Source organism: Myroides sp. DW712 (assembly GCF_046557355.1).
Classification (GTDB): Bacteria; Bacteroidota; Bacteroidia; order Flavobacteriales; family Flavobacteriaceae; genus Flavobacterium.
In genome coordinates this window covers 1-57,671 of the sequence record NZ_JBKFDO010000022.1, presented here as the reverse complement: position 1 = coordinate 57,671, position 57,671 = coordinate 1, and the positions used below count along the sequence as shown (strand labels likewise).

General features: G+C 36.2%; 49 protein-coding genes and 1 pseudogene (1 of these 50 running past the window's edge). 21 read left to right on the top strand and 29 right to left on the bottom strand.

The features are described from left to right. On the top strand, positions 1–5 hold the final stretch of the coding sequence (locus tag ACLJX0_RS14510; protein WP_410881438.1) for a lipocalin family protein. It extends 526 nt beyond the left edge of the window; 5 of the gene's 531 nt are visible here — the last part of the coding sequence; the start codon falls outside the window, past its left edge; its stop codon occupies positions 3–5. Positions 6–220: 215 nt separating this feature from the next. On the opposite strand, the gene ACLJX0_RS14505 is transcribed toward ACLJX0_RS14510, so the two are convergent. Together ACLJX0_RS14505 and ACLJX0_RS14500 are read right to left on the bottom strand one after the other, a co-directional pair. Next, positions 221–913, bottom strand: a complete 693-nt coding sequence (locus ACLJX0_RS14505) for a TetR/AcrR family transcriptional regulator (protein WP_410881436.1) — start codon at positions 911–913, stop codon at positions 221–223. A gap of 406 nt (positions 914–1,319) precedes the next feature. Beyond that, positions 1,320–1,808, bottom strand: a complete 489-nt coding sequence (locus ACLJX0_RS14500; protein WP_410881434.1) for a hypothetical protein — start codon at positions 1,806–1,808, stop codon at positions 1,320–1,322. A 694-nt stretch (positions 1,809–2,502) separates the two neighbouring features. Between ACLJX0_RS14500 and ACLJX0_RS14495 the strand changes: the two genes are divergently transcribed. Next, positions 2,503–4,038, top strand: coding sequence for a helix-turn-helix domain-containing protein (locus ACLJX0_RS14495; protein WP_410881432.1), 1,536 nt, complete (start codon positions 2,503–2,505; stop codon positions 4,036–4,038). 112 nt (positions 4,039–4,150) lie between these two features. Continuing rightward, the gene (locus ACLJX0_RS14490; RefSeq protein WP_410881430.1) at positions 4,151–4,678 is read left to right on the top strand and encodes an SMI1/KNR4 family protein; all 528 of its coding nucleotides are present in this window, start codon (positions 4,151–4,153) and stop codon (positions 4,676–4,678) included. A gap of 146 nt (positions 4,679–4,824) precedes the next feature. Here ACLJX0_RS14490 and ACLJX0_RS14485 read toward each other — a convergent pair whose 3' ends face one another. Then, complete coding sequence (locus ACLJX0_RS14485; RefSeq protein ID WP_410881429.1) at positions 4,825–7,017, bottom strand: DPP IV N-terminal domain-containing protein; 2,193 nt, start codon at positions 7,015–7,017, stop codon at positions 4,825–4,827. A 397-nt stretch (positions 7,018–7,414) separates the two neighbouring features. On the opposite strand from ACLJX0_RS14485, the gene ACLJX0_RS14480 reads away from it, so the two are divergent. Then, on the top strand, positions 7,415–8,077 hold the full coding sequence (locus tag ACLJX0_RS14480) for a MarR family winged helix-turn-helix transcriptional regulator (RefSeq protein WP_410881427.1): 663 nt from the start codon (positions 7,415–7,417) through the stop codon (positions 8,075–8,077). A gap of 77 nt (positions 8,078–8,154) precedes the next feature. On the opposite strand, the gene ACLJX0_RS14475 is transcribed toward ACLJX0_RS14480, so the two are convergent. The 7 genes from ACLJX0_RS14475 to ACLJX0_RS14445 form a co-directional block, all read right to left on the bottom strand. After that, positions 8,155–9,621, bottom strand: coding sequence for an amino acid permease (locus ACLJX0_RS14475; protein ID WP_410881426.1), 1,467 nt, complete (start codon positions 9,619–9,621; stop codon positions 8,155–8,157). A gap of 522 nt (positions 9,622–10,143) precedes the next feature. Then, positions 10,144–10,797, bottom strand: coding sequence for an alpha/beta hydrolase (locus tag ACLJX0_RS14470; protein WP_410881424.1), 654 nt, complete (start codon positions 10,795–10,797; stop codon positions 10,144–10,146). Positions 10,798–10,799: 2 nt separating this feature from the next. Further along, the gene (locus ACLJX0_RS14465; protein WP_410881422.1) at positions 10,800–11,144 is read right to left on the bottom strand and encodes a hypothetical protein; all 345 of its coding nucleotides are present in this window, start codon (positions 11,142–11,144) and stop codon (positions 10,800–10,802) included. Positions 11,145–11,178: 34 nt separating this feature from the next. Continuing rightward, entirely contained in the window at positions 11,179–12,432 is a 1,254-nt protein-coding gene (locus ACLJX0_RS14460) for a dihydroorotase (RefSeq protein WP_410881420.1), read from the bottom strand. A gap of 112 nt (positions 12,433–12,544) precedes the next feature. Continuing rightward, the gene (locus ACLJX0_RS14455; RefSeq protein ID WP_410881418.1) at positions 12,545–13,300 is read right to left on the bottom strand and encodes a carboxypeptidase-like regulatory domain-containing protein; all 756 of its coding nucleotides are present in this window, start codon (positions 13,298–13,300) and stop codon (positions 12,545–12,547) included. Positions 13,301–13,367: 67 nt separating this feature from the next. After that, the gene (locus tag ACLJX0_RS14450) at positions 13,368–15,230 is read right to left on the bottom strand and encodes a DEAD/DEAH box helicase (protein WP_410881416.1); all 1,863 of its coding nucleotides are present in this window, start codon (positions 15,228–15,230) and stop codon (positions 13,368–13,370) included. A gap of 809 nt (positions 15,231–16,039) precedes the next feature. Beyond that, positions 16,040–17,446 (bottom strand): hypothetical protein, encoded by a 1,407-nt coding sequence (locus ACLJX0_RS14445; protein ID WP_410881414.1) that lies wholly within the window; start codon positions 17,444–17,446, stop codon positions 16,040–16,042. A 176-nt stretch (positions 17,447–17,622) separates the two neighbouring features. On the opposite strand from ACLJX0_RS14445, the gene ACLJX0_RS14440 reads away from it, so the two are divergent. Continuing rightward, positions 17,623–19,239 carry an ABC-F family ATP-binding cassette domain-containing protein gene (locus ACLJX0_RS14440; protein WP_410881412.1) on the top strand — a complete coding sequence of 539 codons (1,617 nt, stop codon included), beginning with the start codon at positions 17,623–17,625 and terminating at the stop codon, positions 19,237–19,239. Positions 19,240–20,543: 1,304 nt separating this feature from the next. After that, positions 20,544–20,765 (top strand): helix-turn-helix domain-containing protein, encoded by a 222-nt coding sequence (locus ACLJX0_RS14435; protein WP_410881410.1) that lies wholly within the window; start codon positions 20,544–20,546, stop codon positions 20,763–20,765. A 55-nt stretch (positions 20,766–20,820) separates the two neighbouring features. Here the strand turns inward: ACLJX0_RS14435 and ACLJX0_RS14430 are convergent, their stop codons facing one another. From ACLJX0_RS14430 to ACLJX0_RS14400, 7 genes are all read right to left on the bottom strand, one after another. Then, positions 20,821–21,267, bottom strand: coding sequence for a hypothetical protein (locus ACLJX0_RS14430; RefSeq protein ID WP_410881408.1), 447 nt, complete (start codon positions 21,265–21,267; stop codon positions 20,821–20,823). Positions 21,268–21,301: 34 nt separating this feature from the next. Beyond that, a complete protein-coding gene (locus ACLJX0_RS14425; protein WP_410881406.1) occupies positions 21,302–22,114 on the bottom strand; it encodes a 5'-nucleotidase, lipoprotein e(P4) family in 813 nt (270 codons plus the stop codon). A gap of 145 nt (positions 22,115–22,259) precedes the next feature. Beyond that, positions 22,260–23,198: a cysteine synthase A gene (cysK, locus tag ACLJX0_RS14420; protein ID WP_410881405.1), complete on the bottom strand. Its 939-nt coding sequence runs from the start codon at positions 23,196–23,198 to the stop codon at positions 22,260–22,262. Positions 23,199–23,222: 24 nt separating this feature from the next. Beyond that, on the bottom strand, positions 23,223–24,044 hold the full coding sequence (locus ACLJX0_RS14415; protein ID WP_410881403.1) for a serine O-acetyltransferase: 822 nt from the start codon (positions 24,042–24,044) through the stop codon (positions 23,223–23,225). Continuing rightward, the gene (locus ACLJX0_RS14410) at positions 24,044–24,418 is read right to left on the bottom strand and encodes a winged helix-turn-helix transcriptional regulator (protein WP_410881401.1); all 375 of its coding nucleotides are present in this window, start codon (positions 24,416–24,418) and stop codon (positions 24,044–24,046) included. The genes ACLJX0_RS14415 and ACLJX0_RS14410 overlap by 1 nt, the downstream gene beginning before the upstream one ends. Before the next feature lie 724 nt (positions 24,419–25,142). Further along, positions 25,143–26,957: a chloride channel protein gene (locus tag ACLJX0_RS14405; protein WP_410881400.1), complete on the bottom strand. Its 1,815-nt coding sequence runs from the start codon at positions 26,955–26,957 to the stop codon at positions 25,143–25,145. 71 nt (positions 26,958–27,028) lie between these two features. After that, complete coding sequence (locus ACLJX0_RS14400; RefSeq protein WP_410881399.1) at positions 27,029–27,628, bottom strand: ACP phosphodiesterase; 600 nt, start codon at positions 27,626–27,628, stop codon at positions 27,029–27,031. Positions 27,629–27,727: 99 nt separating this feature from the next. Between ACLJX0_RS14400 and glmM the strand changes: the two genes are divergently transcribed. Continuing rightward, positions 27,728–29,116, top strand: a complete 1,389-nt coding sequence (gene glmM / locus ACLJX0_RS14395) for a phosphoglucosamine mutase (RefSeq protein ID WP_410881398.1) — start codon at positions 27,728–27,730, stop codon at positions 29,114–29,116. A 328-nt stretch (positions 29,117–29,444) separates the two neighbouring features. Here the strand turns inward: glmM and ACLJX0_RS14390 are convergent, their stop codons facing one another. Then, positions 29,445–30,566 (bottom strand): peptide-N-glycosidase F-related protein, encoded by a 1,122-nt coding sequence (locus ACLJX0_RS14390; protein ID WP_410881397.1) that lies wholly within the window; start codon positions 30,564–30,566, stop codon positions 29,445–29,447. Positions 30,567–30,723: 157 nt separating this feature from the next. Here ACLJX0_RS14390 and ACLJX0_RS14385 point away from each other — a divergent pair, with 157 nt between their 5' ends. Further along, entirely contained in the window at positions 30,724–31,773 is a 1,050-nt protein-coding gene (locus ACLJX0_RS14385) for an AI-2E family transporter (RefSeq protein WP_410881395.1), read from the top strand. Positions 31,774–31,862: 89 nt separating this feature from the next. Continuing rightward, positions 31,863–32,945: a chorismate synthase gene (gene aroC / locus ACLJX0_RS14380; RefSeq protein ID WP_410881393.1), complete on the top strand. Its 1,083-nt coding sequence runs from the start codon at positions 31,863–31,865 to the stop codon at positions 32,943–32,945. A 117-nt stretch (positions 32,946–33,062) separates the two neighbouring features. On the opposite strand, the gene ACLJX0_RS14375 is transcribed toward aroC, so the two are convergent. Genes ACLJX0_RS14375 through hutI form a run of 3 tightly spaced genes read right to left on the bottom strand, consistent with a single transcriptional unit; the run spans position 33,063 to position 36,064 of the window. After that, on the bottom strand, positions 33,063–33,737 hold the full coding sequence (locus tag ACLJX0_RS14375; RefSeq protein ID WP_410881391.1) for a response regulator transcription factor: 675 nt from the start codon (positions 33,735–33,737) through the stop codon (positions 33,063–33,065). Continuing rightward, positions 33,737–34,783: a formimidoylglutamase gene (locus tag ACLJX0_RS14370; RefSeq protein WP_410881389.1), complete on the bottom strand. Its 1,047-nt coding sequence runs from the start codon at positions 34,781–34,783 to the stop codon at positions 33,737–33,739. Before ACLJX0_RS14370 ends, ACLJX0_RS14375 begins: the two co-directional genes overlap by 1 nt. A gap of 27 nt (positions 34,784–34,810) precedes the next feature. Further along, a complete protein-coding gene (hutI, locus tag ACLJX0_RS14365) occupies positions 34,811–36,064 on the bottom strand; it encodes an imidazolonepropionase (RefSeq protein WP_410881387.1) in 1,254 nt (417 codons plus the stop codon). Between the two features lie 75 nt (positions 36,065–36,139). On the opposite strand from hutI, the gene corA reads away from it, so the two are divergent. The 3 genes from corA (at position 36,140) to ACLJX0_RS14350 (ending at position 39,408) form a co-directional block, all read left to right on the top strand. Continuing rightward, positions 36,140–37,225, top strand: a complete 1,086-nt coding sequence (gene corA / locus ACLJX0_RS14360; protein WP_410881385.1) for a magnesium/cobalt transporter CorA — start codon at positions 36,140–36,142, stop codon at positions 37,223–37,225. A 663-nt stretch (positions 37,226–37,888) separates the two neighbouring features. Beyond that, positions 37,889–38,596 (top strand): OmpA family protein, encoded by a 708-nt coding sequence (locus ACLJX0_RS14355; protein ID WP_410881383.1) that lies wholly within the window; start codon positions 37,889–37,891, stop codon positions 38,594–38,596. 122 nt (positions 38,597–38,718) lie between these two features. After that, positions 38,719–39,408: a phosphoribosylaminoimidazolesuccinocarboxamide synthase gene (locus ACLJX0_RS14350; protein ID WP_410881381.1), complete on the top strand. Its 690-nt coding sequence runs from the start codon at positions 38,719–38,721 to the stop codon at positions 39,406–39,408. A gap of 34 nt (positions 39,409–39,442) precedes the next feature. On the opposite strand, the gene ACLJX0_RS14345 is transcribed toward ACLJX0_RS14350, so the two are convergent. From ACLJX0_RS14345 to ACLJX0_RS14320, 6 genes are all read right to left on the bottom strand, one after another. After that, positions 39,443–40,516: an alanine racemase gene (locus ACLJX0_RS14345; RefSeq protein WP_410881379.1), complete on the bottom strand. Its 1,074-nt coding sequence runs from the start codon at positions 40,514–40,516 to the stop codon at positions 39,443–39,445. Further along, on the bottom strand, positions 40,516–40,959 hold the full coding sequence (locus tag ACLJX0_RS14340; protein ID WP_410881377.1) for a GNAT family N-acetyltransferase: 444 nt from the start codon (positions 40,957–40,959) through the stop codon (positions 40,516–40,518). Before ACLJX0_RS14340 ends, ACLJX0_RS14345 begins: the two co-directional genes overlap by 1 nt. Before the next feature lie 343 nt (positions 40,960–41,302). Further along, entirely contained in the window at positions 41,303–42,418 is a 1,116-nt protein-coding gene (locus ACLJX0_RS14335; protein WP_410881375.1) for a GNAT family N-acetyltransferase, read from the bottom strand. A gap of 183 nt (positions 42,419–42,601) precedes the next feature. Continuing rightward, entirely contained in the window at positions 42,602–43,270 is a 669-nt protein-coding gene (locus tag ACLJX0_RS14330) for a spermidine synthase (RefSeq protein WP_410881373.1), read from the bottom strand. A 137-nt stretch (positions 43,271–43,407) separates the two neighbouring features. Continuing rightward, positions 43,408–44,274 carry a hypothetical protein gene (locus ACLJX0_RS14325; RefSeq protein WP_410881371.1) on the bottom strand — a complete coding sequence of 289 codons (867 nt, stop codon included), beginning with the start codon at positions 44,272–44,274 and terminating at the stop codon, positions 43,408–43,410. 280 nt (positions 44,275–44,554) lie between these two features. Next, entirely contained in the window at positions 44,555–45,439 is an 885-nt protein-coding gene (locus tag ACLJX0_RS14320) for a hypothetical protein (protein WP_410881369.1), read from the bottom strand. A gap of 393 nt (positions 45,440–45,832) precedes the next feature. Between ACLJX0_RS14320 and ACLJX0_RS14315 the strand changes: the two genes are divergently transcribed. From ACLJX0_RS14315 to ACLJX0_RS14300, 4 genes are read left to right on the top strand one after another with little or no spacing between them, the layout of a single operon-like run. Then, positions 45,833–46,783, top strand: a complete 951-nt coding sequence (locus ACLJX0_RS14315) for an ABC transporter permease (RefSeq protein ID WP_410881367.1) — start codon at positions 45,833–45,835, stop codon at positions 46,781–46,783. Continuing rightward, entirely contained in the window at positions 46,776–47,723 is a 948-nt protein-coding gene (locus ACLJX0_RS14310; RefSeq protein WP_410881365.1) for an iron chelate uptake ABC transporter family permease subunit, read from the top strand. Before ACLJX0_RS14315 ends, ACLJX0_RS14310 begins: the two co-directional genes overlap by 8 nt. Beyond that, positions 47,720–48,478, top strand: coding sequence for an ABC transporter ATP-binding protein (locus ACLJX0_RS14305; RefSeq protein ID WP_410881363.1), 759 nt, complete (start codon positions 47,720–47,722; stop codon positions 48,476–48,478). Before ACLJX0_RS14310 ends, ACLJX0_RS14305 begins: the two co-directional genes overlap by 4 nt. Positions 48,479–48,495: 17 nt before the next feature. Then, complete coding sequence (locus ACLJX0_RS14300; RefSeq protein ID WP_410881362.1) at positions 48,496–49,437, top strand: siderophore ABC transporter substrate-binding protein; 942 nt, start codon at positions 48,496–48,498, stop codon at positions 49,435–49,437. Between the two features lie 198 nt (positions 49,438–49,635). Here ACLJX0_RS14300 and kdsA read toward each other — a convergent pair whose 3' ends face one another. Then, the gene (gene kdsA, locus ACLJX0_RS14295) at positions 49,636–50,454 is read right to left on the bottom strand and encodes a 3-deoxy-8-phosphooctulonate synthase (RefSeq protein WP_410881360.1); all 819 of its coding nucleotides are present in this window, start codon (positions 50,452–50,454) and stop codon (positions 49,636–49,638) included. A gap of 18 nt (positions 50,455–50,472) precedes the next feature. Beyond that, positions 50,473–51,030 (bottom strand): DUF4199 domain-containing protein, encoded by a 558-nt coding sequence (locus tag ACLJX0_RS14290; RefSeq protein ID WP_410881358.1) that lies wholly within the window; start codon positions 51,028–51,030, stop codon positions 50,473–50,475. A gap of 163 nt (positions 51,031–51,193) precedes the next feature. Here ACLJX0_RS14290 and ACLJX0_RS14285 point away from each other — a divergent pair, with 163 nt between their 5' ends. The 5 genes and pseudogenes from ACLJX0_RS14285 to ACLJX0_RS14265 all read left to right on the top strand — a co-directional run. Continuing rightward, positions 51,194–51,682: a SixA phosphatase family protein gene (locus ACLJX0_RS14285; RefSeq protein ID WP_410881356.1), complete on the top strand. Its 489-nt coding sequence runs from the start codon at positions 51,194–51,196 to the stop codon at positions 51,680–51,682. A gap of 3 nt (positions 51,683–51,685) precedes the next feature. Then, the gene (gene ppk1 / locus ACLJX0_RS14280; protein ID WP_410881354.1) at positions 51,686–53,794 is read left to right on the top strand and encodes a polyphosphate kinase 1; all 2,109 of its coding nucleotides are present in this window, start codon (positions 51,686–51,688) and stop codon (positions 53,792–53,794) included. A 3-nt stretch (positions 53,795–53,797) separates the two neighbouring features. After that, on the top strand, positions 53,798–54,730 hold the full coding sequence (locus tag ACLJX0_RS14275) for a Ppx/GppA phosphatase family protein (protein WP_410881352.1): 933 nt from the start codon (positions 53,798–53,800) through the stop codon (positions 54,728–54,730). A gap of 984 nt (positions 54,731–55,714) precedes the next feature. Then, positions 55,715–56,347 (top strand): helix-turn-helix domain-containing protein, encoded by a 633-nt coding sequence (locus ACLJX0_RS14270; RefSeq protein WP_410881350.1) that lies wholly within the window; start codon positions 55,715–55,717, stop codon positions 56,345–56,347. 395 nt (positions 56,348–56,742) lie between these two features. Then, positions 56,743–57,671 (top strand): annotated as a pseudogene (locus ACLJX0_RS14265) (hypothetical protein); the annotation flags it as partial.

Sequence of the window (57,671 nt, the reverse complement as noted above, 5' to 3'; positions counted from 1 at the left end):
AGTAGTGTAGGCATCACTAAAACTCACCATTAATCCAAGGTAGATTAATTGCTCCTTAGTCAGTCTTTTAGGATAATCTTGTTTCTTCTCTTAAGAAAGAAGGAAGGCATTTTAGTCGATGTTTAATCAAAAAAGAATAAAAGATAAAAACTAGACATGCCCCAAAAAGTTAGACCCTTATTTGGGATATGTCTAGTTTTTATATTTTAGCTTCTCTTTTTTATTTTACTTTATCGTACGCATCAAATACTAACTCCTGGATAGCATCTGAAATGCGTTGCTTTCCATCTGCTGTATTAATATCAATGCCACAGAATTTACTTCCATTGTTTTTCGCGTGTAGGGTTAAATAATAAATACCGCTGATTACTAAGGCTAAACGCGCGCGAATATCAACATTTGAATGCTCGAAATAGGGACTTGTTTTGGAAAACAATTCCTCACCAATCTCTTCGCGTTTATCCGCTATTTTGCGCAATATCTCATTGCTTTCTCCAACTTCCCAGTGAATGATGCGTTGTAGTGCTCGGTTGGTCAATAACGTCTCAAATTGATTTTGAAGCAGTTGATTGATATGATTCTGGGTCAATTTATCTGGATCTTGTAATAGATAGTCTATATCGGGTTTAGCTGTGCTCTTGTAAAAATCTTTTTGATTGATGTATTCCTCAACCAAATTGTCAATGCCACCAAAGTACGTCCACACCAGTTTTTTATCCACACCTGCAGCCTTAGCAATATTAGGAGCTGTGAGACCTGTATAGCCTTTCTTCTGTAATACCTTACCCACGGCAGCAATCATTTTACTCTTGGTACGTGCCTTGTCGCGTATAGGTCCAGAGGAGACTTTTCTTACTTTCGCTGGTTCGAGGGTTTGATCGGTGTTGGGAATCGTTTCTTTTTTATTTTTCATATTCATTATTTAAGGGGAGGGAAAAGCAACAACTTGTTGATTCCGTAATGCAATACAATACTAGTATGGAAAGTTTACGTTTCACTTAGTTCGCCAAATGTAAAAAAAATAATTCAATTGTATTTTTTCGTTTCTTTTTTCTACTAAATTACAAGGTAAAAACAGGTAGATGGTTAACTACAATTGTCCTTTTTTATTTTAGTATTACTGCATTTTCTTAGTTTTTTGATTTTTAAATTAAAATGTTAAATTACACATAAAAAATGAATTTACATCTACAATTAGATGCTAAATGAAAGAATCAAAAATAAAAGGAAACCAAATACATCCCATAGAAATAAATAATTCGATGCCTATCATGTCAAGGTCAATAATTAAAGACTTTGGGATGATTTGACACAAGAAGCTAAGCGATAAAGGTGTGATTGTTCATCGAGATAGCTTTTACTTTAGGGGTCAAGTCTAAGACATTTCGGGCGCTAATTCTAGGCGCAGCTTTAACTAATTGTTGTCGTCTGCCTTCAATCAACTGTTTTTGGGTTATTTTTTTGAGGAGTTGAACTTTTTGTTCGTCTTTCTTTAATTCAATGAGTAAGTACTTCACAGTGGGTAATTCACGATTGGAAAGCGGTTGGTCGGCTGTTAAAAAACCTTGACCCTGGAAAAATAGTTCCGAAATGGAACCATTAGAAGCATCTAAATGGTGCTTGTTCTTCTTTACTAATTTTGAAAGCTCCTCACTATATAGATAGCTGAGGTGATTGGTCTCATCTCGGGTAAGAAATAATGGGACAAGTTCAGTATTGTCGTCAAGGATAGCATACACTTGTAGCACAAGTGGCTCGTTATAATCCAAAAAGCATTGAATTTGAGCGGTTAATTCAGTTGTTTTCATAGCGTATTAATTTTTTTTACTCTTAAATATACGCTTTTTTTTTATGTATTCCTTAGAATTTGAAACCCATATAAGGGACAAATTTTGCTATAAAACGACAAAAAAGGACGCTCATCCCTTACAATCTCTTTGTTGCATCTTGGCTCTGCCTGAAATAAAAAAAGCAAGAAATGACGTTTTTTGAGATTTCGTTGACTTTTTTATCGCTTTTTATGGACAAAAAAAGTAAATTTAGATGAACAACTATTTTTTTTAAATCTTTTTATTTATAGTAATATTTTGATTTTCAATACATTGTTATTAATGTTGTTTGTTGTATTACGCAATTCGTAAAGTCATTTTCTTTAATTTGTTGAATGTTAGTTAAATATTTGTAAAAGAAATGTAAAAAAATATTTTATTTATATAAAATATTAAATTTAATCCCAACGTATGAACATTGAATTTATGAAGACAACAATACTGTATAATAAAATCAGGTCCCCATTTTAATTGTTGTGTTACTATATTTGTGTTCAATAGTAAGCCTATGTTTCGACATAGGCTTTTTTGAGTTGATTTAATTTAATGTATAGGTATGAAGGAAGGTAAATCAACCGTATAGCAAGTAATAAAAAGCCCCTACCATGAACCAATAGTTATAATAAATAGAAGCAATATCCTACGCTGTATTTGCTTAAAAATTGCAATTTTAATGAATTTTAGAATCCTATTTTGTATTCTGGTTACTACGACTAGCCATGCTCAAAATAACACCTTTGATAGCCTCTATCAGCGGGTATCTAAAGATGCCTCAATCTCAACTCCTCAAATCGCTTTATTACATCTAACGCAACTGGAGCAAGCTTCCAAGACAAATAAAGAGCAAATAGAAGTTTTTATGTTACGCGCCTCGTTGTTAAGACAATATGGAAATAGAGAACGCGCTATTGTAACACTAAAACAAGCCGATAGCCTGGCTAATAAATACAAATACCCAACTATACAAGCGCGAATTCATGGGGCTTTGTCTACCTTATATCGCGAAAATGGTATCGAAACGTTGGGGAAATTGTCGTTGATTAAGGCAAGATATTGGAGTAAATACGTTACTAATCCTTTGGAAATCTGTGTCTTGAAAGGTAATTTAATGCAAGAACAAGCGTATTACCACATGAATGCCTCCTTGTATGAGGAAGCTATTAAATGCCTAAAGGAGGGAAGAATAGAATTTGCCAAAATAGAGGATGCTAAATTGCGCTTTTTTCATTTAGCGAGTACCGATCAACTTATTGCAGAAAACTATATTCACTTAGCCGATGAAAAAAAAGCAATTGATTTTTTATTAAGAGCACAAGGAGAACTGCGTGATTCAGCTTATCCTGAAAGTCCATTAAAGGGATTTATTTACAAGAGCTTAGGGATGGCTCATTTAATTAGCCAAGATTTTGAAACATCATTTTCTTATTTGAACCAAGCACAAGCCGTCGGAGAACAATCCAATTTTGTAGAGTTGCAAAAACAAGCCTTAGCTTCCTTAATAACCTATGCGAAGCAAAAAGGAGATGCCCAAGCCTATGTGCTTTATAATGAAAAATACATGCAGTTGATCGAAGAACAGTTGAATGTGCAAACAAAAATTGCAGATTTTCTCGTCGGATCATATTATGAAAAAGAAGGAGCTACAAAAGATGCATATAAAAAATACGTTTGGTATAGCCTGTCCATTGGTAGTGGTCTCTTGATTTTTATTTCCTTGTTTTACTACCACCGAAGGAAATACACCCTCCAATTCAAAGAACTCCCCGTTGCAAGTCCTGCCACTCAACCATTTGTTGTACAGGAAGAGGCCGTGAAATCACAGGATACAGGAGTTGATCACACCTATATTTCCCGTGAAACAGAAGAACTAATCCTGCAGGGGATTCAACTATTTGAAGAAAAGAAAGAATTTCTCAAGCACGAAATTTCCCTAAGTAAACTCGCCAGCCAAATTGGAGTCAATCATCGCTACTTGTCTTATGTAATAAAACACCATAAACTACAGGATTTCTCTAGTTATATCAATACGCTACGCATTGAATATATCGTTTTGTTGTTGCAAGAAAATCCGGAAACACTTAAATATAAGATAAGCTATTTGGCTGATTTGTGTGGGTTTGCTTCCCATAGTCGATTTACCATTACATTTAAGCGTATCAAGGGAATTTCTCCTTCCACTTTCATTGAACAGCTGAAAAAAAAGAGGTAGTTCAGTTGGTTTCTGCCCTATGTGTTGCCAAGGTTATCAAAAAGTTATCTTATTGATTGTTGGGTGGTTGGTATCTTTTTTTTGATGAAATTTAAGTAGTCAAAAAAAAACGATGGAACACTATCACAAGCATTTATTTTTTGTTGATTCTGGGGTAACGATTGCTATAGTAAGAGAAATCAATACCTTACAACGTCGATTTGGGTTTTCGGAAGACATGCGAAAACTACTGTTAATTCAAGTACAACCTAGGGCAGAGAATCCTTTTGTTGGATTGAGTCACGAGCTTATAGTACCCCAAATACAGTGGTATACTTTAGATGGGCTAGAAGATAGTTGGGACATTATTGAGCGTAATGAAGATTGTATTCTATCTGATTACCTCTTTGTTTTTGCTCAAGATTACGAGGGTAATCAATACGCTGAAATTACAAAAGGACAACGCAAGGGCCAGATTGTTTGGTTGGATGCTTCCTTTTATGCAGATGTGGATAGCCTAGAAGAATTTATGGAGGAACAGTCAGAACATGTAGGATTCTCTCCTAGGTGGAGTGAAGAGGAACTTATTTTTAACTTCGTTTCTACTGAAAGTCAATTAGTCGAAATCAAAGCAAATTCGCTTGAACTATTCCTGTGTTAGAAAAAATAGAATTACTTATTTACTAAATAAGAATTGATGCGTTTTTTTAGTTTGTCAAGCCTGTATAGCAATATGCAGGCTTTTTTGATAAAAAAAAACGGATAATCTTTATTGATTACCCGTGATTTTTTTGATTAGAAAAGAGATTAATTTCTTGGTTTAGCTAAATGATCAAAAAAGTACTGTGCAATTTTGGTATTCAAGTGAATACGGTCAATGCCACGTACATTGTGTTCATGTGTAGGATACAAGAAATAATCTACTTGTTTATTTGCTTTGATGCACGCTTCAAGGAAGAGCATCGAGTGTTGTTGAACCACAACTGGATCTTGCGCACCGTGAATAATTAAAAGTCGGTTGTCTAATTGAGCCGCTTTATTGAGTAAACTCGTGCGTTCATATCCTTCAGGATTTTCTTGAGGTGTATCCATATAGCGCTCGCCATACATGATTTCGTACATTTTCCAATCCATGACAGGTCCACCTGCAACGCCTACTTTGAAAATAGAAGGATGTGTAACGGATAGCGTCGTAGTCATGAATCCTCCAAAGCTCCAACCATATACACCTATTTTTTCTTGATCCACATAAGGAAGGGTTTGCAAATACTTAATTCCTTGCATTTGGTCAGCCATCTCATGTTGTCCCAGTTGGCGATGAATTACATGCTCGAAATCACGTCCTCTATTGAAGCTTCCTCTGTTGTCAACCGTGAATACAAGATAGCCTTGTTGTGCCATATAGTGGAAAAATAACGATGATCCTCCTAACCAAGTATTGGTAATCAATTGAGCGTGTGGTCCGCCGTAAACATACACCATAACTGGATATTTTTTTGTTGCATCAAAATGGGTAGGGTAAATTACACGTGCATTTAATGGCGTTTTTCCATCCGCAGCGGTTATCGTAACAATATCCATTTTAGGCATATCAATCACATCTAAGTAAGGGTCTTTGGCTGTAAATAACGCTACCTCTTTTTGATTGGCAGTTTGTACAATGGATAATTGATTCGGAATTTCTATGCTATTGAAAGAATCTAAAAACAAGGTTTTATCTTCATTGAATGTTATCGCATGGGTTCCAGAACGCGTAGTTAGTTGTTCTGTTTTTGCTTTTTTAAGGTTTACTTTAAATAAATGACGATCTAAACCTTGATTGGTAATCCCTAAATAGTACAAGTTTTTACCTTCCTTGTCAAAGCCCAAAATCTCTTCTACAATAACAGTATCCTCACCTAAGGCTTGGATTAACTTACCTTCTGTTGAATATAAATACGGCTGGCGATATCCTCCTTTTTCAGATAAATAGAGGAATGTTTTACTATCAGCCGGATTGAAAATTAAACCTTGAGAAGGTTCAGTATAGGTTGTCGACTTCTCTTCAAATAAGGTAGTTTCAAATGCCCCTGTTGCCGCATTGTACTTGTTTAATTTTAAGTGATTTTGTTCGCGGTTTAATACCCCCACATAGACGTAGTTCCCCGAAGGATCCCAAGTAACCATCGTTAAGAATTGATCTTTCTCTCCTGTTTGAAGAACCACTTTGGCATGCGTGTATACATCGTAAATCACCAAGGAGACACGTTCATTGGTCATGCCAGCCATGGGATATTTAATGTTCTGATTCTCGGCAACTCTCGAATTCCATTGAACCAAGGGATAATCCGTCACTTCGGACTGATCATTTCGGTAGTAAAGCAATTGCTCTTGCTTTGGACTCCACCACATTCCTTTTGTAATACCAAATTCATTGCGGTGTGTATTCGAACTACCATTAACAATAGCTGTATCTGTATCGGTAGTAACGGATGTTTGTTGTCCTTTCTTATCTGAAATGACGATGTTGTTATCTTTTAACCAAGCAATATAATCGCTATTTCTAGAAACAATGTATTCTTGACCTTGAGTTGGTACTTTTTGTACAACTTCTATTTCTTTATCTTCTATATGATATTGTAAGAGCCATCTGAATTTTTGATCTGAGTCCACCACAGAAAAAGCTAATACTGTTTCGCTTTTCCATAGCAGATCTGAAGGAAAAGTAGCTATTTTGAAAGTGCCTTCCGGAATAGAAGTTGCAATCGCTTGGTTTAACTCATTCGCTGTTAGTAGAAAAGAGGAACTCCATTGCTGCGATGACGGACGAATAAACATACTGTCTCGCTTTGTATTCAAATGAGCTAATGTCTTTGCATTTTTCCAGCTCGGTTGAGTTAACTTTTCTGGTGCAAATGTGGTATACTGTCCTAGTGTTGCTTCTTGTATCGTCAGATTACGCTGAGCAAAAAGAAAATTACTCGAAAGAATAGCTAGGGCAAGTAAGTGTATTTTTTTCATTCTATTGTATGATTAATTTTATCGCGCACTAAGGTAGGGTTTTTCTCTTGTGTGACCAATACGTCCTTAATAAGAGGCGAAGGATTTTTTGCCAGTAAAGGGAAAGATGATGAGGTAAATACCAAAAAATGGAAGCAAAATCGCTCTTTTTTAGAAGCAATGCTTCTAAATGAAGGAGGGTGATTTTTTTTTGTAAAAAGAAAACATTCTCAAATTGAGATTTTTTAGGACAATACACTAATTTTTTCATGGTATAATGAAAAAAAAATTAATAAAAACAAGTTCAATATGTTTTATTTGATGAAAATACAGTAAAATAAATAATAGTTTTAAATAGATATATTTGAGAAGGCCGTTGTACGTCTTGCTTTGTGTTATTTAAATATTTTAGGTTAAAATGAACCACAAATTATTAATTGAATTTATGTATCTTCTTTTCGAATTTGAGCAAAATGCCGAGAGGGAAACAGTATCATGTTATACTCAAAATATTGAAGGGTTTAAGCAGTGGATTCGCGAGAAAAATGAAGAACCTACTGTTTCGAAGGAATTCGAGGTAACGGATGAAAAGGTGACGACGGAACAACAGATAGCACTTGACTTATATAAGCTAGCCAATTATAGTAAAATGTATTGGCGTGTATTATTGCGAGAGGGGACTTTTGCCAGCCAAGATAATTTTATTGTCTTACTCAATTTATGGATGCATGGAGCAATGACAAAAATGGAATTGATTCGAATGAGTGCACAAGAAAAACCAACAGGCATGCAAATAATCAACCGTTTAATTCAGTCGGAATTTGTCCAACAAAAAGATTCTCAAGTAGACAAGAGAAGCAAAATAATTGAAATTACTACATTAGGACAACGAGAATTAGAGAAGCAAATGGAAGAAATTCAACGTGTTTCTCTAGTAATCAATGGAAATTTGGGCGGAAAAGACAAACAACAGTTGCAGCTCTTACTTCAACGCCTAATAGATTTCCACGAAGAGGTATTTATGGAACATAAAAGTAAAACTGACTTATTGGATCTTGTTTTAGCGCACAAGGTGAAGTAGATATTGTTGGTAAGTGGTGATGCGTAAATCGTGATGCGTGATGCGTGAACTTTCAACCGAGAACTGTCAACCGCCACCTACCTCCTCAAATCTACGTCTTTTAACGGAATTACTTTCGTTTTGTATTTTAGTTTATGGTAGAAGTAGAAGAACAGGAAAAATGGAATTCCCATATAGGTAATGAAGATACCTTTCCAATCAAAAATCCCTTCAAAAATCATTTTGCTATCTTGACCAATAATCACACAAAGGCAAAGAACAAAGGCAAAGATAGGGCCAAAAGGGAAAAGTTTGGCACGGTACACCAGTTGCTTAGGGTTATTTCCTTGTGTAACATAGGCACGTCTAAAGCGATAGTGACTAATTGCAATTCCCAACCAAGCGATAAATCCAGTTAAACCTGAGGCGGCGAGGATAAAATCAATGGCTTTTGGGGTAACGGATTGAATGATAAAAATAAGCAATACGACGCATGCCGTAGCTAGTAGAGCGAGGATAGGTACACCTTGGGCATTGGTACGCCCAAAAGAGCGATGCGCCATGCCGTCTTTCCCCATGGCGTACAACATACGAGTGGAGGCATACATCCCCGAATTTCCCGCAGAGAGAATGGAGGTGAGAATAACCGCATTCATCAAAGCAGCCGCAAAAGCCCAATGCGCTTTTTCAAAAACCAAAGTGAAAGGAGATTTAGCAACTTCCGTAATATCTGCGCCTAAAAGTTCTGGACTCGTGTAGGGAATAAGTAAGCCAATGACAAAAATAGAGAGTATGTAAAAGATTAGAATACGCCAAAATACTTGCTTGATAGCTTTGGGGATATTTTTCTCTGGATTTTCGGACTCTCCCGCTGTGATTCCGATAAGCTCAGTCCCTTGAAAAGAGAACCCCGCAATAAGAAATACACCTAAAACTGTTAGAAATTTGCCTGAAAATCCATCGCCAATAAAAGGAGCATCACCAGTTGTAAAGTTTTTGAAACCAATGTATTCACCGCCAAGAATACCGAAAATAGTCAAAAGTCCCACTCCTAAAAAGATAATCACAGTAATTACTTTGATAAAGGCAAACCAGTATTCAGATTCCCCATAGGCTTTGACTGATAAGGTATTTAATCCTAGTATAATACCAAAGAAGAGTAAGCTCCACGCCCAAGGGGGAAGAAAACTCAGCGGTTCCCAATAGGAAATAACCAAAGCTGCAATAGAAACATCGACCGCTACTGTAATAACCCAGTTAAACCAGTAGTTCCAACCTAAGGCATAACCCAACGAAGGATCAACAAAGCGAGAAGCATAGGTACTGAAGGAACCAGATACGGGTAAATAGGTAGCCATTTCACCCAAAGAGGTCATTAGAAAATAAACCATGATACCGATAGCAGCATAGGCTAATACTGCACCGCCTGGTCCTGCTTGGTGAATCGCCTCTCCACTGGCCATAAACAAACCTGTACCAATACAACCGCCAATGGCAATCATGGTTAAATGTCGGGCTTTGAGTTTGCGCTGCACGCTGGAAGTGCTGTTGTTTTGTTCTGTCATGCTTGGGTTCATTTCTAACAAATGTAAATATTAATCAACTTGAACGAAACTTTTTTCTGTGGATTATGTGAAAAAGATATGTAATAGCTGGATTTGCTTTCTATTTTATACGTTTTGGAGTAGCTATTCTTCCATATGGGAATTGTCGTAGGAGGAAATTCGTTGAGGGTTAGTTGAGGGGTAGTTGAGGGTTCGTTGAGGGTTCGTTGAGGGTTCGTTGAGGGGTAGTTGAGGGGTAGTTGAGGGTTAGTTGAGGGTTCGTTGAGGGTTAGTTGAGGGTTCGTTGAGGGTTCGTTGAGGGTTAGTTGAGGGTTCGTTGAGGGTTCGTTGAGGGTTAGTTGAGAGTTAGTTGAGGGTTCGTTGAGGGTTAGTTGGGGGATTCGCTAAAAACGATACTATTTCATCTCATATTTCCAAATCATATAAAAAAAAGAACTTCTGGTTTTCAGAAGTTCTTTTTTTTTATAGTTACAAAATAGTATGTTATACATAATGGGGGGGGGAAATCTCTCTTCTTTCATCCTAATCTTCCAATAAAAAATGCTTGAAATCCGCAAAGTTCAACGGGTGTACCCCGTGACCTACTGGATATTCTTTGTATTGGTGTTTGATTTGAAGTGCCGCTAAGATAGGTGATGTTTTTCGCGCCCAATCTATAGGGATAACTTGGTCCACTGTACCGTGAGAGGCAAACAAGCGCAAGTGACTAAAATCGTTTTGCTCGAATCCTTCTTTCATCAGGGGCGCATGGAAATAACCACTTAAGGCGACCACTTTATTAATCTTAGCTGGATAAGACAAGGCTATCGCATAGCTTAAAATTGCCCCTTGACTAAATCCAACGAGGTTGATATTGTCTGAATCGATGGCATATTTTGTTGCTAATTCATCGATGAATTTTACGATTAAATCGCGAGATTCAATCGCTTGTTGATCATCAGAAAACTTATTGGCATCCGCGTCAAAATGAATCGCATACCACGCATATCCATAAGGAGGAACAGGGTAGGGCGCTTGAGCTGATACAATATAGTAATCTTCTGGAAGCTCACTAGCAAAAGAAAACAGATCTTCTTCGTTACTCCCATAGCCGTGGAGTAAAAGGATTAAAGGGTTTTTATCCTTTTTTACCTTCGGTTCTTGAATCAAATAAGGGATTGATAATGTTGTTTCCATAATTATGCTGATAATTTGTCAAACCATTTTTGAAAATAACCACCTATACCTGGTAGTACGCGTATTTCTCCTTGAACAGAGCCCAAAAAGCTATAGAACCATAAGACAATAAAACAAATGTAAAAGGGAACAGTGGCAAAAAGAGAATCGATATTCCCTACAAAATAAGCAAATACATAAAACATCAAATGTAATCCAAAGGTTTGTTTGATGTAGAATCCAGTGTATTTGTTTTTAGGCTCAATATTCATAAAGATGACAATCATACAACCTAAAATAGTTAGGTGTGAAGCAAGTGCCATATTCTTTCCGCTTTCAATTTCTTTTGCCGTAAAGGTTTTAATCATAATACTTGAATAATATAAATTGTTTTTAGTTAACCTAAAAATTAAATGTTTGCTTGTCTTGGCGAATTACCCCATATACTTTTCCTTGCATTACACTACCTAAAAATGCTGAGTTTTTAGATTTAGATAAAATACTCTCTTTGGTAAAGGTCCAAGTTCCTTGCGTGGTAAATAAGCTGAGGTTTACTTCATTTCCTTCTGCAATAGAAACGGTAGGAAGACCGAAAATAGCGCGTCCAGCGGTTAATTTTGCCACGATTACGTCTAGAGGTAAAACAGTGTTTAAGGCAGCAAAAGCAGACTCTAATCCAATCGTTCCTGATGTAGCTAAATCAAATTCTAGTTTTTTATGCTCAATATCCAACGGAGTATGATCGGTAGTAATGCAGTCAATGGTATTGTCTAATATCCCTTCAAGTAAGGCTTGTCTTGTCGCTTCATCTCGCAGTGGAGGAGAAACTTTGTGACGGCTGTCGAATTCGTTTAATTTTACATCGGTTAACAACAGTTGGTGTACCGCAACACTACAAGTTACTTGTAATCCTTTTGCTTTGGCTTCACGGATTAATTCCACGGATTTCGCACTTGAAATTGTTGGGATGTGCATTTTTCCACCTGTGTATTCCAGTAAAAATAAGTTGCGAACCACTTGCAATTCTTCTGCTAAAGGAGGAATTCCCTTTAGTCCCAACGTAGTACTTGTAATTCCTTCGTGAACCACTCCTTTTCCTTTGACGCTCTTGTCTTGTGCAAAAGCCAGTACCAAGCCATCGAAATCTTGTACGTATTGTAAGGCGATTTTAAGCACATTGGCATTGTCGATTGGCTTTTTATAATCACCAAAGGCTATCGCACCTGCATTTTTCATATCATATAATTCCGCTAAATCCGTTCCTTCGCTTTTTACTGTTAAAGCGCCAATAGGGAAAGCTTCTGTCGTTTGTCCACTGGCTCTTTGCTTGATAAAGCTCACAATGCTCTGATTGTCAGTGATGGGATTGTTGTTCGACTCAATGGCTACTTGTGTAAAACCACTTCGTGCAGCTACTTCTAATCCGTGTGCCAAAGTTTCTCTCTCTTCATAGCCCGGTTCGCCAAAGGAAACCGATGTGTCAAACCACCCTGGAGAAACTTGTAAATCGTCCAATTGAATGACTGTAGCCTCAGCATCGATAATCGACGCCGCTATTTGTTCAATTTTTCCATCTTTAATGTGTAAATCAACCACTTGGTTGTGGAAAGGGCTTGTTGAATCTATGACTTTTGCAGATTTTAAAATGATATTCATTTTAGTGCGAAAATTAAAATTAGTTATGTGTAGTTACTTGGTACAAAAATACTTTTTATTTTTTGGTTTTGCGAGGAAGTATTCGAAGAAAAGCACAAAAAAAATACACCCCTTACTTGGGTGTATTTGTTTGTTTTTTGACTAATATTTTCGAATTCTCAAAGCATTCATTTAGCGCCTGATAGATTTGGAAATCAGTAGCCGTATAGATGAAGCGATCCGTTTGATTGCAATTCTTTAGTGTCTTAATTATATCTTCTTGTGTAATACCCAACAAACCACAAACAATTTCCCGGTCATAACGCGTTTGCATTAAGGCAATCATGTTCTGGTCTTCGCGAATGTTTTCCAGTTTCTTCAGCTCTTTCGCTTTACCCTTAAATAAATTGTAAACGGCATCTACGGGGCTAAAATAACTTCCCACAGCAATATTATACGTAGGTATGCCTCCTTGTCTGTGAAAGTTAATTTGAAGTTTATCGTTGAGTTCAATTAACTTGGTATCGACTTCGAGAATACCCGTTAAGTCGTATTTCTTAATGAAGATTTCGGCTAATTCAATGGATTGTTCTGTTAAATACAGTTTTAGGTTCTCATTGTTGAGCCAATCGTTGGTAACTTTTAGCTTGATGGGTAAATAACCTGGAAACGAGAAGTGAATAGAGTCGTTAAGATTGGCTGCTATGGCAAAAGATCCGTCTCTTTTGCTGACGGTTCCTTTTACCTGAGTGATGTTAATTACGTTTACGTCATCAACGGGTAAAAGTGATTTGTCATTGTAAATAGTTCCTTTTACTTGTGAAGCTTGACTCCAGGCTACAAAAGAGAATAGGCATGTAAATAAAAAAACTGTAAAATTTCTCATCATTTTTAAAATTGCTTAAAAATAGTAGATATTTTACAGTTTTATGTCTTATTTGAAAAAAATTAACAGATTAACTTCTTCTAGGTCTTCTTGGTGCGCTGCTGCTGTCACCACTTCTTCTAGAAGAGCTACGCTCATTACGAGGGCTTCTGTCGTTTCTGCTGTTATTTCTATCGTTTGAACGATTTCCGCGATCAGAACGGTTACTTGATGATCGTTCACCTCCTCTTCTGTCACTTCTTTCACCACGATCTCTGCGTTCAGAACGGAAACCACCGTCTCCACCACGTCCGCGTCTGTTGTGATCTCTTCTTCCTGCATTTCTACCGCCGTCGTTATTTGAAATTTCAACATTTACTCGGCGATCTTGGTACGTTTCGCTGTTTAAGACAGTCATAATCTTATCCGCGTGTTCAGCATCAGTATTAAAGAAAGAGAATCCTTCTTTTACATCCACTTTAAACAAATCATCGCGTCCTAAATCGAGCGTATCACGCAAGTAATCTTTCAAGCTCATCCAATCGAAACCATCTTTCGCTCCTAAGTTTAAGAAGAAACGAACCGCTCCATCGGTTGGAACTTCTTTTGATGATCTTCCTGCTGAGCCTACATTAGTTAAGCTGTTACCTGATTTTTGGTAGTATTCTAATAAGTGGTTAAACTCAACAGAAACTACTTTTTTGATTAATTCTTCCGTTGTTAAATCTTCCAATAACTCCATGATTGAAGGTAAGAAAGTATCAATTTCAGAACTAACGGCTACATTTTTAATGCGGTTAGCAATGTGGTACAACTGAATTTCGCAGATTTCAATTCCAGAAGGAATAGGTTTCTCTTCGAATTTCGTTTTCATGATACGCTCGATTTGAGAAATCTTACGCGCCTCACTTTTGGTGATGATCACCATAGAAACCCCTGATTTTCCAGCACGTCCTGTACGACCACTACGGTGGGTATAGGTTTCGATTTCATCTGGAAGTTGATAGTTTACTACGTGTGTAATATCGTCCACGTCAATACCACGAGCTGCAACGTCAGTTGCCACGAGCATTTGGATTTGTTTTCCTCTAAATGCTTTCATTACCGAATCACGTTGTGCTTGCGATAAATCCCCGTGTAAAGCTGCTGCGTTGTATCCGTCTTCGATTAACTTTTCAGCAATCGCTTGGGTATCTCTCTTGGTTCTACAGAAGATTACTGAGAAGATATTCGGATTGGCATCTGCTAAGCGTTTTAACGCTAAATAGCGGTCTCTTGCAGAAACTAAATAATACTCATGACTAACATTAGTAGAACCTTGGTTTTTGTGTCCAACTGTGATTTCAGCAGGATTAGACATAAACTCTCTTGCAATACTTGCTACTTCAGCAGGCATTGTAGCAGAGAATAACCAAGTACTTTTGTCTTCTGGTGTGTCAGCTAAAATTGAGGTGATGTCCTCATAAAACCCCATATTCAACATCTCATCTGCCTCATCTAACACGCAATATTCAATATGTTTGATGTCAACCATTCCACGGTTAATCATATCTTGCATTCTACCTGGTGTAGCTACAATAATATGCGCTCCGCGCTTGATTTCTCTTGCTTGCTCTGTAATACTCGCCCCACCGTATACAGCTACTGTATGAAGTCCTTTTACGTACTTAGAGTATTGTTTGATTTCATTTGCAATTTGCAAGCATAATTCACGTGTTGGCGATAAGATTAACGCCTGAGTGTGTTTTTTAGACAGGTCAATTTTCTGAATAAGCGGAAAACCAAATGCTGCGGTTTTCCCAGTCCCTGTTTGGGCTAACGCAACAATATCGGTATTTTTTTCTAATAATAAAGGAATTGCTTTTTCTTGGATCTCTGAAGGATTCTCAAATCCCAAATCATTAATTGCAGATAGTAGCAATTCATTTAGACCTAATAGTTCGAAATTGTTCATATAAAATTTAAAAATAGGCACAAAGGTACTACTATTCTTTTATTAAATATGAGTTTATCGCTATAAAAAAAATAAAAAAAATGATTTAGGTTGTCAAAATTGCCTTTTTTAGCATTTTTAAGAGCTAAAGGAATAAAAGATTGTGAATTATAAAAAAAGATATTCAACTGTCTGTTTGCTAAAGATAAAGTCAATAGATAAGGAATGAAATAAAAAAAACTCAAAGATAAAAAGGAGAATTAGTCAAAAGTACAGCAAATAAATAAACTTAATCCCTGGAAAAACGAGTTCGTGTTTTGAGAAGTTTTGTCAGGATGCTGATTTTAAATTATTTAGCTCCATTTAACTGTACTATCCTTACGACGACTCGCAGATAGAAGTAGTTGAGAGATAAAAAAAACAAGAGATGTGCTTTGTTTTTACAAAACTACTTGTAATTTTGTCCATGAAGTTTGAAAAAAAATGCACAAAATGTAGTTGTGCTACACCATTTTAAGATATCATAAAAATATTAGTGGGGACTAAATATATTATACTGAGTTCTTAAAAAAAACAGACCCTTCGATAGCCTCAAACTTCGTAAGCTATGGAAGGGTTTTTTTATGGTTTATCAGTTTACAGTTTACAGTTTATAGTTTACAGTTTATAGTTTATAGTTTATAGTTTACAGTTTACAGTTTATAGTTTACAGTTTATAGTTTACAGTTTACAGTTTATAGTTTATAGTTTATAGTTTACAGTTTATAGTTTACAGTTTATAGTTTGCGGTATAATCAAAAAAGCAAAAAAACAACTCACAAAAGCCAATCCTAATCCAGTAATTGCTCCATATTGCGATCAAAAATATTGACAAAAGCTTCTTGAATACTTCCGTCTTTATTCAAGATAATACTGCGTTGAATTTTGGTGATAATCCATTTATCTTTCAAATCATTAAAATCTGTGCAACGCAATTCGATTAAATTAGGATGTTTATAGTGTCGAACTAAGCTTTTCCATTCTTGATGCTCTCCATCAATACATACCGAAATTACTTGAATATGAGGGAGTTTTTCCAATAACTCCAAGGCTCTTTTATGGCTCGCTTCTGCATGGGCTAAGCCGTTCTTGGTCCAAACAAACATCAGTGTTTTCTTCTTAATTAATTTTTTGAAGTTTACATGTTGCCCCGCTAAGTCAACCAAATCAACTGTAGGTAGTCGATTTTCATACTTGAGGTTTTGAACCGCATTTTGAATTTTTATAATCTCTTGGTGTTGGGTAGTATCTGTAGAAAGTTTAAAATATGCCTCAAAAAATTTATCGTTGTTGTTTAGATTTTGATCCTCTAATAAATAAATGAGGGCAATATTATCTAAAATCGTGTTTTTTACTTTTTCGTTGCGAATCAGTGTATCCACGACATTGAGTTTGGTGATGTTTTTGTCAAATTTACTCTCCCTGTCAAAGTCGAAATCGGACTCCTCGCTAATAGAACTCAACATAATCGCTAAGTACTTCGTGAAGGAGGAGTAGCTAATTAATTTTTCGTTGTTAAAATCAACCTTGTCGCGAAAGGAGTAATAATCAGGAGGAAGTTGTTCGCGTATATCTTTTTTTGTTCGCACATAATGGGCAATAGGATAAATCTCCTTTTGGCTGTAAAAATGAAGATCTAGCTTCGTTTTGGCATACATGTCAAATTCAGATCCCCATCCAATAATAGCCTTACTTCTTAAATAATAAGTGGTACGCGCAGCATGCGTGGAATCAATAAAACGAGTGAATTGATCCACACCAAGGTCATAGTTCTCATACCGTGTTGCATCATCCACTAAGTTCTTAACTGTTAAATTCATCAAGAAGTTATTTTTCTCCGCTCCACGACCTGAAAAAATAATAGAATGGTCAAAGTCTCTTGAATTTAAACGCAAATGTAAACTGTCATTTTTATCAAAGTAAACGTATTGAAACTCCGGATTAATACGATAGATGTAAAGACCAGGACTAAGTGAATCAAATTTCTTCTCAAAACGGTGATTCTCATCTAAGTAAATAGTGTCTAGTAGGTCGTTATCTTTAAAGAAAAGAATATAATCGCTCGTTGGATTTTGTATTTCACCACTGAAATAAGCAGAATAGTCCGTTGCATCAAATTTCTTTTGGCAAGAAAATAATAGCGCAACTAATGGCAATAAGCCATAACGGATACTGGTATGTAAAAGGTTACTACACATTGTTTTGGGGAGTAATGCTAGTTAAAAATTGACGTCGATAGCAAAAGTAAGTTTTACGTATCTTTAAACTTGTTAATAGATGGTTAAAATAAGTAATTCAAAATTGAAATAAATAAGAGGGATTAAATCTCATATATATTTAGTAATTTTGCACAAATTAAATCAAACGAGAAATAATGTTAACAGTTTCAAATCTGTCAGTTCAGTTCGGTAAGCGAATTTTATTTGATGAAGTAAATGTAACCTTTACGCAGGGTAACTGCTATGGAATTATCGGTGCAAATGGTGCGGGTAAATCAACGTTTTTGAAAATTTTATCAGGGGAATTTGATCCTACATCTGGGCATGTGATTCTAGAACCAGGCAAACGTATGTCAGTGTTAAACCAGAACCACAATATGTTTGATGAACACACGGTTCTTGAAACAGTGATGATGGGAAACAAAGATCTATTTGCTGTTAAAAAAGAAATGGATGACCTGTACTTAAACTATACAGATGAGAATGCTGATCGCATTGGTGAACTTCAAATTCGCTTTGATGAAATGAATGGATGGAATGCCGAGTCAGATGCAGCAACAATGTTATCCAATTTAGGAATCTCTGAAGAATTCCATTATACACTAATGGGTGAAATGGATGCCAAGTTGAAAGTTCGTGTATTATTGGCACAAGCGTTGTTTGGAAACCCGGATGTATTAATCATGGATGAGCCGACCAACGACTTGGACTTTGAAACCATCGGTTGGTTAGAAAATTTCTTGGCAAATTATGAAAATACAGTGTTAGTGGTATCCCATGACCGTCACTTCCTGGATGCGGTTTGTACGCATGTGTCGGATATTGACTTTGGTAAAATCACACACTATTCGGGGAATTATACGTTCTGGTATGAGTCAAGCCAGCTAGCGGCAAAACAAAGAGCACAACAGAATAAGAAAGCAGAAGAGAAAAAAGCAGAATTAGAAGAGTTTATCCGTCGTTTTAGTGCGAACGTGGCGAAGTCAAAACAAGCTACTTCGCGTAAAAAGATGATTGATAAATTGAAATTAGACGATATTAAACCTTCTTCTCGTCGTTATCCAGCAATTATTTTTGATCAAGATAGAGAGGCAGGAGATCAAATCTTGAATATCACTGGATTAGCAAGTTCAATTGACGGAGAAGTGTTATTCAAAGATGTAGATTTGAATGTTGTAAAAGGGGATAAAATCGTGGTAATCTCTCGTGATTCACGTGCTACAACAGCGTTCTATGAAATTATTAACGATAACTTAAAGGCAGATGCTGGAAAAGTAGAGTGGGGAATTACAACTTCTCAATCGTACTTACCTGCTGACAACCACGCGTTTTTTGAAAATGACTTAACGCTAGTAGATTGGTTGCGTCAATGGGCAAAAACAGAAGAAGAAAGAGATGAAGTATATGTACGTGGATTCTTAGGAAAAATGATTTTCTCTGGGGAAGAAGCCTTGAAAACGGGTAGAGTATTATCAGGAGGAGAAAAAGTACGTTGCATGTTATCTCGTATGATGATGTTGAGAGCGAACGTATTGATGCTTGATGAACCAACAAACCACTTAGACTTGGAATCAATTACTGCCTTCAATAACTCTCTAAAAGGATTTAAGGGGACGGTATTATTCACCACTCACGATAAAGAATTTGCACAAACGGTAGGAACACGTATTTTAGAGTTAACGCCAAAAGGAGTCATCGATCGCTATATGACGTTTGAAGATTATTTGGATGATCCTAAAGTAAAAGAATTACGCGATAAAATGTACAGCTAATCGTTGGCTATTCAATAGTAAAATAGAAAACCAATCCTGCATAAGGGTTGGTTTTTTTTATTAGTTCAGATGACAATTGTTTAATGGAGCGCCTGTATTGAAAACATCAAATTCACGGGAGTGAAATTCGCGAGGAGCATCTTACAGTAAACGGTGGATCTGAGTGGGCAAAGACACCTGCAACAACAAGTATAAAAGCCTATTCTCCATGCTTCCTAGCAGTTGCGTCTCCCAAAACAACCACCAGTAACACGGAGAAACAGGCATAATTAGTCTGTACGCTTGCTAGATACTGTAGCATTGGCGTAAAATGAAAAAGTAATCTGTTTCTACTGACTCCATGTAGTACTGCCTTAGTGTCGTATAAAGTAAAGATTCATTTACGCTAGTTTGTCTGGCTATAAAACATCAAGTAGAGGAGGCCAAGGAGGCAGTTTATCTTTTTTTAGTTAATAGAATGAATAGTAACGGTATTAATTGGGTTCGATTTTTTTGTTTGACCTGCTCAAAACGTTTTGTTTCGAGCAGGATTCAAACAAACAAAAAACGAGATATGTATTTTCACACCCGTATTTTCCGTTAAACAGGTATAAGATTCGTCGGAACTACGGTAGTTAGCTCTGATGTGAAATAATAATCTCTGCGCGATTGATACAAAAATCAATGAAGTAGCAAAAGCGGTTATTAACTTTATAGGGTAAAAGCATGGCAATTAATCCAACGCTAAATGGAAAAAGAGATGCCTTTGATATGGTGAACTTAGCCGTGATGGGAGAGAAGCTAAGCGATAAGTCGTATCGATCGTTCAGCTTTTAGCTGAACGATCGCAGAACGTTCCTCTTCCTCCTTCAACTGATGTAATCGCTTTTTGGAAACGATGGATAAAATTTTTACTTTTAACGTGCAAAATTATATAAAATAAAAGTTCGCATCCAAGCGCGTATTCAGTTTAGTAGGATGGGAGGTGTGCTACAGGAAATTAAATTCTCCTGTTGAGCGAAATAGCGGAAACTATTTCGTCTCGTAACCAATAGGTTTGAAGTTTGCCAGTGTTCCTTAGCCCATTTAGGATTAGTGGCGTCTTTCATTCCCAGGAGGGTTGGTATAAACAACGTGCAAGCAATTGTCTAGTAAAAGTACTCTTACGCTATGCGTGTACCATTGTAAGGGATACTTCAGTATGCTTTTTTATTGCTTGTGATTTAGATGACCAAAACCAACCTGTATCAGTTATCGTTTTGCTAATGTACAAAAAAAAACAAAACTCGGAAGTATTTCCGAGAAAAAAAGTAAAAAAAAAATTCATGACCAATAAGAATAGAAAAATTGTAGAGTTCATTCGAGACGAATGGTTAGTTCAATATAGGAATAATAGTCAGTTTGCTCGTGATCATGGCATTGATGAAAAAATAGTGCGACTGATTAAGGATGATCCTAATTATACTATCAGTTTAACAACCCTGATTAAAATTTGCACGGCCAGAGGATTATCGCTCCATGATTTTTGTGGTTTAGCGGGAGTGTAGGCTTGCGATACATAATACGCATAAAAAAAGCCTTCCGTTTCGAAGGCTTTTATATTTATTTTCTTAAGTAAGTAACGGTAACAGGTAAATTAGCACCTCTCATATCAATATCGTATACTACTCTTAGTACTGTATCTGTGGCGTCTAGAATCGTTCTTTTTGTATGTCTAGGATCCTCACTGTCCCAAGTAATTATTTTATCGTTGTCGATGATTCCTTGAATGGCTGGTTGTACACCGCTATCTCTTTTAGTTTCCGTTAGCGTTGCTTTGTCCTTGGTTAATACCATGATGTCTTCAATCACAGCATCTGGACCAGGAAAATCTTTAAACTTGTGTTTACTTGGTTTATCAGCTCCTGGAAGGGTATAGGATAATTCGTCTGTTACCCAAGTTCCCGCATAATCGCTTTCATTGCGTTTTACGGTATTGTCATCACTTGAACAGCTACCAAATGCAAATGGCAAAGCCAAAAAAGCACAAATTGCTATTAATTTTTTCATGTTGTCGAGTTATTAAGTTATCTTTTGTTTTGGATTAAAAACCTTTCACGCTTTTGTTGTATAGGGCGTCTTTTTCTTCTGTGGTCAGGTTGCGTTTGTAGTCTAATAACGCCGATTCCCAATCGCCATACCCTGTGTTTGGTAACACAATAAATTTCTTACCAAACAACGCCTGGTTGTTTTTTACATTTTGTAAGCGTTCTGCTTGTGACTTCTTGTCAAAAGCAGCAGAAAAATCTGATAAATTATCCCCAAGAAGCATCACAATTTCATGTGTTTCACTTAGTTTTTGGCGTCTTGTTTCTTTGCTAGATTCTGTTGTGCGAACAATCACGTGTTGCTCATCAGCAAAAGGATAGTTGTATTTTTTGAGATTTTTCATTGTACCCGCTTTATCATTTTGGGTACGATTGGTAATATAGTATACCTCAATTCCCTTAGATGCTGCGTAATTGAAGAATTCTAAACTTCCTAGCAACGGCAGAGCTTCTCCTTTGGAAGTCCAGGCGTTCCAAGTCTCTTCACTAAATACTTTACCTTGACGTGCCATTTCTACAGCATAAGGAGAGTTATCTAAAAACGTTTCGTCAATATCCGTAACAATAGCCAAAGGTTTGTTATATTGTTGCGTTACAATTTCATCTACTCGTAACGTCGCTATATTGAAGGCTTGCGCAGCTAAGGCTTGATATTCAGCTGCGTTTTGTTGAAATACTGCCGCGTATAGTTTACCGTTTACTTCAATTTGGTGTAAAGGAGACTGAGTTGAAGTAACTTGACTTGAAGGGGTTGTTTTACAAGCTGATAAAACAACGAGTCCTGCAAGGAGGAACATTCTTTTTAACATATTCTAGTTTTACTGTTTATGATGCTACAAAAATACAACATAAAATTAGAATAGGAGGAATTATGCAGGATAAGCTCTTACGAGAATCAACAAAAAAACCTTTCTACACGAGGCAAAAAGGTTTTTATTTATAGTATAAGAAGGCTTACTCTTTGTATTCAGCCGCTTTCTCATCAAATAAGTCGTCTACAGACCAGTAGCGCTCACCTGTATCATAGTTAAACGTTAAAATCGTCGCTCCAGCTTCGATTTCAGGTAGTTTTTGAGCAATAGCTGCTAAGGAAGTTCCCGTTGAAATACCTGCTAAAATTCCTTCTTCTTTCGCAATGCGATTGGTATAGGTGAATGCCTCTTCTTTGTCAATGGTAATTACTCCGTCAAAAATAGCCGTATTGACTACTTTAGGAACAAAGCCCGCACCAATTCCTTGTAAGGGGTGAGGACCTGGTTGTCCGCCACTTAAAACAGGAGAGTTTTTCGGTTCAACTGCAAAAACTTTTAGGTTGGGAAATTTCTCTTTTAATACTTCTGCTACCCCTGTAATATGTCCTCCAGTTCCTACACCTGTAATTAAGTAATCAATTCCCTCCGGAAAATCGTTGATGATTTCCAAAGCCGTTGTTTTGCGGTGAACCTCTGGATTAGATAAATTGTTGAATTGTTGTGGTACCCAAGCATTGTCCATTTGCTCGGCAAGTTCCGTTGCTTTTGCTACAGATCCTGCTGTCCCTAATTCTCGAGGAGTTAAAACGAATTTCGCACCAAAGGCAGCCATCAGTTTTCGTCTTTCAATACTCATGGATTCGGGCATTACCAAAATTAACTGGTAGCCTTTAACGGCACAAACCATTGCTAATCCAACCCCTGTATTTCCAGACGTAGGCTCAATAATGGTTGTGTCTTTGTTGATGATGCCTTTTGCTTCCGCATCTTCTATCATCGCTAAGGCAATACGGTCTTTCAAACTTCCACCTGGATTTTGTTTTTCTAACTTAATCCATACATTGAGATGCTCTGGAAAAAGCTTATTAATCTTGACATGAGGGGTGCGTCCAATGGTGTCTAAAATGGTTTGTGCTTTCATAAAAAATATTTTTTTGCTTTTACGTTATATAATAAAATTGATTGGTTCGGGGTAATTGTCAGCATACTTTGAATACACCTTACTCTTGCTGTAAATAATGGAATGAGGAGCCACACTTTTGGTCAACCACACGTTTCCACCAATGACAGAATCGTGCCCAATAATGGTGTCTCCACCCAGTACAGTAGCCCCAGAATAGATTACTACATTATCTTCAATATAAGGATGTCGACGTGTATTTGCTTTGTCTTTTGAAACAGAAATAGCGCCTAAAGTAACGCCTTGGTATATTTTTACATTGGTACCAATAACACAGGTTTCTCCAATAACAATTCCTGTTCCGTGGTCAATACAAAAATGTGAACCTATACTTGCAGCAGGGTGAATGTCAATTCCCGTTTTATTGTGTGCGTATTCCGTCCAAATACGAGGCAACAAACGTACATTTTGTTGCTGTAATTGATGGGCAAAGCGATAAATAGCAATGGCATAAAATCCCGGATAAGCGATGTGTACTTCTTGTAGACAGGTAGCCGCAGGATCATTCTCTAAAATAGCCGTTGCATCCGTATTAAGTAGTTGATAAATATCGGGGAGAGCCTCAAAAAAATCATTGGCAATTTGATGAGAGCGATCTTCATTATTATTAATACTGAAGAGAATGGAAATCATTTCTTGCTTTAAGGTAAGTAAGCGAATGTTAATGGCTTCTTCAGAATGATATCGCTTATCTTCTAATTGAAATAAAAAATGAAAGAGCGTATCCGTAAACTGTTCCATTCTTTTTTTATCTAGAAAAGCATTGGTGCTTTCATTTTTGTACAGTAATTCTTGAATAAAATCCATTAGATATTAATAGTTAAGAAATGATTAATTTCGTGTTTGTTTGCATCGGTTAATTGAGTAGCTTTAGCAGGTAAATCACGTGCTCCCCAACAGGAAAGTGCTTCTAAAACCGGGCGAAGTGATTTGCCTTTCGGACTCAATTGGTACTCAATGAGCACTGGAGTTTCCGTAATAATACGTTCAATTAGGTTGAGTTGTTCCATCATTTTTAGCTCTGATGTCAACATCTTGCTACCAATTTTGGGTAAGTGCTGTTGCAAGGTAGAATAACGCGCTTTATCCAAGTGAAATAAAACCGTTACAATCGGAATTCTCCACTTACCACTAAGGGAATGGAGCGTATGTTGAATAGTATCGAGGTCTAAGGTTGTCATTTTAAGTTTCCTTTAAGGAAGTTACTTCCTTTATAGAAAGCTAATGTAAGCAAAAGCACACAATGGACAAGGGGCTTAACGTTTTTTTAGTATATTTATCTACTAAATATGACAAATTTTAGTTTTTATAGTACAATAAATATACTCATTGAGAATATTGAGTATCTTTTTGGGATAATAATTGTTAAATGCGAACTAGTGTATAGTAGGGTTCCGCAAATTAATCTGTATATTTGAAGTAAATATGTGAAGAACATCTAAATCATGTTCTTTGAAGAATGAATAGTTCTTTGTGTGTTTGTTTTTGAAATAGATTTATTTTTAAGATTTCTTTTGAGCGGCTACTTGTAAGGAATTTGGTTTTGTTGTTTTGTTGTTCTATTTCAAATGAGAAATAACATATACGAAGTTACTATAGTACCAGAGAGTGTCGTCAAAGATACTCTCTGTTTTTTCTACTCCTTCTCTCGTGGTAGCTATTTGCTCGCCAACGAGTACATTTATTCTTAAAAAAAAAAGGTTAGTATTAACTATATACGTTTCGCGCAAAAGCTCTATTTAGTCCCCAACTTTTGCGCGCAAAGCGTATTTTTTTCGTAGGTTGCTTTTTTGTAGGAACATCGTTAATAGCCGTGATTTTCTTTTTTTAATAGGAATAAATACAGCTAGATTTTTATTATAAATTAAATCTTCAAAGCAACAAAAAAGCAAAAAAAACTTCTCCCTAATTAATAGACAGCGATTTTAAGTTATTTCGATACGCTTCAAGCATATCTGCTTTGAGGATGTAGCCAAAGTATTTATCGTCTTTTTCCACCAATACAAAATCAGATTTCTTTAAATCAAATCGATTGATGATATGTTTCGTACTATCATTCCACGATACTGTAATGGGTTGTTCTATTAAATCAGAAATTGGTGTAAATTTTGTTTGGAACGTGCTGAAAACAATGGGACGGACGTGGTTTAGGTTAATTACTCCGAGTAGAACTTCCTGTTCATCTACGACGGGAATAAATTCCTGTTGGGTTTGTGTAAAGATAGCCACTGCATCTTGAGTGGTCTGTGTAGACTTTAACAGGTGGATATCATGGCGAATAAAATCATGAGCATCAATAGTAGAAAGGATATTTGCATCTTTATCAGAAGTGAAAACCATACCCGTTTCTGCAATGGATTTAATATCCATAGAATATTTCTCCATATGTTTGGCAATCGCAAAACTGATAGAGGAAACGATGAGTAGGGGGACCATTAAGCCATAGCCTCCTGTAATTTCTGCAATTAAGAAGATTCCTGTTAGAGGAGCGTGAAACAATCCACTGATAACGCCAGCCATTCCAACAACAGTAAAGTTTTGAATGGGCATGTCTTTAACACCTAAGAGCGAAAAGAATTTAGCTACAGTAAATCCCAGATAAGACCCAACAAATAGAGAAGGAGCGAAGTTTCCTCCATTTCCCCCACTTCCCATAGTTAGTCCTGCAGCAAAGGTTTTGACCAAAGCTGCTCCTGCCACGAATAGCAGTAATACCCATTCATTGGTGGTAAAGTTTTTTAAAAGGGTATTGTTTAGAATGGTTTCTGGTTGATCGCCAGCTAATATTTTGATGCTTTCGTATCCTTCTCCAAACAGCGTTGGAAAGAGGAAGATTAACACTGCTAACATAGTGGCTCCTAAAATAGCTTTTTTATAGACGTGATTGGTAAATTTGGAAATATAGGCCTCTGTTTTTCGAAACATACGGGCATGATAGACACAAAATAGTCCTGCAAGAACGCCGAGAATTATATAATATCCTGTATTATAAGTATCAAATACCAATTGTTTCTTGAAGGAAAGTAGAATATCTTCTTTGATGATTAAATCTGTAACAATGGTTCCTGTAGCAGAGGCAATCATAATTGGAATAAAGGCAGAAACGGTAATATCAGCTAATACAATTTCAATGGCAAAAAGTACTCCTGCAATAGGTGCGTTAAAAGCAGCTGAAATACCAGCAGCGACTCCACATCCCAAGAGGAGAATACGATCTTTATAGCTGAGTTTATAGTTCTGTGCAAAGTTAGATCCAAAAGCCGCTCCTGTAATGGCAATAGGGGACTCTAGTCCCAGCGAACCTCCCATACCAACAGTAAGGGAACTCGTTACGATTTGAGAGTACATCTGTTTTTTAGGCATTACTCCTGAACGCTTAGCCACAGCAATCATAATCTGATAGGTTCCTTTTTCAATACTGCCATTTAAGAATTTACGCACGACAAATACGGTCAGTAAAATACCGATAATAGGCAAGATGCTATTGGTATAAGGAAGATGGGAAATATTATCAATATAGGTAGCAAATTGGAATACCGCATGGGCAAATGATTTTAAAATCGTCACCGCTATAGCACTCGATGCTCCAACTAAAACACAAGATAAATACAGAAATTGGCGATCCGAAAGTATTGATTTTAAAAAAAATAAAATACCCTCTGCATACCGAAAGGTCTGCTTACCATAGTACGCAATACGTTTTTTATTCCAAATTCTCATGGTGCAAAAATAATCGAAATAGTCGATAAAATAGAATCCATCGTTACTATTTTTTTAGGTTAAAAAACAGCTTAAATTGTAGTGAAACGCGGCGTTTTTTGAACGAATGCGACATGATGTTCTAATTCCTTAAAAAATTCAGTGAAGCCATGCTCTATTTCATCATAGTATTCTACTAGTTCTTTGGTTGCCTGTGTCATTTTCGAAATGCCCTTGGTTCTTCGATCCATCTGGGATAAAATGTACCCTAAGCCTTCTATGGTTTCATAACACATAAACCAATTTTCTCGAATCATTATCGGTAAAAAGTTTTGAATTTTAGGAGGAAGAAGGTCAAAGTTTCGCTCTAAGCTCGCGTAAAAATTGGCGGCATAGCTAGCCAAAGGCAGATTGTGGTACAAGGCCCAATTCTTGGCAAGGAAATGATCGTAATACATATCAATAATTACCGCAGCATAGTGGTTATAAATGGGGACAATTCGTTTTTTGTCCTTGCGCCAAAGAGGGTGATTATCGGTATAGGTGTCTATTTCCCGATGCAAGAGAATACCGTGCTGGATGCCTTTAGGGAAGTTTAAGTATTGTTTGCCTCGTACGCTATCCGCTATAAAGTTACCTAGGGCTTTGGCTTCGTCTTGACCAGATAAATAAACATGGGCTAAAAAATTCATCTTTTTGCTTTATACTCAAATTTACAATTTTCACTTGGGATTTGAAAGTATAAGCGAGTGAATTGTTTTATATTTGTTGGTAAGAAAAAAAATAGAGATATGACATTGATAAAATCAATTTCTGGAATACGAGGAACCATTGGGGGGAAAGTAGGTTTTAATTTAACGCCTATCGATGCGGTTAAATTTGCCTCTGCTTATGGAACCTTTTTAAAAAATAACAGTACCAAAGAACAATTGAAAGTGGTCATTGGTCGTGATGCCCGTATATCAGGCCCTATGATTCACCAGTTAGTGATACATACCTTAGTAGGATTGGGGATAGATGTAATTGATCTAGGGTTATCTACCACGCCAACCGTTGAAGTAGCTGTGCCTATGGAAGGGGCTGATGGAGGTATTATCCTGACTGCTTCGCATAATCCCAAGCAATGGAATGCCTTAAAATTACTTAATGATAAAGGGGAATTCTTGAGTGGTGCTGAAGGAGAAATCATCTTGCAAATTGCTGATCAAGAAAGCTATATTTTTGCAGAAGTAGATCGTTTGGGAAGCATCACGGAGCGAAAGGATTATATGGATATTCATATTGAAGAAGTTTTAAAACTAAAATTAGTCGATGTGGCTGCTATCCAAAAACGCCAGTTTAAAGTAGTAGTGGATGGAGTAAATTCCTCTGGAGGAATTGTTATTCCAGCGTTATTGAGAAAATTAGGTGTTGAAGTAGTAGCGTTATATTGTGAGCCAACGGGGCATTTTCCACATAATCCAGAGCCATTAAAAGAGCATTTACAAGATATCTGTGAATTAGTGAAAAAAGAAGGTGCGGACTTGGGGATTGTGGTAGATCCAGATGTGGATCGTTTGGCCTTTATTTCGAATGATGGAGAAATGTTTGGGGAAGAATATACTTTAGTGGCTGTAGCGGATTATGTCTTGAGTAAAACACCGGGTAATACCGTGTCGAACTTGTCTTCTTCTCGCGCATTACGCGATGTAACGGTAAACCGCGGAGGAAGCTACCAAGCAGCAGCAGTGGGAGAGGTAAATGTAGTAGAATTGATGAAAGCAACAAATGCTGTGATTGGGGGAGAAGGTAATGGAGGAATTATCTATCCTGAGATTCACTATGGTCGCGATGCTTTAGTTGGGGTAGCCTTATTCTTGACTCATTTAGCGAATCAAACGCTATCTGTTGCAGAACTTAGAGCAACTTATCCACAGTACTATATGAGTAAGAACAAAATCGAATTGACACCTAAGTTAAATGTCGATATGATTTTAGAACTTATCGCTGAAAATTACAAAAATCAAGAGGTTAGTACCGTTGATGGAGTTAAAATTGACTTCCCAACGAGTTGGGTACACCTGAGAAAATCCAATACAGAACCGATTATCCGCATTTATACGGAAGCACCGACGCAAGAAGAAGCTGATGGACTAGCAGGACGTATGATGGAGGAATTACGCGTAATTGCGGGAATATAGGTGGTTAAGGGTGATAGGTTAAGAGTTAAAAAAAGACGTGAAGAGTAAATCTTGACGTCTTTTTTTTAATTAAATAATTCATTTAATCCAAAAATTGGTTTAAAGTTTGTAGTGTATTGTGAAAAACTTTTTAATTGTAGTAAGAGGTGATTATCCCATTGTTATTCATTTTGAATACTTTAAGATTAGGTTCTCATATTTAAAAACAAAAAATGGTTTGTAGTACAGTAATACTACAAACCAATTTTTACTGTGTTTAATAAGGAAGTAATGTTTAAAAACGGTCAACCCTATTTAGGGATGTTCAACGTTCACCCTTAACTCATCCCTAATTAACAATTGCCGCTGAAATAGGCGTATTACTATGTACTACAATAAAGGTTGAGATAGCATAGAAGGCTTTATCTTCTGGGTTATTCGCGGTCCAAGGTTCCAATTGATAGTTGAAATGCAACGTTTTGTTTTTTAAATCACCAGTAAGGGCATTCAAACGCACTGGAACAACCATACCTGGACACCAACCAGCGCGATCAGGTTTCCAGTTTCCTGGAGCTTGATTGTTGATAGGGTTACTTGCACAACCAATAGGTCCCATATAATGTTCAAAGGCATTACTGCCATCTAGTTGAATGAGGTGTGTTCTATAGCACCACTCCGCACATCCACGACCTCCTGCATCGTTAGGTGTTGCATGTCCCCAACCCGAAATAATGGTTCTAAAGTAGGCCATATCAGTATTACCTGGTAATTTTACAGTTCGAGCTAAATCTGTCGTTTGTCCTGTTCCATAAGGCACCCCATCAATAGACGATTGATTGTGTTGAAACAAAGGGGTAACAGCAGAATACTTATAGGCGGATTCTCCATAAATGAAATCAAAATCAACGCTGTATACACGCCCTATAGGTAACCACGTTTCGGTGTATATTTTTATTTCCGCATCACCTGTTAGTAAAGATTTAAAATCAGTTACATCAAATTCCCATCCGCGTTGCAACTTCTCGGAACCTACCCAATAGGGCGTAATAAAACGTCCAATCTCATACCACTCGTTCGTCTTTTTATTTTTTACATATACATTAGCAAAACGATCCCATTCGTCACAATCATTTTTGTTTTGACAAGGGTTTTGTACGTACATTTTGATGCTTTGTACCTTTTCGATGTCCGTAGGAAAAGTAAAAGTTCCCTCAGCACTTTGAGATAAACCATCACCAAAACCTACTTTTACGTCTTTAAATGTCGAATAGTTAACTGTTCCCGTTTTTGTAGGTTCTTCTTCACCTTCTTCTTCCCCAGGTTCAACGTTATCATCATCCGGATTGGGATTAGGCTCTGGTTCTGGATTAGGCTCTTCTTTCTTTGGAGAAGAATCATCTGAAGAACAAGCGACAGTACCGACCAGTAAGCTACAAACTAAAAAACTAAGTAATAAAATCTTTCTGCTCATTGTTTTGTGTTAAGTGTTATAAAAGTGTGAATATAGTTAAAAAAAACCAAAAATAAACAAATGAAATTCAAATATTATTTTGTGCATTTTGGCAAGATTTCTCCAATATAAACTATTTTTTTTCTAACTTTAAAGTCTAAGTTTAATCAAATTTGCTATGACTTCAAATCCAAAACCGTTAATTCCCAATTCTATTTTAGTTCAATTGGGATTTATCTTACTAATTTTGTTTGTTTTTTATTTGTTGGCGAGTAATCTCGTCTTTTTTCTTCCTGGCTTTTTAGGGGCGCTGTGCTTATTTGTACTTTTGTTTACCCCTTATTGTTGGATGACGCAAAAAAAAGGATGGAATAAGAATTTATCTATTATTTCCTTGATGTTGGGAAGTAGTCTCTTGGTTTTGGCTCCGTTATATCTATTAATTCAAACGCTAACCGAAAAAGTATTGGTAGTATTGCAAGATAAGGATAAGATTCAGACAGGAATAGAGTCCACGGTTCGCAGTTTAAGAGAAACGTATAACATTGATATTTTTAATGAAAATACCCTTGGCAAAGTAACGGAATTGGGTACGAAAGCTTTTCAAGCCATTGTTAATACATCCGTGAACAGTGTGGTGGAAATTCTGGTAGCGTATTTGATGCTTTATTTTTTATTGAAGGAATATCAAGCTATTCACGATTGGTTGACGCATTATTTGCCAATGAAAACAAGCAATATCGATGAAGTAAAATTAGACATGAAACGATTGGTGGTGTCCAATAGTATAGGAGTTCCTTTAACGGCTTTTATTCAAGGAATTGTTGCTTTTATTGGGTATATGATTTTTGGGGTGGAAGATGCCTTTGTATTTTTTGTTTTAACTGCTTTTGCTTCACTCTTGCCCGTGGTCGGGGCTGCCGTAATTTATGTGCCTTTGGTGATTATGATGCTGGCTAATGGGCAGCAAGGAAGTGCGATTGGTTTATTGATTTACTGCTTGATAGTAGTGGGATTGTCTGATAATTTAATTCGATTTATGCTGCAAAAGAAAATGGCAGATGTCCATCCGTTGATTACAATTTTTGGAGTTATTGTGGGCGTCAATATCTTCGGGTTTATAGGTATTATCTTTGGTCCCATTTTGTTTTCTCTTTTTATGTGGTTAGTAAAAATATACTACCGGGAGTTTGTAGCAAATAACAAGGCGAAAATTATAGAAAAATAGAGAAGCATACTGATTTTGGTGAAATAGCAGCCAGAAACAAGAGGATTGGCTTATCTTTGTTTGGCTCACTTAAATGAGAAAAGTGGATTATGAATGGAAATACTTTTGGCAAATACTTTAGCTTAACAACCTTTGGCGAATCACATGGGGAAGCACTTGGAGGTATTATCGATGGATGCCCTTCAGGCATTGTATTGGATATGGATGCGATTCAACAGGAGATGAATCGACGTAAACCAGGACAATCGACCTTAGTAACCCAGCGCAAAGAAGCAGATCAGGTACGCTTTTTATCTGGAATCTTTGAAGGAATGACTACAGGAACACCTATCGGATTTACCATTGAAAATACGAATTCTAAATCACAAGACTACGCGCACATTAAGCAAGTCTATCGACCCAGCCATGCAGATTATGTATATGATCAAAAGTATGGAATACGCGATTATAGAGGGGGTGGAAGGAGTTCTGCTCGTGAAACAGCTTGTCGTGTGGTGGGAGGTGCTCTGGCCAAACAACTCTTAGGTAGTGTAAAGATTACGGCTTACGTATCGGCTGTAGGAGAAATTTCCGTCGAACAACCCTATACGGCTCTTGATCTTCAGTCTATTGAATCCAATGCGGTACGGTGTCCAGATGCTAAGGTGGCACTAGCCATGGAACACTTGATTCGACAAGTGAAAAAAGAAGGTGATTCGGTAGGAGGTGTTATTACCTGTGTGGTGCAAGGCGTACCAGTTGGATTGGGAGCTCCCGTTTTTGATAAGTTAGATGCGGAATTAGCCAAAGCCATGTTGAGTATTAATGCAGTAAAAGGGGTGGAATTCGGTAGTGGTTTTGCTGGTACTCAACTCCGTGGAAGTCAACATAATGATATTCTTCTGCCTCATGGTCGTACCCAAACCAACCACGCTGGTGGAATTGTGGGAGGTATTAGTAATGGGATGGATATCTATTTTAAGGTCGCTTTTAAACCTACAGCAACAATCATGAAGGATCAACTTTCTATTAACGCAAAGAATGAAGTGGTAACCGTTCAAGGGAAAGGCCGTCACGATGCATGTGTACTCCCAAGAGCAGTACCAATTGTCGAGGCTATGACTGCGTTGACCTTAGTTGATTTCTTTATCGAACAATATGGAAAACAAGGATTGAAAAAACTTCAAGAATAAAAAAGATATTTTTTTATAGAGACCAGGACTGGGTTGATATCAGTTGTTTTTTTATTGAACAATACAGTAATCTAAGCTAAGTATTTAGAAGTTAAGCAAAAAAGAAACGCATAAAAACTATTCTTGTAGCATATAACCAGTGCCTTTGATGGTGTGGATTAGTTTCCCTTGGGTTTCGTCAATCTTATTTCGGATATAAGAAATGTATACGTCTACTACATTGGTATTGGTATCGTATTGAATACCCCAAACCTGTTCTAAAATTTGGGTTCTCGAGATGACACGTCCTTTATTTTCTAGTAAATACAACAATAGTTTGTACTCTTTGGGGGACAAATCAATGATTTTTCCCCCTTGAGAAACTACATGTTTTTCGGGATTTAATTCTATATCTCTACAGTGATACGATTTACTTGTATTTTCGTAGTTAAATTTAGTTCGACGGGTTAGTGCATTGATGCGCGACAACAATTCACTAAAGTGAAAAGGTTTCGTGAGGTAATCATCGGCTCCTCCATCCAAAGCATCTATTTTATCTGTGGTATCACTCAGGGCACTTAGCATGAGAATGGGGGTATAGTCTTTTTTAAAGCGAATCATTTTCGTTAGCTGAATACCATCAATATCGGGTAGCATAATATCCATCAGAATCAGATCCCAGCCTCCTTGAAGCATGAGGTTTCGCGCTTCATCTCCTGAGGAAACTAGTTGGACATGCATTCCTTTTTCTTCTAATCCTTTGACGATAAATTCACTGATTCGCTTGTCGTCTTCTACTAATAATATATTCACTACTTCTTGCTATTTGAATTTGATTTCATAAAATCAGAGACAAGATACGCTATTAATTTGCCAACGAGGTGATTATTTGTTGGAAAATCAAGGGACGGTGCTCCTTCACAAATGTGGAGATAAGCGACGTTTGATGATTCTGCAAAGAAATGAAGGAATTGACGGGCGCGTTCTGCCGAAAAACCCGTAGGAGTAATGGCACTGCTGGCTACTTGGGGAATCGCATCTAAATCTATTTCAATGCCGTAGTAGTCTAGGTCAATGTGTTTCTTTGCATTGAGCAATTCATTGCTAAACGATTTTTCCTTTCGAATATTGATTTGTTCATAAGTATTGTATTTCACGCGATTGGCTTGTAGTTTGATGGCGCTTAAAATACTTTTGGAGGTATAGTTCTCATGTAAACCAAAGACGAAGTAGTTTTTTAGGAAGCCTTCCTCAAAGGCATAGGAAAATCCATTGCCACTATGTCTGCCTTCTAAAGGTCTAAAATCAGTATGCGCATCAAAGTTAACTGCATTAATAGCTTTACCTTTCGCTAAAGCGGTTCCCTTGATATTACCATACGCATTATTATGGCCTCCACCAATAACGATGGGAATTTTTCCAGCTTTGACAATTTTAGCAATTAAGTGAGAAACTTCTTTGTCAATCAGTTGTACGAGTTCAAAAAGGCGTTTTCGATCCGCTTTATTGGCAGGATCTAAGTGTTGGGCTTCTTCTACTTCTGTAGCAAAATCCAAATGTCCCAATACCGTTACCCAATAGCCTTTGTTGAATCGGTTGTGCTGAATATTTAAAAAGGTAGCAATAAATTTTTCCCACGCACTCGCCGCTCCCATACGACCGAAATTGGCTTTGACCCCAATGTCTTCAGGAATACCTAAAATAACGTATTTGCTTTCGTTTTGAGTAAGTTCTCTTTCCCAATCTTGAGGCTGTTGAATTACGTGTACGCGTTCGCCTAATTTGATTTCACCATTGCGTAAACTCGTCAAGGCTAGTAATTGGTCTCTTGTAAAAATCGTTAGTTTTGTTTGTGTCATGTCGCAGTATGTTAGAGCTACTTTTACTTAATTTTTATACGGTTGAATTCGTCCATTTAAGATAACTGTTCCAATGGGATTACTAGCAAAAGCATACGGGATTTCGTAAAATGAATGCAGCGGCTTGGTAATAATCACACTGGCTTTTTTACCTTTGGTGATACTGCCGTGTGTAGCACCAACTCCCATAGCATAAGCCCCATTAATCGTCGCAGCATTGATGGCTTCTTCGGGCGTTAGTTTCATCTTAATACAAGCGGTAGCCACCACAAAGTTCATATTGCCTGATGGCGTTGTACCTGGATTAGAATCAGAAGCTAAAGCAAGAGGTAGTCCTGCAGCTAACATTTTTTTAGCAGGCGTATAGGGAATTGAAATAAAGAAAGAGCACGTGGGTAAAGCCACGGGCATGGTTTTACTGTTTTTGAGCACTTCAATATCCTCATCGGTTACTATTTCTAAGTGATCCACAGAGAGGGCATCGTGTTGCACGCAAGCAGCAATACCACCAATCGCTGTAAATTGATTGACGTGAATTTTGGCACGCAAACCATGTTGTTTTCCTGCTTCCATGATACGAGTTGTTTCTTCCACAGAAAAATAACCCGTCTCTAAAAAGGCATCGATGTATTCCGCTAAATTTTCTTGAGCAATAGCTGGAATCATTTCATTTACTAATAAATCAATATAACCTGTATGATTGTCTTTGTACTCACTTGGAAAAGCATGAGCGCCTAAAAAGGTAGCTTTAATCGCCAAGGGATATTGCTCTTTTAAACGTTTGATGACGCGTAACATCTTAAGTTCAGATTCAAGCGTTAAGCCATAACCCGATTTAATTTCTACGGCTCCTGTTCCTTGTGCAATGACTTCTTCTATACGGACTCTCGATTGCTCAAATAGTTCTTCTTCGCTAGTCTCTTGTAGTTTTTTGGCTGAATTGAGAATTCCTCCACCGCGATTGAAGATTTCCTCATAGCTCAATCCATTAATACGATCAACAAACTCTAAGGTTCGATTTCCCGCATAAACCAAGTGTGTATGGCTATCCACCCATGTTGGAAGTACCACACAACCCGTTGCGTCGATAACTTCGGTTATGCGATCATCTTCTGCTGGACAGTCTGCCATGACACCATAATCCAAAATGGTTTCCCCTTCGATTAGTAAAAAGGCATAATCTAGTTTAGGAAGTGTTTTCATATCACAGCCTGAAATCATGTCTACATGAGTTGCTCTTGTTTGTAGTAATTCTTTTATGTTTTTAATTAAAATTCTCATTGTTGTTTGTTATTTTTTTGTGTAGCCCTAAAAGTACAGTTTAAAAATGTTATATATTTAAACAAATTTACGAATGTGAAACGAGTTAAATATAGTAAAACAAGAAAACTTCAACCCAATGTGCTGGAATATGCAGGTTCATTCCCCGATGTGCCGATTTCCATGCAATTATTTATTTATACAGCAGATCATTTTGAAGAGTATAATGATTTAAGTCTAAAAGAAATAGAGGAGGTGTTGCGCAATACAAGTGCGGATGCTATCAAGTGGTTTAATTTACATGGGTTGCACGATATTGAGCTCTTACAAGAAATAGGGGAGTTCTTCCAAATCCAATCTTACATTATGGCGGAGATTCTCAACTTTGGACGAAGAACGCGCGTAGAAGATTTAGATGATACGCTTTTCTTTAGCCTTAAAGCGCTATTACCCTATCAAGATATTAAACAAAATATCGAAATTGAGCAGATAAGTTTTATTTTAAAGTCGAATTTACTGTTGTCTTTTCAAGAAAAAAGAGGTGATTTTTTTCACATTATTCGCGATCGAATTCGCATGAAAATTGGTCAGGTTCGCAAACGAGATACAGGTTATTTACTGTATTTGTTGATGGATTCTCTAATGGATAGTTTTTTTGTTACGCTAGATGTAGTAGAGGACAATGTGGAGCAAATTCTTCAGGACGCGCGCGCCAAATACCATCGTGATACGCTCATCAGTATTGAAGAATATACACAAGAGTTGAATGATGTTAAACGAGCGGTAATGCCCATGCGTGAAATTCTCAACAACGTGAGAACGCTACACGACAAAACACACCCGCATTTGATTATTAGCAAAGAAAGTTTACTGTTTTATGATCGCTTACAGTATAAGTGTATTGAAATTCTGGATCAGATAGAATACAACCTCAATAAATTGGATAGTGCAACCAATTATTACTTCTCCTCTCAAAGTAATCGAATGAATGAGATTATGAAGGTATTAACCATTGTATCTGTTATTTTTATTCCGTTAACTTTTATTGTGGGAGTGTATGGGATGAATTTTGAAAACATGCCAGAACTCAAAATGGAAAATGGCTACTTTATTACGCTTATCGGAATGTTCTTGTTAGTTTTAGCCATGATTGCCTATTTTAAGTGGAAGCGATGGTTTTAATACGCAAAACAAAAGCCCAACGACACGCATTGGGCTTTTGCATAGGAAACAACATATAACGTAGATAAAGTATAAAACTCTATATCGTTCAATTTAGTGAAAAACGCTAAAGTGCTTGGATTTACGAGTGCTTCACGAGGCACTTCGCTTTTTGCGTTTTTTTATTCTCGAACAAATTTAGCTAACCTTCGGCAGTTGAACTAATTTATTCTCTTAAAAAGTAATTAAAGATATGGTAAAACTTCGTGCTTAAAGTTAAAAATAAAGGATGTTTTATTGGTTAAATGCGGGATATATGTAATTAAATTATGTAATAAATAGTATTATTTTAATTATTAACTATAATGATTTTTGAATATACTAAGAATATGATAAATATATACAGAAGAATTATTTATGCTAAATAATAACAGTTTGTGCTGCCAAGGCTGATTTTGCTAGAGGAGAAGGAAAAAAAGGAAGAGAGTAGGCTCATATAGCAAGGCGTGTTTTTGGGCTAATGAGTGGGGCACATTGTTGTAGGCATATAGTAAATCAAGGAGGTTTTTTAAAAAATGAAAAATAAAAAGAAAATGTATGCTATTTTTAAGTATATTTGATTTGTTTATGTTAAAAAATGATAGAAGCGAATACGTGTTTCTATTTTTGTAAAAAATGAGTAGTATGAAGAAAATCTATTTTTTTGTTCTGGGGTTGTCTTTATTTGGCGTTCAGCAGTTTTATGGTCAAAGTATCCATGGAACGTTCCATAATAAAGAGAATAATACGGTTATAGAAGAGGCTAAGGTGTCTTTTTTCAATGATAAAGGTCAGAAAGTATTGGAAATGATGGCTGATGAACAAGGACAATTTGATGTGAATAGTAAAAATATAGAAAAGGCGCAACGAATTGTGGGGACTGCAGAAGGGTATAATTCGGCAGAAGTTGTGGTCAATACTATTTTAGACGATTTGGAAATCAATTTCAGCTTAACAAGAGAGATTGGACCTTCAAAAAAGGCAAAAGAAGGAACGATAGCCGTAGCAGAGGCTAAAACGATGCTACCTTTCTTTATTCAGTATGATTTTAACAGCTCTTATTTTAATGATAACAATCGAGTAATGGCGGATGAGTTATTGCGTTATATGCAAAAAAATACCAACCAATCCGTGGTGATTCGCTCTTATGTCGAAACCAGAAATAATGCGCAATATAATGCGTGGTTGGCAGAACGCCGCGCGCAACGTGTGATTGATTATTTAGTTGCTCAAGGGATAAGCTCAAGTCGATTAGTTAAAGATGTGGTGCAATTGTCTCAAAACGCAACAAGTAGAGATGGTTCGGCAGGAACAGCCAGCGATTTTAGACGATGTGATTTTATTATTCAATAAACGATAGAGAACCGATGGACAAGCCATCGGTTTTTTTTTTGTCTGCACAAATTTAGGAATTGAATATTGCAGGTTATGTCGTAGTTTTTCTTATTTTTGGGGCCTAAATAACAACACACACTATGGAATTAAAGTACCAAGGAAAAACAAAGGATGTTTACAGCTTAGGGAATCATCAAGTACTACTAAAATTTAAAGACGATGTAACGGGAACGGATGGCGTTTTTGATCCAGGAGCGAATACAGTGGGATTAACCATAGAAGGAGCGGGTAAAAGTGGATTGAAAATGACAAAGTACTTTTTCGAATTAGCAAATGCTAAAAATATTCCCACACATTATGTTTCTGCCGATTTAGAAGACGTTTCTATGGTAGTAAAAGAAGCTGTTCCTTTTGGTAAGGGGTTAGAAGTTATTTGTCGCTATCGTGCGGTAGGTAGTTTCTATAGAAGATACAACGGCTATTGTACCGAAGGACAAGCGTTGGATAGCTTTGTTGAAATTACCCTGAAAGATGATGAAAAAGGAGATCCTGTGATTTCAGAAGATGCTTTAGCTATGTTGAGTATTTTATCATATGAAGAATACAATACGTTAAAAGAGCTAACGAAAACGATTTGTGGAATGGTGAAAGAAGAGTTAGCAAAGAAAGAGTTGGAGCTTTACGATATTAAATTGGAGTTTGGACGAGATAAAGTAACGAATGAAATTATCCTGATTGACGAGATTTCAGGTGGTAATATGCGCGTATACCAAGCTGGTCACTATGTAGCACCATTAGATCTAGAGAAACTTTTTTTAAGTAATTTATAAAAAACAAAAGGAGAAGCAAAAACTTCTCCTTTTTTTATGCAATTACTTTTTTCTCTACATAGTCAGAATTCATCAAACGCAGAATACCCATATAGTCCATGTGAAACGAAAGTGTATCACCAACTTTGAGGTTTTCTGGATTGGAGTCTAAATCGATTACCATCATATCAGAACTAGAACCTACCAATTGGTGTTTGGCATTTACGGGAAAGAAGTGATCGGTATCAATATCCAAGAGGCCTAAGTCAATGATGGCTCTAAATTTCGTTACATCCTCCCAAGCAGGATCAAATTCAATTTTTTCACCTGTCATATTGATTCCCGTTTCTCCATCGGGCATCATTGGTTTTTCATGTAACTCAATAATCTCGGCATGCAATTCGAAAATATGTTGTTCATAGGCTTCATATTGGCTCCCATCATACGCATTCGTTCCCATAAAAAGGGTTTCACCAATGCGAAAGTGATTAATAGCCTTAGGCAATTGATGCGCTGTAATTAAAGGAAGTGTAACAGAAGCTCCTCCCGAAATAAACGGTAACTTTTTGTTGAACTTCAACTCTAGTAATTCTTTGTACAAGCTTAATTGAATCAATTTATCATTGTTGGGTAAAATCCCATACATACATGTTAAATTGGTCCCTAAGCCTATGATTTCGATATGAGGTAAGCTAAAGACTTTTTCGTAAAAAGAAATTAAATCTTCCCGTAATACCCCTTCACGAAGCTCACCTAGCTCCACCATGATGACAATTTTGTGTAATTTATCTTGCTTGACTGCTTCTTTCGATAGGAGTTTAATGGTTTCTAACTCTGTATTGAAACTGATATCTGCATATTCGACAATCTCGTCAATGCTTCCGTTCGGAGCCGGTTTAATGTATATCGTTTCAATATGAGGGTCAATCTCTTTAATCTTTCTTAGATTCGAAACACGAGAATCACAAATTTGACGAGGCTTAAGCTCTAATACTTGTTCTAGAAAAAGAGCATTACCGCACAACAATTTACCCACAACAGCCCAAGTAATTCCTTCGCTGTCGAACAGTTCTTGGAGTTGGTTGAAGTTGTGTTCTAATTTTGTTTTATTTAAGGTTATATAAGCCATTACTTTCGAGTTACTCTCATTTCTATATACTTCTTTTCAAATCCTTTTCGCTCATATAAGTGTTGCGCTGGATTGTTGAAATCGACGTGTAAAGCAATGGAACCAGTTACTTCCGTTTTGAGTGTGTCGATTAACTGTCCACCAATCCCTTTTCCTCTTTGTGTCTGGTCTGTAGCAATATAGACTAAAATATGTTCAGGGATAAATCCCTCCATCAAGGTATTTAGTACAACAGTCATTCCAACAATTTTTCCCTCTGCTTTGGCGATGAGAATAATACCTCCAGGTTTGTTATTTCTTCCTAGGGCATAATCAAGCGCTTTGAGAATATCTTGTTTCGCATCTCCGTATTGTTCGAGATGTTGAAAGAGGAAGTTAGCATACTGTTCTACTTGTTCTTGACTGACGGGACTGTCTGAATTCTTTTTTTCTATTTGAATCATACGTTGTGTTTTTACAACTAAGTAGTCGTACGCAGGTAAAAACCATTTTTAATGATAAAGAATCAGCGGTAAAAAAATAAAAACTGATAAATAACAAGGGGTGCACTAGGCACTTTCCTTTCAATAGGTGTACTTCTCCTGACGTACTGATTACAATAGTTGAAAATTGTAAAATAAAATGTTTAAGCCATAAAATTACAAAAAAAGAGTTCTTCTTGCAAATTTAATGGAATTAATATTGCTTTTATTTCTTTTAAATTGTGAATTATGCAAAAAAAGTAAGCCTACTAAAAAACGTGGTATCACTTGTTTTTAGTAGGCTTAGCTCCTTATTTGCGCAAGGCTAAATATCTTTTCGATACGTTTTGCGTTCTTTGTGAATTTCTGGATTGAAATGCTTCCATAATTGTTGAATTTTTAAGTTTTCAATAAGAAGTGGATTGGTCTCTACCAGTTCAATTTGGTGTTTCTTAAAACAGGCGTAAATTTCTTCAAATATAATAGCAGTTACGCCCTTATTTCTATACTCTGGGTCAATGCCAATCAAGTAGAATTCTGCCCGATTATTGTGCTTCATCGCTTGTAACAAATGGATAAAGCCAAAGGGAAAGAGCTTGCCTTTGGTTTTTTGAAACGCTCGAGAAAATGAAGGCATGGTAATAGCAAAAGCAATCATCTTATTGTTTTTATCCATCACACAAGAAATAAAATCGGGATGAATAAATTGCAGGTATTTCTTTTTATAATGCTCGATTTGAAAGGGCTCAATGGGAACAAAACTCTGTAAATCAGCATAGGTTTTATTCAAAAGGGCAAACATTTCATCTACATAGGGCATGAGTTCTTTCGTCGTTTTAAACTCAAGGGCTTTTACGCCGTAGCGCTTTTGTACCAGTTGAGCCATTGTGCTAATTTTTTCTTCGTTAAAAGCAGAGATATCCAAGTTGTATTCCATCCATTCAGCTTCGGGTTTGAAACCCAATTGCGTTAAGTGTTCAGGATAATATTCGTAATTATACAAACCAATCATCGTAGCTAAACGATCAAACCCTTTGGTTAACATCCCCGCTTTATCCATATTAGAAAAGCCCATAGGTCCCTCCATATAGTGCATTTGATTCGCCTTTCCGAATTTTTCTACCTCTTCTAACAAGGCTTGCGTTACCGCTAGGTCATCAATGACATCAAACCAACCAAATCGAACTTTAGGTTTGTTCAAGTCCTTCACTTCTGTCCAATTGATGCAACAAGCAATACGACCTGCTAGTTTACCGTTTTTATACGCCAGAAAAAAGCGCACGTCAACGCTTTTAAAAATAGCATTGGTTGGATCAAAACTTTTTACTTCTTCTTTAATGATAGAAGGTACCCAGTAGGGATTATCTTTGTATAGGGTGAAAGGAAATTGGACAAATTCCTTCATTTCCTTTTTCGTACTCGCTTGTTTAATCTCAATCATGTTTTCTTTGGCATTAAAATCTAAAATCACGCTAAAAATACTAAATATTCAAGCACCGTTTCCTATAAAATACGGATAAAAATTTGGTATGCCAATAGAAAAAGAACGATTTGTTTGCTTTTAAGGAGTGGATACCAAAAACAGGTAGAAAGAGAAACGTAACGGTGTGTGGCGTAACAAGCTTTATATTAGTCGTTTAATGGTAATAATGCTGTTATGCTCTAAGGTGGTGGGCATCAAGCGTACAGAGAAACGATTGGTATCAAAGAGTGCTTTGAATTTCTGATTGCGCGCTTCATCATCTGGAGTGAGTACGATGGTATTGAAAATAATAAAACCATTCACTGCAACTAGTTGCTCTACGTGTTGAACAAAATAGTCTTCAAATAGAAAAGAAGGCATATGGGTGTCTTGAAAAATATCAATTACAACTAAATCGTACTGTTCTTGGCAACTTAAGACGTACTCAAAGGCATCCATTTGAACAATGTGATGATTCACTTGGTATCGATCGAGGGCAAAGTATTTTCGAGCAACATAAATCACTGCTTGATCCAGCTCTACACTGGTGATACTTCCTGTAAAATTGATTTCACTGCGCAATAAGTGAACTGTACTACCAGCACCCAACCCCAAGTTGAGTACGCGTTGCATGGCTCTAATTTTTTGATAGCCAATGAATTTTAATCCTCTTTTAAATACTTGTTCCAATTGGCCATAGGAATAATTGGTGTTTTTAGTATCTAAAACCAATTGGCCTTTTTGCCAACTCACCTCCAAGCGTTGGTTTACGTTGGACGGAATTTTCTTTACTGGAATAGGCGAGAGGTAACTCAACCACTTTTTTAGCATATACTTGCACATCAATTTGCACAAAGATAAGCGAAAAAAAGGAAGGGGTTTACTATCCGTTGGGATAAAGTTTAGATGTAAACAAAATAGCCCAATCTACTACAGATTGGGCTTGTTTATTTTAAAATTCAACTGTTTTATTTTGTTACCTCTATTTTTTTAGTGATATAACTATAGTCTATTTCATAATCCAATTCTTTTGGCTGATTATCACTCTGATAATAGATAGAAGTTTTGATTGGATTATTGTTTTCATCATATTTATATTCTAACAGATACGTATCTAAATAAGGCGTTTTATATTCTTTAATATTATTTGGGAACGTATAGGTTAAAGGCATATAATCCATTCCTTCAAAGAGTATAGTTGTCATATCAAAAGGTAAGTCTTTGAATGGATTGTTTTTGGTGTCATATTCAATTTGCTCTGGCAACTCAGCTCTATTGCTTTGAACTTTAATTATTTGGTTTTTATTATTGTAGGTGTAATTGAAAGTCCATGGAATAGAGGGAATCTCAGATTTAATCATTTGCTTGGCCGTGTTGTAGGTAAAAGTCTGCTCCGATTTTTGACTTCCATCAGTTGATTCAACCTTACGGACTAAACCATCGGTGTAGATGTAGGTATAGGTATTGCGAAACATGATGTCACCTGTAATATCCAACGTTTCTAATTGGCGTGCTTGATTGAGTTTAAAATTAAAAACACCATCTGTTACTTCTAGTACCTCGTCCTCTTTGTAATGGGTCACTTTATACGTTAAAGCAGACAGAGCAAGATGGTCATCATACGAAAAATTGAAATCAATTTCGTAGTCTTTTCCACTCATGTGTTGCGTGTTGCCATCTTCATCATACCAATAATAGGTAGATTTCACATGAGAAATCAGCTGTTTGTTTACAAAGGCTGGACCTTCTGGTTCTTTGCTCGTATCATCGGAACTACATCCAACAAGAGTCAAAAAAAAACTCGCAAGTACAATAGTTTTAATCGCTTTATTCATAAGTTCAATTTTTATGGAATAAAGATACTGTATTTTAATTATAGTTAAAATGTATTTTTTTAAAATTAAAATATGTTAATAATTTAAAATAATGTTTTTAATTTTAAATTATAGAGAAGAATTAGATCAAAATCGTGGCGGAATTGTGTTCGGAAATGTACATACTGCTAATGGCCACCATTTTTGTATTTCATGCAGCGAGATGAAAGCTAAGGTTGCTGTAACAAAAAAAGCCAGGTCAATCACATTGCGATTGACCTGACTTTGGTAAATGGAAGTATTATTTTTTTACTTCTACTTTTTTGACTGTATAGGTATAGAATAGTTCTTGTTCAAGGCTTTTTTTTCCTTCATCCTCACTTGATATCTTTGCAGTTAACGGGAAATTAGCTTCATTGTAGGTGTAGGCTATTTTAAATAAAAAATCGTCAGATGCCTTCGTGTAGGTGATATTATTTGGAAAAATGTAAGATAAAGGCATATACTTGATTTCATCAAATAGTACTGTTGTCAAATCAAAAGGCAAGTATTTGAAAGGATTGTTTTGATTGTCGTATTCTATTTGCATGGGTTTTGTTTGTGCTGTATTTTTAATACCAGCCAATTGATTTTTATTGTTGTATGTATACGTGAACTCGAGGTTTTGAGGTTCTAGGCTAGAATTCGTAAATTGTTTTTGCGCATTATGCGTAAACAGATGCTCATAATTACCATATTCTCCTAGAGAATTGTATTTTTTTAATAGGTCATCTTGGTACGTATAGACAAAGGAATCATTGAACATATTCCCCCCCGTTAGAAGTAAAGAAATCAATTGATTTTTTTCATTGAGCTTGTGTTCAATTTTACCTTGAGAGGTTGACACAATTTGACCATCATTGTAGAAGGTCATTTTGTTGGTCGCATCAGAAAGATTTAAATTGTCATCATAAACAAAATTTAAATTGACCGTGTAATCGTGAATGGCAGCACGCTCAACTGTTCCATCCTCATGCATGATTTCATCTTCTCTGTAGTGTTTTGATTCAATACTAGAAACAAGATATAAATCTTCATAAACTGGCCCCTCTGGTCCTTTTGGTTCTTTGCTGCTGTCGTCTGAGCTGCATCCAATCATGGCGAGAAGAAAACTCGCAAGTACAATAGTTTTAATCGCTTTATTCATAAGTTCAATTTATATGGGATAAAGATACTGTATTTTAATTATAGTTAAAATAAAAGTATTTAAAATTAAAATATGTTAATAATATAAGATGTTGTTTTTAATTTTAAATTATAAAGGAGAATTAGATCAAAATAATAGGTAGGCTAGGGCTTGGAAAAAGAAAATTTTATAAAATTTATTATATTCGTTGCAATTGGGTTGGCTTGTTTCGGTTTTCTACACGATTAGTCAGAATAGTTAAGGGTTTCTGATTTATCCATGAACTTGTTGAAAATATGGAAATCTAATCGACTGTTTTTCATGGGGGAAAACCTAAATTATTTTTTTCAACTCCCTCAAGTTTTATATATTTGCCCTTATTTAATTTGATTCTAAATAAAAATAAGACAATATATGTTGAGAATTACGTTAGTTCTTATACTCGTACTGCTGTCTTTTTTGTCCATTTTCGTGGGGGTGAAAGATATTTCAATTTTTGATATACTACGTTTATCAAAGGATGAATTGCTTGTTATTTTCGTTAGTCGTATCCCTCGAACCATTGCCGTATTGATAGCGGGTATTGGAATGAGTATCTCGGGTTTAATTGTACAGCAAATCTCCTTAAATAAATTTGTTTCTCCAACCACTATGGGAACTTTAGATGCGTGTAAAATGGGAATTTTGTTTAGTATGATTCTCTTTCCCAATGGCGGTTTGGTTTTTAAAACGATTTTGTCTTTTACCATCGCCTTGTTGGCAAGTATTGTCTTTTTGCGTTTAGCGAGTAAAATTAAAGTCCAAAATGTGATTTTTATTCCGCTTATCGGAATTGTCTTTGGAAACATTCTTAGCGCTATTGCTACGTTTTTTGCTTTTCGCTATAACCTAGTTCAAAATATGGACGGTTGGATGATGGGCGATTTTTCTTCTATCTTAAAAGGAAATTACGAAATTCTATATTTGGGCGTATTGGTGGTTGTTCTTTGTTACCTATATGCGAATAAATTTACCATTGTCGGACTCGGGGAGGATGCAGCTACTAGTTTGGGATTAAACCCTAAGCGCATCATGTACTTAGGTTTAGTCTTTGTTTCCATCACTTCTACTGTAGTTGTACTAACGGCGGGAGTAATTCCTTTTTTAGGATTGATTGTACCCAATATTGTCAGTCTAATCTTTGGAGATAATTTACGTAAAACTATTAGCTACACGGCTTTAGTCGGTGCTATTTTCCTTTTGGTTTGCGATTTACTTAGCCGCACCATCATTGCGCCTTATGAAGTGCCGATTGGTTTAACCGTAAGCATTGTAGGGGGAGTCGTGTTTTTATATCTAATCCTAAAAAAGACAAAACATGCCTAAAAATAAACTAATCACCCTTTTACTCATAGCGCTATTACTTAGCGTAGCGATTTATATGTTCACTTTCACTGGAACAAAGTTAGATTATGTCTTACCGCGTAGAGGATTTAAAGTACTAGCCATGCTCTTGGTTTCTTTTGCCATTGGGTATTCGTCAGTGATCTTTCAAACGATTACGGCAAACCGCATTCTAACGCCTTCCATTATGGGATTTGATTCTTTCTTCTTGTTGTTGCAATCTCTCATTGTTTTGTGGTATGGCGATCGAACGTTTCAAGTATTGGGGTCAGAATGGAATTTTGCTATATCCGTTGTTTTGATGATGGTCTTTGCCTTAATTATGTACTTTGCGGTCTTTAAAAGAGAGAGCAAAGGCTTGTATACGCTGCTCTTAGTCGGGTTGTTAATAGGTACTTTGTTCAAAAGTGGTTCGTCTTTTATTATGTTATTGATTGATCCTAATGAATTTAGTATGATTCAAAATGCGATGTTTGCTTCTTTTGAGCGTATCAATTTGAAACTTTTAGGTATTGCAGCCGTGATTTTAGTAGCAACCATGGTTTATGGTATTCGTTATTTTAAATCCTTGGATGTAATTAGTTTAGGCCGTGAAAATGCCATTAGTTTGGGAGTAAATTATCATAAGGTGGTTCGTGCCAACCTCATTATGATTTCCATCATGGTAGCTGTATCAACTGCTTTAGTTGGCCCTATTACCTTCTTAGGCTTGTTGGTAGCCAATTTAACCTATGAATTAGTAAAGAAAAATAATCATGCACTCGTGGTATTTACCTGTTGCTTGTTGACGTCTGTCACGGTAATTGGGGCCCAATATCTCGTTGAGCATTTATTTAATATGACAACAACAGTAAGTATTATCATCAACTTCGTAGGAGGAGTGTATTTCATTTACCTACTGTTAAAAAGTAATAAAGTATGATTCAAGTCAATCAAGTATCCAAATCGTATGGAGAGAAACTGATTCTAAATCAGGTATGTGTGAGTTTTCCCAAAGGAAAAATCTCGTGTTTTATTGGAGGAAATGGCACAGGAAAAAGTACGTTATTATCAATTATTAGCCGTTTAGTTTCTCGTGATAAAGGAGAAATTAACTTATTAGACAAAGAGGTATTAAGCTATACCAATGAGGATTTTGCGCAGCGATTGGCTATTTTAAAACAAAGTAATAGCCCAAATATTCGGTTGACCGTAAAGGAACTTGTTTCTTTTGGGCGTTTTCCACATTCCAAAGGAAGACTCAAAAAGGAGGATCACCTAAAAATAGAGGAAAGTATTTCCTTTATGGGATTAAAGGAAATTGAAGACCAGTTTATTGATGAATTGAGTGGCGGACAACGACAACGTGCATTTCTCGCTATGGTATTAGCCCAGGATACAGAATATATCTTGTTGGATGAACCGTTGAATAATCTCGATATGAAGCATTCTGTCGAAATTATGAAAACCCTACGGGAATTAGCAGATAAATTTCAAAAAACTATTGTGATTGTCGTACACGATATCAACTACGCAGCAGCGTATGCTGATTATATTGCTGCAGTAAAAAACCACCAAATCCTGTATTTCGGACCAACGAATGAAGTGATTACGGAAGAAAAAATGAAAGATGTTTTCGATATTGATATGAAAATTATCGATAATGGAGACCACAAAATTTGTGTCTATTTTAAATAATTTATAAAACCATCGTTATGAGTAAATTTATGATTAGCTGCATAGCAGCCTCCGTTTTTTTATTTGTTTCTTGTAAAGAAACGAAGAATGAAGAACAAAATTCAGCAACTGAATCAACAGAAGTAGTTACTGTTGATCACCTATCGGGTACGTCTGAAGTAAAAGTAAATCCTAAAAATGCTGTTGTATTAAGCTATGGGATGTTGGATACATTTGATGAATTAGGCATTCCAGTAAAAGGAGTACCTGGATCAAACTTGCCTGCTTACTTATCTAAATACAGCGATGCTGCCTATGAAAATGTAGGGGGAATTAAAGAACCAAATGCAGAAAAAGTAAATGCAGCTGATACAGAGTTAATCATTATTGCTGGACGTACAGCAGCAATGTATGACGAATTCAAAAAAATTGCGCCTACAATTAATTTAGATGTAGATGCAAAAGATTATATGAATTCATTCAAGAAGAATCAACGCATCATCGGTAAGTTATACGGTAAAGAAGAGCAAGTAGAAGAAGAATTGAAAGATATTGATGCACGTATTGCAAAAATTAAATCAATCACGGAAAATTCAGATAAAAAAGGATTGATCGTCTTAGCAAACGAAGGGCGTATGAGTTCTTACGGAAAAGGATCTCGTTTTGGAATTATCCACGATGTATTCGGATTAAAACCAGCAGATGAGAATATTGAAGTGGCTACACATGGTCAAGTGATTTCTAATGAGCTAATTAAGGAATTAAACCCTGATTACATCTTTGTGATTGACCGTGGAGCAGCGATTAAAAGAGCAACATTAAACAAAGAAGAGTTTGCTAATGCTTTAGTACAACAAACGAATGCATATAAAAACGATAAAATTATCTTCTTAAATCCTGAAACTTGGTACTTATCAGGAGGGGGATTAAAATCAATCAAAATGATGATTGAAGAAGTGGAAAATGCAGTAAAAGAATAAGTAAAGTTGTTGTTAATTTCACACGAATGAAAACGAGTGGGTTGTATAGGTATAACCCGCTCGTTTTTTTATGTTGTAAAGTAGAGGTTCTATTCGTTTTAGGGAGGAAGAATGGAATAGACTAGAGTGAATGATCTAAAGTTGTCATACACCATAAAAAAAGGAGGCGATCGCCTCCTTTTTTTGTATCTCGTTAGATTAGAACTGACGAACAGTTTGTCTTATCGCTACTAGTTTAGTCATTAAGTTTTCGAAGTGATCCAAGTGTAGCATATTTGCACCATCACTTTTAGCCTCTGCTGGATTGAAGTGTGTTTCTAAGAAGATTCCATCTACACCTACAGCAATCCCCGCTTTGGCAACCGTTTCAATGAGATCCGGACGACCACCTGTTACCCCGCTGGATTGATTGGGTTGTTGTAGTGAATGGGTAATATCCAAAACGGTAGAAGCAAATTGTTTCATCGTTGGAATTCCTCTATAGTCAACAATCATATCTTGGTAGCCAAACATAGTTCCACGATCTGTAACCATAACATTTTCATTGTGGCAGTCTAAAACTTTTTGTACAGCGTGCTTCATGCTCTCTGGACTCATGAATTGTCCTTTTTTTAAGTTGACTACTTTTCCTGTGTTAGCCGCAGCAACTACTAAGTCCGTTTGACGTACAAGAAAAGCGGGAATTTGTAAAATATCTACATATTCTGCAGCCAAAGCCGCGTCGGATGATTCGTGAATATCAGTAACCGTTGGGACACCGAACTCTTTTCCTACTTTTGCTAATATTTTAAGTGCTTTTTCGTCGCCAATACCTGTAAAACTATCAATTCTAGAGCGATTTGCTTTTTTAAAAGACCCCTTAAATACGTAGGGAATTTGCAATTTGTCCGTTACTTTGATGATGTGTTCTGCAATGCGCATCGCCATTTCTTCACTTTCAATAGCACAAGGACCAGCCAATAAAAAGAAATTATCAGCTGCTGTATTTTTTATTTGAGGTATATTTCTGATATCCATAATAATCGTGTGTTAGTATTATTTTCGTTTTGATTTGCCTTTTTGCTTTTTCACTTTCACCATTTCTGGTTTTTGTGCTGCAGCTTTTATTTGGTCGTAATTTTTCGTCTTTAAAAAGTACGAAATAATAGTAGTAAAGATAATACCAAATGAGAGATTATTCATCACGCCATTTCTTAAAAATAAGTCAAAAGAAGCGTTTTTCTCTGCCTCTTCAATACTCATTTTTGCATCGTGAATCAAGGCCTGTTCTAAGGTTTCCATAAAATGGGGACTCACTTGATTGAAGGTGATGAATTGTACAATAGGAAAAAACAACGTAATCATAATACACATGACCAAACCTGTCATAAAGGCTTGTTGCCACTGCATTACATCGTTAAAATAGTCTTTTTTCTTTTGACGAATACCCAGCCAATAAAAAATAAAGAGTAAAAAACTGAAGAGCATTTCGTGAAGAACTTCAAAACGTACTTTTTCTGTGTGGAATCCCATCGATTTTCCTATAAACATCCAAATTAATGCAGCCAAGGTGGCCAGAGCAGCCCATTTGAATTCAATAGAGAATTTTTTCATTGTATAAGCTTAAAGTATAATCCTTCAAAAGTAAAGTTTTTATTTTATAGGCTAAAATATATTTTTTTCTAATTTTTTTTCTTAGATTTAATAGAAAGTATGGAAAAAGAAAATAAAATAACCACTATTTTGTAAATTAATCTAGTGAAAAAAACAATTAGTTATGAAAACGCTTATTTTAATTCGACATGCAAAATCATGTTGGGACACGATTACAGAGGATAAGAATAGACCTATCTCTAAAGATCGCGGTGTACAGGATGCACTTTTAGTTTCTCAGGCTATAGGAGCGCTTTTGCCTGATCGTTTTATTATTTGGACGAGTACCGCTAAACGCGCCAAACAAACTGCTGCTCTTTTCTGTCAAAATCTAGAAATCAACTCCACTTATGTCATTGAAAAAGAAGATATTTATACTTTCGATGTCAAGAAACTGGCGCGAACGATAAAAAAGTGTGAAAATGCACATCAAGCATTGATTATTTTTGGACATAATGAGGCTATCACGGATTTTGTTAATAAATTTGGTATGGTTTCGATTGATAATGTACCCACATCGGGAGTGGTCGTGATGGACTTTCCTCAGGATGATTGGAAAGAGATTAAAAACGGAACCGTAATAAGTAAAGTTTTTCCTAGAGATTTAAAATAAAAAATGAATACAACTACTGTAACACCTAAATACTATTATGTGGATCGTGAGAAAAGCTGGTTGGCTTTTAACGAACGCGTTTTACAAGAAGCTGGAGATACTTCTGTTCCTTTACTTGAACGTTTGCGTTTTATCGGAATATTCTCCAATAATTTAGATGAGTTTTTCAGGGTGCGTTATGCCACCATCCGCCGTATGGTATTAACGGGTGAAAGTAACCGCCGACTGGGAAGTGGTGTAGTGGTTAAAGATTTGCTTACCCAAATAACCAATCGCGTAATTGTCTTGCAAAGTGAGAGTTTGCGCATTTTGGCAGAAATTGAAAAACAATTGGAAGCCGAAAAAATTTTTATACTCAATGAAAATACCATCAACGAGAAGCAGAAAGCCTTTGTTAAGGATTATTTTATACATACGCTATCGCACGATTTAGTAACGGTGATTCTAAGTGATCTAGCGCCTTTCCCTTTGTTGAGGGATACACATGGCTATTTGGCGGTAAAGCTCGAAGTAGATGAAGAATTGCGCAGTACGCGTAGTAAAGCTAATAAACGCGAAAAAGGAACGCGTTATGCTATTATTGAAATCCCCAATATCGTCAATCGATTTGTCGAATTACCTTCCGATGATGACAAGAAGTATATCATTCTCATCGACGATATTATCCGAGATAATCTATCTTCTATCTTTAGTATTTTCGATTATAAAGCAGAAAAGGCTTTTATGATTAAGATTACTCGAGATGCGGAACTAGGAGTGGATACAGATTTGCACAAGTCTTTTGTGGAAAAAATTTCTAGCGGAGTGCGCGATCGAAAAGAAGGAGAAATTGTGCGTTTTGTGTATGATCAAGAGATGGATCAAGACTTATTAGATTATTTATTAGAGAATGTGGAGATTGAAATGAATGACAGTATTATTCCTGGAGGACGATACCACAATCGACGTGACTATATGAGTTTCCCCACGATGGGAAGGTTAGACTTAACCTACCCCAAACAAATACCCGCAGCAGTGCGTGATTTGGATATGGAAGATAGTATCATTCAACAATTGCAACAAAAAGATTACTTAATCTATACTCCTTATCAGTCTTTTTCCTACCTGGTGCGTTTGTTGCGCGAAGCCGCTTTGGACCCACAAGTGTTATCCATTAAAATTACTTTATATCGCTTGGCAAAAAACTCGCAGATTATCAGCTCGTTGATTAATGCAGTAAAGAATGGCAAAAAAGTAATTGCGCAGATTGAATTACAGGCACGTTTTGATGAGGCGAGTAATATCTACTATTCTGAACTGATGCAATCAGAAGGAGTGCATTTAATTTTTGGAGTAAAAGGACTGAAAGTCCACAGTAAGATTTGTGTGATTGAGCGATTAGAAAATAAAAAAATAAAGCGTTACGGTTTTGTTTCTACCGGAAATTTTAATGAGAGTTCCGCTAAAATATACACCGATGTCACTTTGCTAACCGCTCATAATCAAATTATGAAGGATGTATCGAAGGTGTTTGAATTCTTGCAAGTGAATTATAGAGTCCACAAGTATAAACACTTATTGGTATCACCTCATTATACGCGATCAGGATTTTATAAACTAATTGACCGAGAGATTCGCAATGCCAAAAATGGGCTACCTGCTTCCATTCGCCTAAAAATGAATAGCTTGTCCGATTTGCGTATGGTAGATCGTTTATATGAAGCGAGTAATGTTGGGGTTAAGGTACAATTGATTATTCGTGGTATTTGCTGTTTAGTGCCTGGAATCCCAGGGATGAGCGAAAATATTGAGGCTATTAGTGTAGTAGATCGCTTCTTAGAGCATTCGCGCATATATATATTTGGTAATAACGACAATCCAGAGGTGTATATTTCTTCTGCGGATTTTATGACGCGAAACTTAGACGAACGAGTAGAAGTAACCTGTCCGATTTACGATGATCGCATCAAACAAGAATTAATCGAGACCTTTGAAATTAGTTGGAAAGGCAATATTAAAACGCGTGTACAATCGGGAGATTTATCCAATGCTTATAGAGAGAGAAAGGGTGAAGCGGATTTTCAATCTCAAAAAGAAATGTACCGCTATTATTTAAATAAAGTAAAAGCGTAGTTCATGCTAAAGATAAAAAAATATGCGGCCATCGACATTGGTTCAAATGCGATGCGTCTGTTAATCATGAATATTGTAGAAACCAAAGGAAAAGATCCTGTGTTTAATAAAAGTTCACTGATTCGCGTACCGATTCGCTTGGGACAGGATGTGTTTACACAAGGAGAAATTAGCGTAGAATCAAAACGACGCATGATTGAGGCTATGCAAGCTTTTTATTTGTTGATGCGTGTCAATAAGGTGGATCGCTTTATGGCTTGTGCAACCAGTGCAATGCGAGAAGCTGATAATGGACAAGAAGTTGCGGAGGCTGTTTTTGCTGCATCAAAAATAAAAATTAATATTATTGATGGGGAAAAAGAGGCTATGATTATTGCTTCTACAGATTTGAAAAATTTCATCAACCAAACTAAAAACGTGATGTTCGTTGATGTGGGCGGTGGAAGTTCAGAGTTTACAATTTTCAAAGAAGGAGTGCCTTTAGCCTCTAAATCTTTCCGCAATGGTACCGTTCGTTTATTGAATGATATGGTATCTAAAAGCGTGTGGAATGATATTCATACTTGGGTCAAAGAAGAGACAAAGGACTTGCAGGATTTGATTGTAATTGGTTCAGGAGGTAATATCAATAAGGCCTTTAAAATGTCAGGTAAAAGCCAAGAAAAACCCTTGTCTTATAGCTATTTGAATCAACAGTTAACCAAGTTGACAGAAATGACCTATGATGAGCGTATTGCTATTCTCGGTTTAAATCCAGATCGAGCGGATGTAATTATTCCTGCCTTGCGCATTTATACCTTTGCTATGAAAGCAAGTAGTGCCAAACAAATTTATGTACCTAAAATTGGAGTTTCTGATGGAATTGTAAAAGCCATCTATTTTTTACAAATTCCCTTGCCCTATCAAACAATCGAATACGAACAATTCTCTCATTAGTTCTGGTCTTAAAAAGACATTATAAGGCGTAAAAACAGTTGAAAGGCAAACTGTTTTTGCGCCTTTTTTTATCGTATTCTACCGAGGGATAACTTTTTTTTATTTGTGTTAGTAATTGAAAACGACTGATTTATCTTTTTGTTTAGTACCCGTATAACAATATGTACAAGCTCAAATAATGCGGAGGAGGTTGTTTTTTATTCGTTAGAATCAGTTTTTTTTATTCGGACAAAAGAGACTATTCTCTTCCTTTTTATAGATTTAAAAAAGGAAGAGAAAGAGGAATAAATTTCCCTTTGAATACCTCCTATATTTTTCATTTCTTTTTCATTTTTTTCTCTTTCGGAGACTTTTTTAGGGCAAATAATATTTTTTACTGTGATTTTACTTAAAAATTAGATTGCTTAAACAGTAATATTTACAAGAAGTGAAGTAACTGACAAAAAGTGATTTAATTTTCTTAGGTCTCGAATATGTTGTGTTAAAAATCGCATTTTGAAGGTGCTCGCTTAGACCAATCTGATACTATATCATTTATTTAGAATTATTCTATATTAACAATTCACTTTATAATTAATAAATTATAATTAATTAAAATCATTTTTGGCTATTAAAAATGATTTTGATGTAAAAATATAGCTATATATGTATTTGTATTGCGAATTATGTAAATTTGTATAGCAATTCACTGATAGAGAATATTAATCGATTGATTGATGAGAATTGGAATCTTTTACACGTTCCTTTTACTTGTAAAAAAATTAAGTTAAACGCTTTACAATTTTGGATAAACGAGATAAAGAATTAATAGCATAAGATTGGAGTTTTCCAACTACTGTGCGGAAAGTGGGACACCTCATTAGGCGAATTTTTTGAGAAAAGCGTGAGCAAAGCTAATTGAGCATAAAAGATTGTAGGATTTTAAAAAAAGAAAAATGATATAATAGAATAAAAAAGAAGCGAAGAAAAGAAAAAGAAGAAAATATGTCACAAACAAATGATGTTATACGAAGGTTAAAGCAACTGCTTGGCTATAAGAATGATCAAGAGTTAGCTGAGTTATTGGAAATCAAACCCAATACTTTATCCTCTTGGAAAATACGCGATACCTTGCGCTACGACAAAATTATTGCGTTATGCAGAAGACAACGAATTGATTTAAATGATTTGTTTCTGGTGTTTCCTAATATAGGATTAAATATAAATTTTGAACATAGACGGGTAAAAATGATTTCCGTTGACCATCAAATCGAGTATTTTTTAGATCCAGTAAAGTGTGGTGCTTCCGCACCAGTCTGTGCATTTCCAACCGAAGATGCAATTGATATGGCTTTTCAAATTGGAGTGAACAATATGTATCCGACACTTAAAGTGAGTTCCTATGTGCTAACCAAGCGAATCGATATCCATCAAATGAAGCCTTGGCAATTGTACTTAATGGTAATCAAAGGCAAGGGGATTTTGTGCTATCGATTTAAGCGATCTACCGATCAAGGGGAGTTAGTGTTTGTCAGTGACAATCCAACCTTTGACAACCTGGTTATTAAGACAGAGGAGATTAGGGAGATTTTTTGTATTCGAGGGGTATTTCTACCCAATATCAAAAACCTCTCCTAAGTAAAAAATAAACAACCATATCCTATGTTTATAGTATGTAGAAGATAATGTCAGAGAGAAAATAAAAGCGCGCGGTATTTTCACTTACTCACTATCACTAGTTAAAGAACAATTCGTTCTGTTTTCATAAAAATCCTTTAAACCTGGGGGAGTAATCCCAATGTTACATTGCTTGATGTCTTGTTTTTAAAAACAAGTCAACAAGGGATAGGAAACGCATGCACCTAACTGAACGTTGCTAGCTATCTCGCAGGCCTTGTTTCTCCTAGGAATATAGTTGAATGAAACACGAGAATGAGGGAGGATTAAACGATACAGGGATTATCCAAATAGGACGAGCATTTCCTTGTATTTAAGTACGATTTAAAAACAAAAAAAATTAAAAAAAGTAGAATATGATAAGAAAATTTATTCCATTAATTGCGCTTGTTTTAAGTGGCTCAGCTATGGCCCAAGTAGGGATTGGAACGAAAAAAGCTGCTACTGCATCACAGTTGGATGTGGTATCCACAGACAAGGGGGTTCTTTTACCTCGAATTAAATTAAACAATATTCAGGATCACTCCATGATTGCTGGAGACATGGTTGAAAGTTTACTTGTTTATCATGTTGGGAGTCCTACTATGGTAGCTGGATTCTATTATTGGAAAGATAATGCTTGGACGCTTTTACTTTCTGGTGATACCTTCATCGATAGAAAAAACAATACGTTTACTATTGGTTTAAATCCTAATAAGAACGATGAAGAGTCTTTAATTATTACAGATACAGAAAACCATAGCGTGTATTTGTCAATCGCAGAAATTGCGAACAACAGTACGTTTGTAACGAATTTGGTAGAAAACCAAGAGTTTATCACCAAGTTGGGGGATAATATTGATTTTGTTAATCACATTACGAATAACAATGAGTTTATTGAGAACATCATCAATAAGCTAAAAGGAAAATACGGAAACGTACAGTATAATGCGGTAACCAAAAAATTCTTTTATTACGATGAGCAAGGAAATGAACATGAAATTGATTGGAGCACATTGAATACGGTAAACGTGAGTTTTACCTTAGTGAATGATCGATTAGTTGTTACAGATTCAGCTGGAAATGCAGTATCTCTTGCAGTCGAAGAAATTGCGAACAACAGTACGTTTGTAACGAATTTGGTAGAAAACCAAGAGTTTATCACCAAGTTGGGGGATAATATTGATTTTGTTAATCACATTACCAACAACAATGAGTTTATTGATAACATCATCAATAAGCTAAAAGGAAAATACGGAAACGTACAGTATAATGCGGTAACCAAAAAATTCTTTTATTACGATGA

Coding starts and splice junctions, on each gene's coding strand:
- ACLJX0_RS14505 (WP_410881436.1), bottom strand. CDS start 913: ATGAAAAATAAAAAAGAAACGATTCCCAACACCGATCAAACCCTCGAA.
- ACLJX0_RS14500 (WP_410881434.1), bottom strand. CDS start 1,808: ATGAAAACAACTGAATTAACCGCTCAAATTCAATGCTTTTTGGATTAT.
- ACLJX0_RS14495 (WP_410881432.1), top strand. CDS start 2,503: ATGAATTTTAGAATCCTATTTTGTATTCTGGTTACTACGACTAGCCAT.
- ACLJX0_RS14490 (WP_410881430.1), top strand. CDS start 4,151: ATGGAACACTATCACAAGCATTTATTTTTTGTTGATTCTGGGGTAACG.
- ACLJX0_RS14485 (WP_410881429.1), bottom strand. CDS start 7,017: ATGAAAAAAATACACTTACTTGCCCTAGCTATTCTTTCGAGTAATTTT.
- ACLJX0_RS14480 (WP_410881427.1), top strand. CDS start 7,415: ATGAACCACAAATTATTAATTGAATTTATGTATCTTCTTTTCGAATTT.
- ACLJX0_RS14475 (WP_410881426.1), bottom strand. CDS start 9,621: ATGACAGAACAAAACAACAGCACTTCCAGCGTGCAGCGCAAACTCAAA.
- ACLJX0_RS14470 (WP_410881424.1), bottom strand. CDS start 10,797: ATGGAAACAACATTATCAATCCCTTATTTGATTCAAGAACCGAAGGTA.
- ACLJX0_RS14465 (WP_410881422.1), bottom strand. CDS start 11,144: ATGATTAAAACCTTTACGGCAAAAGAAATTGAAAGCGGAAAGAATATG.
- ACLJX0_RS14460 (WP_410881420.1), bottom strand. CDS start 12,432: ATGAATATCATTTTAAAATCTGCAAAAGTCATAGATTCAACAAGCCCT.
- ACLJX0_RS14455 (WP_410881418.1), bottom strand. CDS start 13,300: ATGATGAGAAATTTTACAGTTTTTTTATTTACATGCCTATTCTCTTTT.
- ACLJX0_RS14450 (WP_410881416.1), bottom strand. CDS start 15,230: ATGAACAATTTCGAACTATTAGGTCTAAATGAATTGCTACTATCTGCA.
- ACLJX0_RS14445 (WP_410881414.1), bottom strand. CDS start 17,446: ATGTGTAGTAACCTTTTACATACCAGTATCCGTTATGGCTTATTGCCA.
- ACLJX0_RS14440 (WP_410881412.1), top strand. CDS start 17,623: ATGTTAACAGTTTCAAATCTGTCAGTTCAGTTCGGTAAGCGAATTTTA.
- ACLJX0_RS14435 (WP_410881410.1), top strand. CDS start 20,544: ATGACCAATAAGAATAGAAAAATTGTAGAGTTCATTCGAGACGAATGG.
- ACLJX0_RS14430 (WP_410881408.1), bottom strand. CDS start 21,267: ATGAAAAAATTAATAGCAATTTGTGCTTTTTTGGCTTTGCCATTTGCA.
- ACLJX0_RS14425 (WP_410881406.1), bottom strand. CDS start 22,114: ATGTTAAAAAGAATGTTCCTCCTTGCAGGACTCGTTGTTTTATCAGCT.
- cysK (WP_410881405.1), bottom strand. CDS start 23,198: ATGAAAGCACAAACCATTTTAGACACCATTGGACGCACCCCTCATGTC.
- ACLJX0_RS14415 (WP_410881403.1), bottom strand. CDS start 24,044: ATGGATTTTATTCAAGAATTACTGTACAAAAATGAAAGCACCAATGCT.
- ACLJX0_RS14410 (WP_410881401.1), bottom strand. CDS start 24,418: ATGACAACCTTAGACCTCGATACTATTCAACATACGCTCCATTCCCTT.
- ACLJX0_RS14405 (WP_410881400.1), bottom strand. CDS start 26,957: ATGAGAATTTGGAATAAAAAACGTATTGCGTACTATGGTAAGCAGACC.
- ACLJX0_RS14400 (WP_410881399.1), bottom strand. CDS start 27,628: ATGAATTTTTTAGCCCATGTTTATTTATCTGGTCAAGACGAAGCCAAA.
- glmM (WP_410881398.1), top strand. CDS start 27,728: ATGACATTGATAAAATCAATTTCTGGAATACGAGGAACCATTGGGGGG.
- ACLJX0_RS14390 (WP_410881397.1), bottom strand. CDS start 30,566: ATGAGCAGAAAGATTTTATTACTTAGTTTTTTAGTTTGTAGCTTACTG.
- ACLJX0_RS14385 (WP_410881395.1), top strand. CDS start 30,724: ATGACTTCAAATCCAAAACCGTTAATTCCCAATTCTATTTTAGTTCAA.
- aroC (WP_410881393.1), top strand. CDS start 31,863: ATGAATGGAAATACTTTTGGCAAATACTTTAGCTTAACAACCTTTGGC.
- ACLJX0_RS14370 (WP_410881389.1), bottom strand. CDS start 34,783: ATGACACAAACAAAACTAACGATTTTTACAAGAGACCAATTACTAGCC.
- hutI (WP_410881387.1), bottom strand. CDS start 36,064: ATGAGAATTTTAATTAAAAACATAAAAGAATTACTACAAACAAGAGCA.
- ACLJX0_RS14355 (WP_410881383.1), top strand. CDS start 37,889: ATGAAGAAAATCTATTTTTTTGTTCTGGGGTTGTCTTTATTTGGCGTT.
- ACLJX0_RS14350 (WP_410881381.1), top strand. CDS start 38,719: ATGGAATTAAAGTACCAAGGAAAAACAAAGGATGTTTACAGCTTAGGG.
- ACLJX0_RS14345 (WP_410881379.1), bottom strand. CDS start 40,516: ATGGCTTATATAACCTTAAATAAAACAAAATTAGAACACAACTTCAAC.
- ACLJX0_RS14340 (WP_410881377.1), bottom strand. CDS start 40,959: ATGATTCAAATAGAAAAAAAGAATTCAGACAGTCCCGTCAGTCAAGAA.
- ACLJX0_RS14335 (WP_410881375.1), bottom strand. CDS start 42,418: ATGATTGAGATTAAACAAGCGAGTACGAAAAAGGAAATGAAGGAATTT.
- ACLJX0_RS14330 (WP_410881373.1), bottom strand. CDS start 43,270: ATGCTAAAAAAGTGGTTGAGTTACCTCTCGCCTATTCCAGTAAAGAAA.
- ACLJX0_RS14325 (WP_410881371.1), bottom strand. CDS start 44,274: ATGAATAAAGCGATTAAAACTATTGTACTTGCGAGTTTTTTTTTGACT.
- ACLJX0_RS14320 (WP_410881369.1), bottom strand. CDS start 45,439: ATGAATAAAGCGATTAAAACTATTGTACTTGCGAGTTTTCTTCTCGCC.
- ACLJX0_RS14315 (WP_410881367.1), top strand. CDS start 45,833: ATGTTGAGAATTACGTTAGTTCTTATACTCGTACTGCTGTCTTTTTTG.
- ACLJX0_RS14310 (WP_410881365.1), top strand. CDS start 46,776: ATGCCTAAAAATAAACTAATCACCCTTTTACTCATAGCGCTATTACTT.
- ACLJX0_RS14305 (WP_410881363.1), top strand. CDS start 47,720: ATGATTCAAGTCAATCAAGTATCCAAATCGTATGGAGAGAAACTGATT.
- ACLJX0_RS14300 (WP_410881362.1), top strand. CDS start 48,496: ATGAGTAAATTTATGATTAGCTGCATAGCAGCCTCCGTTTTTTTATTT.
- kdsA (WP_410881360.1), bottom strand. CDS start 50,454: ATGGATATCAGAAATATACCTCAAATAAAAAATACAGCAGCTGATAAT.
- ACLJX0_RS14290 (WP_410881358.1), bottom strand. CDS start 51,030: ATGAAAAAATTCTCTATTGAATTCAAATGGGCTGCTCTGGCCACCTTG.
- ACLJX0_RS14285 (WP_410881356.1), top strand. CDS start 51,194: ATGAAAACGCTTATTTTAATTCGACATGCAAAATCATGTTGGGACACG.
- ppk1 (WP_410881354.1), top strand. CDS start 51,686: ATGAATACAACTACTGTAACACCTAAATACTATTATGTGGATCGTGAG.
- ACLJX0_RS14275 (WP_410881352.1), top strand. CDS start 53,798: ATGCTAAAGATAAAAAAATATGCGGCCATCGACATTGGTTCAAATGCG.
- ACLJX0_RS14270 (WP_410881350.1), top strand. CDS start 55,715: ATGTCACAAACAAATGATGTTATACGAAGGTTAAAGCAACTGCTTGGC.